The sequence below is a fragment of the Caballeronia sp. M23-90 genome, from assembly GCF_053574605.1.
The window spans coordinates 1-43,301 of the sequence record NZ_JBSIPA010000008.1; the positions used below are offsets into that span (position 1 = coordinate 1).

Consider the following 43,301-nt stretch of genomic DNA (forward strand, 5'->3'; position numbering starts at 1 on the left):
CCGGGTCAATGTCATAAGCCGACATAATGAAAACAAAGTCTCGGTCGGCGTGCATGATATTCGGGTCTTTCGGGTGAACAATGAACGTCCCCATCATTCCCATTGCCATCTGCACCATTTCATCAGCAATCAGGCCGTAAAAAATGACAGCCTCGTGAATCGATGTGAAGAGATATCGCCGTTACCCGTTCGGTCTGCGTTTCGTCGTTCGAAGCGGCGTGCTCAACAGAACGGGCACAAGCGCAAAGCGCTTTTGGCAGTCCGAGACAATTTCCAGACTTAAGGAACGTGCATGAAACCCAGTGCGATGGCATCAGTCTCTCGGGACTTTGGGCGCTAGTGGTGGTAGTGCTCACGGCCGGCCGGCCGGATCTGATTGATGTCAGGGGACGCCCGCCGATGAAGATGGCATTATTTCAATAGCTACCCTGTGGAGGTGTCTGGTCATGAGCGAAGAAACGCAGGTGGATTCATTGCGGCTACTGACAAGCCCGGTCCTAGTCCGCGACATGGGCAGTTTCCATGTGGGCGGAGAAATGTTGAGCCTTCAAGGAATGCCGTTTCGTGAGCGGGTCAGTACCAATCAAGGGGCGATTCACCCGGTCGATCAGAACGGCGAGATCATTGCCGGCCAGATGTACGTCCAGTACGTCAAACTCGAACGTCCGACCAGCAAATGGCCCCTGCTGCTGTGGCATGGAGGCGGCATGAGCGGCGTCAACTGGGAAACGACACCCGACGGCCGCCCCGGCTGGCAGATGTTCTTCCTGCGGGCGGGATTTGACGTTTATGTTTCGGATGCGGTCGAGCGAGGCCGTGCTTCATGGGCGCCCTATCCCGAGGTCTATGACGAAGCGCCGTATTTCCGCACCGCACGAGAAGCATGGGAAGAGACCTTTCGGTTTGGGCCCGTTGGATCATGGCATCGCGACCCAGGAGCGAGGTACCCACACCCTGGCGTGCGCTTCCCGGTCGAGTTGATGCAAACCTTCATGAACCAGTTCGTTCCCCGCTGGTCGACGAACAACGAGCGCACGCAACGCGCATACGACGCTCTTGTCGGCAAACTCGACGCCAGCATCATTCTCACGCACAGCCAGGGCGGTAATTTCGGGCTGACCGCTGCGCTAAATGCGCCGGAACGAATCAAGGCAGTCATCTCGCTTGAGCCATCGGGCGCCCCTTCTGCCGATCAAAACGATGCTGCCGCGCTCAGGCATGTGCCTCATCTGTTTGTTTGGGGCGACTTTCTCGATCGGCACTCGTTCTGGGTCGACTCGGTGCCGAAAGTGCGTCGCTGGTACGACGCGCTGGCGGCTGCGGGCGCAGATGTCGAATGGATCGATTTGCCCGCGCGCGGCATTACGGGCAATTCTCACGCGCTCATGGCCGACGACAACAGCGATACCATCGCAATGATCGTGCTTGACTGGCTACGCAAGCGTGGTCTGGCAATCTAAACGAAGGTCGGGGCAGCATGAACGCCGCAATACGGCCCGCCTGCGCTCAAGCATTTCGCGCATGCCGAATGGCTTGCGGGGGCAATCGTCAGATTCAACATCAAGACCGTGCACACGCGTTTCGAGATCATTCACTGCATTGAGCGTCAGCACGGGAACATCGTTGCGCGCAGTACGTTACGCGCTTTACAGATCGATACCGCATGCGCCCGAGAGAGAAACATCGAGCAGCACGACAGCGTAATACGCCGTCGCGATGCCCAAGCTCCCAGACTTGCCGTCGCGCACCCATTCGACACAGCAATCCGCCCTCTCCAATCACCCACCCCAAATCCACGGCCGCTGTACACGATCGTTCTCTTCCCACTGCGTAATGACCGCGGCGCTTTTCATGGTGCGGGAAATTTCATCCAGACCTTCGAGCAGCGCTTCGCGCCGGATCGGTTCAATGTCGAACGGGAAAGCGTGGGAGCCTGAACTCACCATTTGTTTTTCCAGATCGACCTCGACGGCCTGACCCAGCATCGCGATTTCGTTTGCAGGCAGACGAACCGGCAACAGGCCATTCTGAAAGCAGTTGTTGTAGAAAATGTCGCCAAAGCTCTCGGCAATCACACAGCGTATGCCGGCAGCAATGAGTGCCCAAACGGCGCCTTCGCGCGACGAACCACAACCGAAGTTTTCTCCGGCGAGCACGATCGGGGCCCCGCGAAACGGGGCCTGGTTCAGCACGCATGCTGGATCTTCACTGCCATCCGGCCGGAAGCGCAGCGCTTCAAATGCATAGGGACCCAGATCCTGCCGGGCGTTCTGCGTGAGACGTTCTATCCGTATCACCGTGTCAGTGTCGATATTCGACCTCAGCAGTGGTGCTGCAACACCGCTAAGCATAGTGAACTTATCCATGACGGTGCCTTCGTGCGTCGGTGATTACGCCGGTGATGGCCGCAGCAGCAGCGCTTTGTGGACTCACCAGATGCGTGCGCGCGCCCGGGCCCTGACGGCCGATGAAGTTACGGTTGGTCGTTGAAACCGAGCGCGCGCCAGGCGGTACGGTCTCACCATTGGCCGCAACGCACATGCTGCATCCCGGCTCGCGCCATTCGAAGCCAGCGGCAATGAACACGCGGTCGAGACCCTCCGCTTCGGCATCGCGCTTGACTGTCTCGGAACCCGGCACGACCCAGGCATGCACGCCCTTCGCAACCTGCTGTCCGCGAATCACGGCTGCCGCGCTGCGCAGGTCGGACAGCCGCGAATTCGTGCATGAGCCGATAAACACCCAGTCCACCGGCGTTCCCTCCAAGCTTTGTCCCGCAGCGAGCCCCATGTAGTCCAGTGCGTCGCGCCAGGCTGCGCGGTGCTTGTCGTCGGGTGCGCAGGCGGGATCGGGCACGGCACCATCGATAGCCATTACATGCTCGGGACTTGTGCCCCACGTGATCATCGGCTTTATTCCGGTCGTGTCGATGTGCACTTCACGATCGAAAAATGCGCCTGGATCAGAAGGTAGCGTGCGCCAGTGCGCCACCGCCATGTCGAACATCGACCCACTCGGCGCCCGGTCGCGTCCCTCGAGATACGCGTACGTGGTGTCGTCGGGCGCAATCATCCCGACCTTCGCGCCGAGCTCTATGGAGAGATTGCAAAGCGTAAGGCGCGCTTCGATGTCCAGCGCCCGTACCGTTGAACCAGCGTATTCGACGGCATACCCCGTTCCCGCCTTGGCCCCGAGTTTGCCGATCAAATACAACACCAGGTCTTTCGCCGTGACGCCGTCCTGCAGCGGACCGTCGAAGGTGACGCGCAGCGTCTTTGGCTTCTGCTGCCAAAGCGTCTGCGTGGCAAGGGCATGCACCAGCTCGGACGCGCCAATGCCAAACGCCAGCGCGCCAAGGGCGCCATTCGTGCATGTATGACTGTCGCCGCAGACCAGCGTGCTGCCCGGCAAGACAATCCCGAGCTCTGGCCCCATCACGTGAACGATACCGTGCCCGATCTCACCGGTATCGAAGAAACGGATGCCTTGCGCGGCCGAACGTCCCTTCAGACCAGCCCACAACTTTGCGCCGCCGGGATACGTTTGACCGGTTCTCCCCGGCGCGCTCGATACGGCGTGATCGGGCGTGGAAAACGAAAGCTCAGGATGCCGAACCGATAAGCCACGTTGCTCCAGCGCCGTCAGTGCGTTATTGCCGGACAGATCGTGCAACAACATCCGGTCGATGTGAAGCAGCGTCCACGCGTTGTCTGTGACCGTGATCGCATGCGCATCCCAGACTTTGTCGAACAGCGTTCTAACGGCGGCGTGCCGGTTAAGGCTTTCAATTTTATTCATGGACCTTCCTTCATCCGATGCGGGCGCAACGCGCGCCTGAGCATTCTGCTATTGATTTCCGCGCGGGAAAAACGCGGGTAATCCCTGCCTCAAACGTGCTTGCAGCGCGCAGACGGCTCCCATAAACTCCGAATAGACAGTATGTCTGTTTTTAAGACCGACAATCCATAATCATCACCCGTCGAGAATCCAGATCTGTCAAAAAATCACATGGAGAAGACATGAGCCTTAGGTACAAGCTGCTGATGCTGACGTGGCTGCTGCAGTTCGTGAACTACCTGGACCGGGTCAGCATCTCGGTAGCCGCACCGTCGATGATGAAAGCCTTGCACCTCGACGCCGCCCAGCTTGGCGTGATCTTCGCCGCGTTCGCGCTTGGCTACGCGCTGATGCAACTGCCGGGCGGCATGCTGTCGGACCGCTTCGGCACAAAGGCCCTGCTGGTCGTCGCGCCGCTCCTGTTCTCGCTGTTCACGGGATTGACCGGTCTGGTGTCGACCGTGACGGCAATGGTGGTCGTGCGCTTCTGCTTTGGATTGTCAGAGGGATCGTGCAATGCAGCGGTCTACAAACTGGTCGCTGACAACTTCAGCTCGAAGGACGCCGCCCGCGCGCACAGTGTGTGGCTGAGCGCGCTCGCAATCGGTCCGGCGGTGGTCGCGCCGGTCGTCGTTTGGCTGCTCGTGCGCGGTCCGTGGCAGCACGTATTTTTCTTCTTCGCGATCCCTGGCGTGATCGTCTCGATTCTGATCTACGCGATGATTCCGCCGCAAGTCGCGGGCGCGAAATCATCGCTGGCGGAACGTGCGGAACGTCGCGCACACTGGAAGACATTCATCAGACTGAAGAGCACGTGGCTGCTGTTTTTCGGATACATGACGTTCAGCATCGGGTATTGGGGCTTCCTCGGCTGGGTGCCGAGCTATCTTTCGGCACAACGGCATATCGATTTGAAGGCGCTCGGCTTTGCGGCATCGATCCCGTACCTGTTCGGTTTTCTTGGACTGATCGTTTTCGGCACGCTGGGGAGCGGCACGCTGCATCGCAAGCGTCCAGTCATGCTTGCGCTTGGCTACACCGGCACCGCGATCGCGCTGTACTTCACTTTCACCGCCGACGACCCCGCAATGTGCATCGCCGGCCTCTCCGCTGCGGCTTTCCTGCTCTACGGCAGCCTTTCGCCGTACGCCGGTCTCGTCGCGCACCTTGCGCCCGAAGGCGCGCGCGGCGGCTATGCCGGCTTCATCAACACGGGCGGACAGATTGGCGGGTTGACGGCGCCCCTGGTGGTAGGCGCGATCGTGAAGACGAGCGGGTCGTACAACGGCGGGTTCATCTTCATGATCGGCGCACTGCTGATCGGCGCCGTGTGCTTTGCATTCCTCCAGACGCAGATGTCGCGACGCGCAGTACCGCTCGTGAACGCGCAAGCCTAGAGCGCATCAGCGCATGACATCGCTTGGCGCGAATGGCGGTTCGAACAGTGCAGGATCACCGCCGAGCGCAGTAGTCAGCTCGGCGCCGGCTCGCATCACGAACGGCAGATAGAGTTTGAATTCCTTCTTGTCGAACCGGTAGCGAGGAATCCCCAGCGATATCGCACATATCAGTTTCTGCCCCACACCGAACACGGGCACTGCAATGGCAGCGCTCTCGGCATCGCGTTCACCAAGGGACACGGCATAGCCCGCGTCACGGACTTTCTTGAGCGTCGCGCCCTTGTCGCCTGCGAAGGCGAGCAGCACTTTGCCGGCGGCGCCCTTTTCGAGCGTGAGACGCTCTCCTTCGCGCACATGCATACGTACGGAGCGTTGCCATTCCAGCCGATAAAGACACAGGCGCACGTCGTCTTCCCTGACGTAGACAGCCGCGGTCTCGCCTGTCTGCTTGACCAGTTCGCGAAGCACCGGCAACGCGTAGTCCTGCAGCCGGAACGAGCCCTGGTAGATCATGCCGAGATGGAACAGCGTGGGGCCGAGCATGTAGCGGCCATCGGCAAGACGCTTGAGGTAGCCGAAGCTTTCCAGCGACTCGCACAAACGAAGGATGGTACTGTGATAGAGACCCGTTGCCGCCGTGAGATCGGCGAGCGTCATGCCGTCGACGCTTTCTTCGAACGCCTTGAGAATGCTCAGCGCCCTGTTCACGGCTGCTACGCCTGTATCGGCTGGATTTGCCATGTCGTGTTGCCAATGATTTCGTTCGTCAATGTTATGCGGGGTCAGCGTCTCGCGCCCCGCGCGCGGCCTAAAAGTAAAGCAATTCAGGGCACTCCGCAAGGCGCGGCCGTTTGCTTAAATAGACATCATGTCTATTTCTGTGTAACCTGAATTCAGAGCCTCAATGCGCAACGCTCGGGAAACCCATGTCAAAGCTGCACAAGAAGGAATTCTCACACGATGAAAACGGCCCGCTGCACGGCTTGAGGGTCGTGGACCTGTCGCGCCTCGTGGCTGGCAATATGCTGACTCTGCAGCTTGCCGATTTCGGTGCAGATGTCGTCAAGGTCGAGCCCATTGCCGGCGATACCTTGCGTGCGTTCAAGACTGATGGTTACGAGATATTCTGGAAGACGTATGCGCGCAACAAAAAGAGCGTGTGCGTCGACTTCCGTCGCAAGGAAGCAATCGAACTCATAGCGCGCATGATCGACGATGCCGACGTGCTCGTCGAAAGTTTCCGACCGGGCACGCTGGAGGAAATGGGACTCGCGCCCGCAAGACTCCACGAACGCAATCCACGGCTCGTCATTGCGCGGATTTCGGGCTGGGGGCAAACCGGCATCTTCCGGAACAAGCCGGGTTTCGGCACGCTGGTGGAAGGATATTCCGGCTTCGCGTCAATGAATGGCTTTGCTGATCGTGAACCGGTGCTGCCGCCCATGTTCCTCGGTGACATGACAACCGGCATCTATGGCGCCAATGCGGTGATGATGGCGCTCTGGCATACACGGGTGAACGGCGGTTGCGGGCAAGTACTCGACATCTCTCTCTTCGAACCGACGCTCTCGATTCTCGGGCCGCAGGTTGCAAACTTCAAGCTCAATGGCCGCATCAAGCCGCGCACCGGCAGCCGCTCCGGCACGACGGCGCCGCGCAATACCTACAAGACGGCGGATGGAAAATGGCTCTGCGTTTCGACCTCGACACAGTCGATGGCGCAACGGCTGTTCGCGACCATCGGCAAGCCCGAACTGACCAGCGATGTGCGCTATGCAACCAACGCCGCCCGGGTCGCCCATGTGGAAGAGATCGATCGCATCGTAGGCGGGTTTATCAACGAGCGGACGCTGAGTGAGAATCGCGCACTGTTCGATGCCGCCGATGTCACCGCCGGCCCCGTTTTCGACGCCGCGGATCTGCTCGAGGACCACTACGTGTGCGAACGGGAAAGCATCGTGGAAGTCGACGATCACGAAGTCGGCCAGTTGCCGATGCACAACGTCGTCCCGCGTCTATCCGCAACGCCTGGCGGCTTTCGCTTTCCGGCGCCGCTCAAGGGCGAGCATAGCGGTGAAATCCTCGCCCCGCTTCTCGGCGACGCTGCGTATCGGAAGCTCGTTACCGACGGTGTGATCGTGGAAACGGACCGCGAGCACGCGGTGATTGCGCCGGTCGCCTGAATCAATTTCCAACTGGAGACAGTGAATGAATACCATCGAATCAGCAATCGATAGCCCCGCAGTCTGGAAAGGTCCCGACCTCGACTGGACCAAAGAAGGTTTGCATCTGCTCAGCGCCAGCGAGCTTGCCGAGATCGACCATGCGCTGCGCCACCTGCAGGCGCTGGGTAACATCGACTTTCCGGACATCACGCCAGAGACGTTTCCACTGGATGGCGTCGGCCAGTTGATGCGCGACCTGCCGCATTTCCTTGCCAATGGTCGCGGCTTCCTGATGCTGCGGGGACTGCCTCGCGACAAATATTCCGACGACGACATGGCGCAGATCTACGTTGGTCTCGGCTCGTACATCAGCCGCCCGGTCACGCAGTCGTATCTTGGCGATCTGCTCGGGCACGTCATGGATGTCAGCGACTACGAGCCGAAATCACGTGGTTATCGCAAGGGCGGCGGTCAATTGATGCACACGGACTCCTGCGACATCATTGGCCTGATGTGCTTGCGCACGGCGATTTCCGGCGGCGAAAGCCGCATCTCGAGTGCTGTTGCCGTGCACAATCACATGCTTGAACACCGGCCGGATCTGCTCGAGGTGCTGCGCGAAGGACTGTTCCTCAAGCGTACCGACGAAGACGGCCGCCGTGCCACGCGCACGTTCAGCGAATTCAAGGTGCCGTTCTTTACAGGCGAAGGCCCACAGACCATCTGTTATTTGCCGACGGGATATGCGCGCCTCGCCGAGAAAAGCGGTGAACGTCCGTACTCGGCGCTTGAATCGGAGGCGCTGTATCAGGTCCGGAAGATTTCGGCATCGCCGGAGTTCTATCTCGACATGGGCTTTCGCGATGGCGACATCCAGTTCCTCAATAACCGCGTGATGGTGCATGGCCGCACCGACTATCAGGACGCAAAGGCGCTCGAGGACCGGCGGCATCTGATGCGCCTGTGGCTCACCGCGGCTTCATGGCCTGCAATGCCCGACTCGCAGGTCTTCCACAAGGCAGAGGACTTGCGCTTGTGGTCGCAATATCGCAAGCCGTTCAGCGAAATGCCCTCGCACCATAACCGCTTGCTGCTCGAAGGCAATGCGGGCCGGATGGTCGACTGACGTGAGCCATCCGCCCATGAGAAGCAAGCTCTTCGTACCGGGCGCGCGCCCCGAATTGTTCCAGAAAGCCTTTGCCAGTAGTGCCGACGCAATCTCGATCGATCTGGAGGACGCGGTTCCAGAGACGATGAAAGCACATGCACGTGGTGACGTAGCCCGCTTCGTTCGCGATCTCGATCTCGATCATGGGAAGGTGATCGTCATCCGAATCAATCCGCTAGGTTCTGTGCATTTCGACGCCGATCTCGACGCGCTCGTTGGCCTCGATTTCGATATCGTCAATCTGCCGAAGGCCGAGTCGGCCAACGATATCGCCACGCTTGCCGGCGCAATCGGCGAACTGGAAAAACAGCGCGCTCATCGCCGGCCGTTGAAGATCCTGGCGAACGTCGAGTCGCCTCGCGGCTTGCGTTTCGCCGCCGACATTGCTTTGGCGAGTCCGCGTGTCATGGGCTTGCAAATCGGGTATGGCGATCTTTTCGAGCCGCTGGACATCGGGCGCAAGCACGCAGGCGCGCTAGAACACGTGCAACTTGCAGTGCGGTTCGCGGCGGGAGAAGCCGGTATTGCCGCCTTTGACGGCGCATTTCCGGATATCGCCGATCAAACAGGCTTCCGCGAAGAAGCCATGCGCGCAAAAGCCCTCGGCTTTCGCGGCAAGAGCTGCATTCATCCAACGCAGATCGCGGCAGCCAACGAGGCATTCATGCCAAGCGGGACCGAAATCGCTTTTTCGCGCAAGGTAGTCGAGGCGTGGCGGAAAGCCGGCGCGCTGGGTCGAGGCGCGATCGTTGTCGATGGCATCATGATCGATGCCCCTTACGCCGCGAAAGCGGAAGCCGTTTTGCTGCAAGCACAACGCCTGGCGGTCTGAAATCACCCTGAAGGAGATGCGCATGTCGGACCCCGTTGCCTCTTCACGCTCGAAGCGCCTGCGTCAATTGCTCGACAGCGGTCAATTGACCGTCGCACCCGGCGTTTATGATGGCCTGACCGCACGACTCGCCGAGCAAGCGGGTTTCTCAGCCCTCTACATGACCGGCGCGGGTACGTCAGCGTCGTTCGGCCTGCCGGACTACGGCCTCCTGACGATGACCGAGATGGTCGCCAATGCAGCACGCATCGTCGCATGCACGACGCTGCCGCTCATCGCGGATGCTGACACCGGCTACGGGAACGAACTCAATGTCACGCGCACCGTGCGCGCTTACGAACAGGCGGGCGTGTCGGCGATTCATATTGAAGATCAGGTCGCGCCCAAGCGCTGCGGCCATCTGGACGGCAAGGAACTGATCTCGACGGCGGAGTTCGTCGCAAAGATTCGTGCCGCGCTTGCGGCGCGGCACGATCCCGATTTCACGATCATTGCGCGCACCGACGCCAACGGCGTGCTTGGTTTCGATGAGGCCATCGCACGGGCCAACTCAGCGCTCGCAGCGGGCGCCGATATCGCGTTTGTCGAGGCGCCGAGCGATCTGGAACAAATCGCGGCCGTGCCGAAGCGCGTCAATGGACCGTGCCTTTTCAATATCGTGCGTGGCGGCAAGAGCCCCGACATGGCGCTGCGCGATGTGCAGAAACTGGGTTATACGCTCGCAATTCTGCCGAGCGTGTTGCTCGCAAGTGTGATGCAGACGTGCGAAAGCACGCTCAAGGACTTGCGCGAAACGGGTGTGCCGCCGGCTTCGTCGACGGCGCTCAGCGCGCGCGAGCGATTTCGACGCATGGGTGCAGACGATTGGGACGCTTTGCGCACGCAGTTTATCGATTGACTACTGCGTGGGTGGTGTCTTGTCGCGCGTGCCCTTCACTTTCTACTTCAGGCCAGCGCCGAATTCCCGCGATCCATTCGGCGCTGGATGACAGGCGACTCCATCCCTTTCATCGCCCTGTTCTCTTCAATTTCAATCACTCGGCATGGGCCTTGTCGAAGTCCCAGACCGCCTGAAAGCCCATCAGTTCGCACATGGCTTTGAACGGCATCATGTTGGCCTCCGCGCCAGTGGTTCCCTTGAGCGCTTTTATTTCGCCATATACATTTTCGAGCGCGCGAGCGACGCTCAAGAATCCCGCCGACGGATAAATCGCAATCGAAAAACCGAGATCCTGCAACTCCGCCGGCGTCAGTTGCGGCGTCCTGCCGCCCTCCACCACGTTCACCAGCAAGGGCATATCGAACGACTTGCCGATCGTTTCGAGTTCCTCCACGGTCTCCGGCGACTCGATGAATACGACGTCCGCACCTGCTTTTGCGTAGGCTTCGCCACGGCGCAATGCTTCATCCAGGCCAAGCGTTGTCCGTGCATCTGTTCTCGCGATGATCTGGAAGTCCTTGTCCTCCCGCGCGTCGCTCGCGACCTGGATCTTCTTCACCATGTCGGCTGTCGGAATCACACGGCGCCCAGGCGTGTGCCCGCATTTCTTTGGAAACTCCTGGTCCTCTATCTGGATGCCGGCCGCGCCTGCGCGTTCGTAGCCACGAATCGTATGCGCCATGTTGAGCAGTCCGCCGTAGCCGGTATCCGCGTCGCAGACAAGCGGGGTCGTGGCAGCCGCGCAAAACGCCGTGACGCGATTGATCATGTCGGTGTATGTGGCAATCCCTGCGTCCGGCTCGCCAAGATAAGACGCAACCGTACCGAAGCCTGTCATGTACAGGCAATCGAAGTTCATCGTGTCCGCGAGACGCACCGAGATCATGTCGAAGATGCCGGGCGCAACAACGATCTCGCCGGAATTGAGTCGTGCTTTAAGCGCTTTTCTACGGGAATTAGCAGTCATGTCGATTACCTTCTGAAATGAGTGAACAGAAAAAAATTAGCGAAACCAGTCAATGAACCCGCTCGCTGGGAATGTCCGTGGCTGGGCGATGCAACGACGGATCGCCCGGGACCACCGCGATTTCTTCGAGCGAGCGGCGGTTAGTCTCGACACCGAAGACGGCCAGTACGGCGACCATCAAGACCAATGCGCCGATAATGACCGACAGCACGTCCTTGATGCCGCCAGTGGCATACATGAGTACGACGATCTGCGGAGCGACGATGCCCGACAAGCGGCCGGCCGATCCGGCGATGCCATTGCCTCGCATCCGGTTCTCGGTGGCGAACAGTTCAGGAATGTATGTCGCGACGCCAAGCGCGACCATCAGGTAAGTCATCGTGAAGAGCAGAAAGCCGAGCAGCGTCGCCATTTCCACGCTGGTGGAATTGCCGTACAGCCACCCAACGATGGCGGCAAGGATTCCAACGCCGATGAGTCCGTTCTTGCGGCCGACGCGGTCCGCTATCAGCACGCCCACAAGCGCGCCCGCCGGTCCGCCCAGCGCCATCAGCGACGAGTAGCCAAGAGACGACGCCATGCCGTGTCCCTGCTTGATCAGAAAGGTGGGCACCCACACGATAAAACCGTAGATCACCACGTTGATCGCGATCTGGATCACCACCGCGAGCAGCGTCCGGCGCAACAACGGCGGCCGGAACAGACTGCCGAGCGACGTTGCCTTGATCGGAGCAGCCGCCGGTTCCACGATCGCGGGTAACGCGCGTCCTTGCGCAGTCTCCGCCTCGATGCCCGCCAGAATGGCTTCAGCTTCCTCGAAGCGTCCCTTGGATTCGAGCCAGCGCGGCGACTCCGGCATCTTCTTGCGCAGCACCCAGACACCGAGCGCGCCGACGCCGACAATTGCGAACATCGCCCGCCAGCCGATCGTAGGAATGATCAGATAGCCTATATAGGTCGAGAAAAACAGCGCGGAGTTCGTAATCAACGACAGATACGCCGACCACTTTCCCCGCACCGCCGGCGGAATGAATTCGCCTATCGAGCCATAGCCGACAACGATCTCCGCCCCCAATCCGAGCCCCATGAAAAAGCGGCAGGCGATCAGCCAGTTCATGCTTGGCGCAAGCGATCCCGCGATGGATGCAATACCGAAGATCGCCAGGTTGAACTGATAGGTGAACTTCCGGCCGTAGGCGTCGCCCAGAAGTCCGGCCGTGAACGCGCCGATCAACATGCCGATGAAGGTCGACGACAGGAATGCCGCGTTCAACGTCATGCTCGACCAGCCGCTGCGCGACAGCGCACCGAGCACCCCGCCGGCGAGGTAGATATCGAAGGAATCGAGGAACATGCCACCGCCGATCAGCCACAAGATTCGCCGGTGAAACGATGAAGTCGGTAACCGGTCCAGTCTTGCGCCTGCATGTACCGTGCTCAGCATATTCGGACTCCGATGTAATGAATGTTATTGCTGAATGTAAACCCATGGACACCGCACCTTGCCGGCTTGCTGAAACGCGAGAATGCGCGCGTCGTGCCGGAGCGTCTGGTCGATCTCGTCAAGCCCTTCGAGCAGCGCGTCACGGTGGTGGCCGGGAAAATCGAAAGCGACAGGCGGCACACCGGGCGCGCTGACCGTGCGGCTGTGAAGGTCCACGCAGAGCGGGTCGCCGCGCCCGGCTGCCGCAGCAAGCAGCTCGATCTGCGCCGCGCTCATGCGTATTGCCAACAGACCGTTCTGAATGCAGTTTGCATAAAAGATGTCGCCGAAACTCTGCGCGATCACGCAGCAGATGCCGAACTCTTCCAGCGCCCAGACCGCCATTTCGCGTGAGCTGCCGCAACCGAAATTGCTGCCGGAAAGGAGGATTTTCGCGCCTCGGAACGGTGGCTGGTTGAGGATGAACGATGGGTTTTCGCTTCCATCGGCGTGATAACGCATCATCTCGAACGCCCACGCCTTGAACTGCCCGCGCTGCAATTGCGCAATGCGTTCGACACGCACGATCATGTCGGTATCGATGTTGTCGCGCAAAAGCGGCGCGGCAATGCCTTCACACACGGTGAATGCTTTCATGCGGCACGCTCCACGCCGGGCATGGCGATCTTCCCTGCTATGGCGCTCGCCGCCGCTACGCTGGGGCTGGCCAGATGCGTCAGTGCACCCGGTCCCTGCCGTCCCACGAAATTGCGATTCGACGTCGATACACATCGTTCTCCCGGGCCGACCAGGTCGCCGTTCGCGCCAACACACATCGAGCAGCCCGGTTCGCGCCACTCGAAGCCCGCAGCAATGAAAATCTGGTCAAGCCCTTCGCGTTCGGCGTGACGCTTGACGTCGATCGAGCCGGGTACGACCCATGCCTTAACATGGCGCGCCACGTGCATGCCCTTCACCACGCTCGCGGCGTTGCGCAAGTCGCTGAGCCGGCTGTTCGTACACGAGCCAATGAAGACACGGTCGATCTGCGTGTCGTCGAGCCGTTGTCCCGCCTTGAGCTGCATGTAGGACAGGGCCTTTTCAAGCGCCTCGCGCCGCAAGGGGTCGGGTTCATCCAGGGGATCGGGAACCCGCGCATCAATGGCCATCACGTGTTCGGGACTCGTGCCCCATGTCACTTGCGGGCGGATCTGCGTGGCGTCGACCGTGATTTCCTTGTCAAAAACCGCATCGGTATCGCTTGCAAGCAGACGCCATTGCGAAATGGCCTGGTCAAGCGCCTCTCCCTTCGGCGCATAGTCGCGTCCTTCGATGTAAGCGAACGTGGTCCCGTCGGGGGCAATCATGCCGACCTTCGCGCCAAGCTCGATCGACAGGTTGCACAGTGTCAGACGCGCCTCCACGCGCAGCGCCTCGATTGCCGGTCCCGCGTACTCGACTGCATATCCCGTTGCCGCCGAGGTTCCAAGCACCCCGATCAGATACAGGATCATGTCCTTGGCTTCGACGCCCGGCCGCGTCTCTCCTTCGAAGCGCACCCGCATGGTGGCAGGACGTGTCTGGCGGATGGTCTGCGTCGCGAGTACATGAACCTGCTCGGTCGAGCCTATGCCGAACGCGATCGCACCGAGCGCGCCATGTGTGCACGTATGACTGTCGGCGCAAACGAGCAGCAGCCCCGGCAAGGTCAGTCCGAGTTCCGGACCGATCACGTGGACGATTCCCTGGCGGCCATCGTCGATATCGAAGCGCTCTATGCCAAGGCGGGTGGTCTGTTCCCGCAGCGTACTGATCGCAGTCGTGCTCCATTCGGCATCGCCCGCCGCGCGCCCTGGCCGCGTGGAGATCACATGATCGACCGTGGCAAACGTCAGCTCGGGATTATGGACAGCGGCGCCACGCTGCTCGAGCTGGCGGATCGCAGCGACGCTCGTCAGCTCATGCATCAGGTGCCGGTCCACATGCAGCAGGCTGACGCCGCCCGGCAAGTCGGCAATCACATGCGCGTCCCAGATCTTGTCGAACATGGTTCTTGCCACGACTCGTCTCCCTGGCGTTTTGTCCCAATGACGGCTCGAGCCGTTCGTGCGTTCGTATAGCGCTACATCGTGCAGCGCTACTTCGGCGGCTTGAGCGCCGGCAGCTTGACCAGCGCATCTGCCGAATGCCACAGGTGCTGCTGCATGGCTTTGCTTGCGGCATCCGGGTCGCCGGCCAGGATCCCCGCGGCAATCGCCTCGTGTTCGGCCAACGAGTTGCGCACGATCGCATCCACGCCGATGCGCTGGCGCAACTGGATCATGAAAACGGGCAATTGGTACCTGTCGATCAGTTCGCTTAACTGAGGGTTGTTGCACATGTCCACGATGATCCGATGAAACTGGCGGTTATCGACTACGAACGCCTGGAAGTCCGGGTGCGTGAAATGCCGCCGTCCGCGCTCCAGCACCTCGGTGAAGCGGGCGCGGTTATCGCCCTCGTCGATGACTTCGGCGGCACGCCGCGCGGCAAAACCTTCGAGCGCTTCTCGCACCTGGTACAGGTTCGCGATTTCATCGACGGACAAGTGACGGACCACTGCGCCGCGATTCGGAATCAGATCGACAAGGCCATCGGCGACAAGCCGCCTGAACGCTTCACGCAATGAACCCCGGCTGATCCCGAGTTCCTCGATCAGGTCGCGTGAAATCAGGCGCTGCCCGGGGACAAGGCGCCCTTCCAGGATTTGCTGTTTAAGCAGATCCGCTGTCCTGTCGACCGTTTCCCCGGTGCGAAGCAAGGGTTCGATCGCGGCTTGGGGCGCGTCGTCGAGCTGGTCAATGGATTCGTAGTTCATGGATCGATATGGCGGCCTTTTCGGCCTGCACAGGATTTTGTCTCAATGGAAACGCAAAGTTGGGCTCGCTGAAAGTGTAGGACAAAAAGGGGCTCACGCGCTGCTTCTAATTGAGACAAGACACGGAAAACCACGCAGTAGATCGCCACAATCCTTGACTGACAAGGCTTTCAGGGTTTTTAGGTGTAAACAAGCATGGCGACAAGTCAAGCTGAGGACTAAAAGTATCCTACAATTTTTCCATAAATCTCTGATCAAAGTCTAACAACGACCATTCAGGAGACCCCCGATGAAGCTCAACCGCGCGCTGGCGCGACTTGCCGTGCTGACAACGCTGCTGAGTCCGGTACTGGCAGCGACGCATGTGCAAGCCGCAACGCTGACTGTCACGCACTGGATCGACGGCATGTATGGCGTTCCCTTCGCGGTCGCCCTCGACAAGGGCTATTTCAAGCAAAACGGGGTGGACGTCACGGGCTTCATTACATCGGAAGGCGGCGGCACGTCAGTGCGCAATGCGATGGCGTCCGAGATTCCCTATGGCGAAGTTGCGTTGCCGGCTGCCATCGCTGCGATCAAGCAAGGCGTGCCGATCACGATCGTGCATAGCGGCGTTCAGAGCGTGGCGGACCTGTTGTGGGTCCAGCTAAAGGCATCGAACGTGAACGGCATTGCGGACATGAAGGGAAAGAGCATTGGCTACAGCAGCCCCAAATCGATGACCGAGATGATCACGATCGTCGGTCTCGAACGTGCCGGGCTCACGGGCCAGGTGCAGCGCAAACCCGTCGGCGCTTCCGGCACGATGATGATTGCATTGCAGCAACACGCGGTCGATGTTGCCTACATGACGGAGCCTGCCTACAGCGCGCGCAAGGACCAATTGAAAATCGCATTTCGCTCGACCGATATCGTCCCGGCCGAGACGCAGACTGTAGGCGTGGTGCGAACTGATTACCTGAAGGCGCATCCCGAAACGATCAAGGCGATCATCGATGCACGCGCCAAGGGCGTGCAATACATTGCCGCGCATCGTGAGGAGTCCGCGCAGATTCTCGCCAAAGCCTACAAGATCGATCTGGCGGTTGCGAAGTCGGCCATCGACAACTGTCTCGATACCGATCCGCACTACTGGAGCACCGGCCGTTTCAACTACACGAGCATGGACGAAGTGGTGAAAGGTCTCGTGCTGATCAAGGCAGTGGAACCGGGCCCGTTCGACTGGCATGCGATCGTCGACGAATCGATGCTGCCCGCGAGTGATCGCTCAAAGTGAGGCCAGCGATGAAATCCCTGCCCTTGTCCGTCGTGCCGGCAAGCAACGTGGAGCGTGGCGAGTCGGAGATTCACGCGACGCTCACCGATGTCACACGGTTCTATGCCGCCGAGCATGGCAAGTTGCCCTTTCACGCGCTTGGGCCGGTCAGCTTGAGCCTGCAGAAAGGCGAGTTCTTTTCGGTCGTCGGCCCGTCGGGTTGCGGCAAATCGACGTTGCTCGATGTCATCGCCGGACTCAACGCAGCGAGCTCCGGCACGGTGACGTTCGAAAATGCTCCCGTGCGAGGCAAAGTGCCGGAAGGCGTCGCGGTGGTTTTCCAGGAAGACGCAACGTTCCCCTGGCTCGATGTCTACGACAACGCCGCATTTGGCGCACGCCGTGCGGGCGTGTCCGAAAGCGAGATCCGCGAACGGGTCGAGCATGCGCTCGCTTTCATGGGCCTGAAGGCGTTCACGCATTCGTATCCGGTCCAGCTCTCGGGTGGCATGCGTCAGCGCGTTTGCATCGCGCGTGCAATGGTCGTGCGTCCGCGGCTCATGCTGCTCGACGAACCCTTCGGTGCACTCGATCAACAAACTCGTCTGCTGATGGGCGAGGAGATGCTGAAGCTCTGGCGCGAGACTGGCGCGACTGTGATGCTGATCACGCATTCCATCGATGAAGCAGTGCTGCTATCGGATCGTATCGGCGTGATGTCGGCGTGTCCGGGACGGTTCATTGAAACGATCCACACCGGCTGGTCACGGCAGCGCGACAGCAACACCGCACTCGATCCGCGCTTCGGCGAACTGACGGCGCGCGTGTGGGGACTGCTGCGCAGTGAAGCGCTCAAGGCTCTCGGGAGTCAGACATGAAAGTCGCGGCGCGCTGGCGCCTGGCACTGGTCGTGCTCTTCGTCGCGACGCTGGAGGTGGCAAGCCGGCTTGCGTGGATCGATCCGGTGTCGTTCATACCGCCATCCAGAATGGTTGAAGGTGCGTGGGCGTTGCTGGCTTCCGGCGACTACACACACGACATTCTGCAAACGCTCGCCAATGCGACACTCGCGGTATTGCTGGCGGTGACCGGAGGTTTCGCGTTCGGCGTAGGTCTGTTCCGGCTGCCGCGCTTGCGGCGCGTGATCGACCCGTTGCTTCTGTCGTATTACGCGGTGCCTATTTTTGTTGTGTATCCGGTCCTGATCGTGATTTTCGGATTGAACCGCTGGCCGCTCGTTGCTATCGGCTTTCTGTTTGGCGTCGTTGCAATGGCCGCCAATACACTTAATGGACTCGAACGCGTGCCGCGCGTGCTGCTGCGCTCCGCACGCGCCATGCGCATGAGTGCGCTCGATGAGATCCGTCTCGTCACGCTGCCCTCGAGCCTGCCATTCGTGTTCACCGGCATCAAGCTGACCGTGGTGTATGCGTTCATTGCGGTGATCGCCGGCGAATTCGTTCTGGCGGGATCGGGTTTCGGTTTCAGGATCGCTTACGCATACAACAATTTCGATAACCCCACCATGTATGGGCTGATGCTGTTACTGCTGGTTTTTGTCGGCACGCTGAACATGCTGCTTCATATGGCCGAACAGCGTCTCTACAGCCGCACACGGAGGAGCCCGGCATGAGCACCATTGCGACGGCTGCCCTGAAGCCAAAACGCTCCGCCTCACGATGGAGCGACAGCGTCCTGTTGATCGTGGTCCTGCTTGCGCTGTGGCAAATTGCCAGTTCGCTATTGGGCGATGACGTCCTGCCCGGTCCATGGGCCACCTCCGTCCGCCTTAAGGCAATCCTGCAAGACGAAGACTTTCCAGAGAACTTGCGGGTGACGTCGATTGCGTTTTCGCTCGGCTTTGCGATCTCGTGCGTCGGCGGCGTTTGCCTGGGTCTGGTCCTCGGCGTCAAGCGCCTCGCGGGCGACGTGATAGAGCCGATCCTGATGGCGTTCTATGCTATTCCGAAGATCACGCTCTACCCGGTTGTCCTCCTCATGTTCGGACTGGGCCTCTATGCCAAGGTCACGTTCGGCGTGATCCACGGCATCATTCCCATCACCGTATTCACGATGGGCGCCGTGCGCAACATGCGGCCGGTTTTTGGCCGCACTGCGCGCGCCTGCCGCCTGTCGCCAGTTGCATATGCGCGTTACGTGCTGCTCCCCGCTGCCGTTCCGGAAGTGCTCGCGGGCCTGCGCATCGGCTTCTCGCTGACGCTGCTCGGTACGCTGATCGGCGAGATGTTTGCGTCGCAAAGCGGCATAGGCCACATGCTGATGATCGCGATGGGACGCAACGACACGCGAACCATCATGGCGCTGGCGATCCTGTTGTTCGTGTTCGCAACGGTAGTGAACCTGTTGCTGCTTAAGTGGCACCACAGCCTGGCAAAGTCGGACAACGGATTGAATTCCTGATTGATTTCACCAAAGTCGATTCTTGGGGAACGATGATGACCGAAACAATGAACGCAGCGCGCATCAAGGTTTTCTGGCAGCCCGGATGTTCGTCATGCTTACGAACCAAAGAATTTCTGACTGAACAGGGTATCGAATTCGAATCCCTCGACGTTCATAACGATCCCGATGCGCTCGCGCAACTCGTGGAACTGGGTGCTCGCAGCGTGCCGGTCGTTTCAATCGGCAAGCGTTATACGTTCTGCCAGTCAATCCACGACGTCATCAAGTTCCTCGACCTCAAGACGCGCGTCATGGACCCGCTGCCTCCCGCGCAACTTGTGGCCAAGCTCGACCTTCTGATGAGTGCGAATGCCCGATACATTCGCCAGTTCACCGCGGAGCAATTGAAGACGCCATTCCGCAACAGGAACCGGACGCCGGCCGGGCTGGGCTTTCATATGTTCCGCGTGGCCGAGATGGGAATGCAGGCCGCGCAAGGTATTTCATTGCGCTTCGAGTCCTTCGATGAACTTCCCCCCGACGACTGGAGCGGCGAGGACATTGCTGCCTGGGGTGAGCGTGTACACGCGAAATTCCTGGACTGGTGGGCGGCAGAAAGCGACCCGATGGTGGACTACAGTGTCGAGACCTACTACGGCACCCGGCCGTTCCACGAAGTGCTGGAGCGCACCGCCTGGCACGCGGCGCAGCATACGCGCCAGGTCATGCTGATGCTGGAAAGTGATGGCATCGCGCCTGATGGACCGCTGAGCGCGGCCGATCTCGAAGGACTGCCCGTGCCACACGAGGTGTGGGACCGGTAGCATCGAATCACCCGAGCTTCCTCGCCCCGGTGCTTTCGCGCCGGACCCGTTGAATCGGCAGAACATCGTGACTAGCGGTTTCTCCATAAGCCAACGCGATGTTCATTGGTGTTGAGACCTCGTCATCAGGCATGCAAGCGCATCTTGTTCGCTCATCGGTTTGCCAAACATATAGCCTTGGCCCGAGTTGCAGCCAAGCGCCACCACAGCATCCCGCTGCTGGTTGGTCTCGATTCCTTCGACCGTGCATTCCACTTTCAGCCTGTGGCACATGTCGACAACTGTCCGCACGATATCCCGACACGCTTTGTCCAACTCGATCCCTTCGATGAAGCTCCGGTCGATCTTGATCTTGTCGAGCGGCAACCGGTGCACATAACTCAAGCTCGAATGCCCCGAACCGAAATCATCGAGCGCAATGCGCGCACCGAGCCTGCGCAAGGCAGCGATCGAAGCGCACGCCTGGTCGATATCCGGCATGACAGTTGTTTCCGTGACTTCGAACTCGATGCGCGCCGGGTCAATACCGCTGTCCCTCACAATATCGATGATGCGATTCGTCTGCTCGCTCGACGAGAGATCGCGAACGGAAAGATTGAACGAGACGAAGACGTCCGACGGCCATATTGTCAGCACCGCAAGCGCCTTTGTCAGCAGGTTCGTCGTCAGTCGATGCACAAGGTCAGAGCGTTCCGCGACGGGGATGAACTCGTCCGGACCGACGACTCCGAGCTTGCCGTTGGTCCAGCGTGCGAGCGCCTCGAAGCCGACGATCTGCGTCGTGTGCAAATCCACGATCGGTTGAAACGCGAGCGTCATCTGGTCGTGAAGTACTGCGAGCCGCAATTCCTGCTCGATAACACTTGCCCGACGGATTTGCGTTTCGTGCATGGAGGAGAAGATCGCCGACGACCCGCGCGCCGTTCGTTTAGCAAAATACATTGCATAGTCGGCGCGTTCGAAAAGTTCTTCCGAGGTCACGCCGGCGTCGGGGAACGTAGCGAAGCCTACGGAGCCAAGCAGTCCCACTGTGGCGTCGCGAATGAGCACATCGTCCTTGAGTGTCGCGCAAATCAGGTTGCCGAGCATCAACAACTCTTCGCGCGTCATGTCCCGATCGATCAGGATACCGAATTCATCGCCACCCAGCCTCGAAACCTGTGTATGGATGCATGCAATGCCAACCAGCCGGTTCGCTGCCTCCGAGAGCAGCCGGTCGCCGACCGAATGCCCGTAGGCGTCGTTCACTTGCTTGAAGCCGTCCAGATCGATCAGTCCTACGGCGAAACGGCGCTTCTGCGCCTCTGCGCCTCTGCGCTTACAAGCATGGCGTCCAGCGACGAAAAGAAACTGCGCCGGTTCGGGAGGCCGGTCATGCTGTCGAGATTGGCAAGACGGAAATTGTCGTCACTGAGCGTCTGCGTAGCGGCCTGTTGCTTGAGCAATTGTTTCTTCGAATCGATCAGGTTCGCAAAGTCGCGGTAGTTGATGAACAAAATGACGATCATCGCTAATGCGACGAGCGCAATGTTCACGGCAATCGCAATGAATACCGGTTGTCCGCTCAGAACGAAAAAGATGGTCCACGGAATTACGACGATTGCGGTGAGAAGTAATGCGGCCGGACGCAGGTGCATCAGGCAGAAGATGCAGCCTATTACCGTGATCGACATGTAAAACGCAATGTGCGCCTGCGCGTAGGCATCGCCATATTCGTAAAGCTTGAGCGCCCAGGCGGTAAAGGCGATGCCGAACACGACAGTCAGACGGACGGTCTTTCGCAAAAGGCTTACAGCCTTGTCGTGAGACAGATAGATCGCGCGACGCTGCCACCAGTGGATCGCGCGCCACAAGCAAACGATGCAAAGCGCACCTGGCAAATACACGCTCAGCCACAAAGGCGCCAGGCGAAAATGCGTTACGCATACCGCGATGGTATTGACAACGAGAATGAAATACAGGAGCGGCAACTGGCGTCCAAGCGCCGAGAGTTGCGAACGGGTCAGTTCCGGATTGTCGTCGCAAACGCGCAACAGCGATCGAATCGAGTTCGAAGATCGCATGGGGTACTACCTCTCTCAGGATATTTTTTTGTGTGTCGCCGTTACTTTATGGCTTTCGATCGTATTTACGGCATTTTTGAGCGCAATCTTGAGTTCGGCGGCCACACTAGATAACCGCGGCAGCCGCTTGACTGTCGAGAGAGTTTTGCTTCCCGCATCGAATGGCTGCGAGACGCAAGTGGGTATTGCGTGATCGCAGCCCGCTAGTTGAAAAAACGCGTGAAGGCTTCGACATCTTGTCGCTTGGGGCTGAATTCGTTCACCACTGCGTCAGGGTCGGCATAACCAAGCGCCATTCCGCACAAGACCATCTCATCAGGCGGGACGTTCAGGTGCTCACACACAATTTGCGGTACCTCGGCTATGGAAGCTTGGGCGCACGTGTGAAGGCCTCGTGCGCGCGCAGCCAATGCGATACTCTGAAGGAACATGCCGTAATCGATATAACTCCCTGACGCCATGCGCCTGTCGATAGTAAAAATCATGCCGACTGGCGCATCGAAGAAAACGAAGTTACGGGCGCGTTGCGCGGCCAGCCTGTCTTTTTCGTGCCGTTCAATGCCGAGTGTTGCATAAAGCCCCCAGCCACATGCGCGACGGCGACTGAGGTACGGCTCTTCTATCGGGTTCATGTAGAAATCGTACTCCCGCATGACGTCGCCATTGTTGGAAAGATAGGCCGCCTGCATTGCATGCGTCAGCTTGGCCAGTGTCTCGCCCGTCGCGACATACACATGCCACGGCTGGAAATTCGATCCGCTGGGTGCGTGAGATGCCAGGCGCAAGACGTCTTCAATCTGCTCACGCTCCACCTCTTTATTCAGAAATGCACGCACCGAGCGTCGCGTCAGCAGCGCCTCATCTACCGTCCCGGCCGAGTCCACCGATAGTTTTTGCTGATTCACTTCCATCATTTCTCCTTTCAGGCGAATGGCCACGCCATTTTTCCAGGATGACCATCGTTACTTGTCGACCGGCGACCGGAGCCATGCGAAGGCGCTTTCAACGAGGCGCAACGCTGCCATCCACGATATCAAGACCGAAACATGCCCAGGACATGCCACTGGAAAGCGTGACGTGCTACATAGAGGATGCGCGTCGGGCCACGCGCCAGTTGAATACGGCGCCCAGTGAAAGTAGCACGGACGTTCCGAGGAACACCGCACGCATACCAACATGACCGCCGACGAACCCGCCCATCAACGGCCCCGCGACTTGTCCCGCGAACTGCGCGGAGACGCAATACCCCAAAACGGTTCCCGCCATGTGATCCGGTACGCAGCGCCGGATTGCGGCGATGACACAAGGCATCAGGCCGCCCAGCGCAAGCCCCATCAAAAATCTCAAGCCGATCAGTTGCCAGCCCGAATTGACGAACGCCTGCGGAATCATGAGGAGCGCCGCCATGACCAGTGCGAACACGATAACGGTGGAATATCCGATGCGGTCCGCCAGCTTTCCCAGCCGCGATGCCGACAAAATGCTGCCCAACGCGGCCGCGGACATCGCGAGTCCCGCGAACATCGTTACCTGCTTCGGGTCCCTGACCAACGTGCCCACATAAACGGTGATGATCGGCTCGATCGACATGTTGGCGAACATCAGCAACAGTGATGTCGCGAGCATGGCGATAACCACCGTCTTCGCAGAAATTTCAGACCAACCGCGTTTTGGTTTCGGTTCGTTTCCCCGAGGCTGCCGGGGCGCTTCCTTGACCAGAAACACCGTCGCAAGAAAAGCGATAAAAATCATGGCGCCTGCGCACCAAAACGTTGCGCGGATGCCGATCAACGGCGGCAGCGACCCACCGACCAACGGTCCAAGCAGATTGCCCGCCATGACGCCGGACGACAGCATGCCAAGCGCCCATGCCGAGCGATCGCGCGGCGTTTGCGTGGCGACAAGGATCGTGGCGCCGGAAGAGTATCCGCCGGCAATACCCGCAAGCAGGCGCAACCCGACAAGCTGCCAGACATTGGTCGAAAATCCAATCAGCGACATGACAATCGCCATGCCGAAGCTCGCGCGCACAAGCATTGGCTTGCGTCCATAGCGGTCGCCGAGATATCCCCATAACGGCGCTACCAGCCCGGCAGTCATGAACGTGGCGCTATAGGCGACTCCCGACCATTGCACGATCGCTGCATGCCCGCGCACGCCAAGCTGTTCCACATAGATAGGCAAGAACGGCAGCATCAACGTCATGGCGAAGATGGTCGAGAACGACCCCAGAAGACACACGATGAGATTGCGCTGCCAATGTTCGTTGATATCTGACATGAAGATCGCGAGAGCTCCGTACCATCTATGAGAAGGAAGTCCTGCCTTCGTCCAAGGTCTTGGAGCCAAGAGCGTATTTCATTATCTGATGAATTAATTTTTGCTGCACAGGGTCGTAAGAAACCGGAGCCGCAAGCAAACGATTGAATTCTCCGCAATGGTCCTCAATAGGTCACCAGGCATTCTCTTCTGCAGACGCAGGTGGCGACCCTTGAGCGACCCTTGAGCGACCCTTGAGCGACCCGACAAGACGACGCCATGTCTTCGCGGAAACCATCTGCGAATACATAGTCATGCAGAAGTCTGATTTGTGCGCTGTAGAACGAGTGAATGCCTTCAGAACAAGTCAGTGTTCCATGGCAGTTGACATGCGTCTCGACGAAGACCCGGAGATTCACGGCGCGCCGCAGGAACGGCGTGGCGGCGGTGGCGGCCGCAGTAGCCATAAGCGGCGGCGCAACCGTCGCGAATCCAGATCGGCCAGTGCAATGACGACGGCGTTCGTCAAGCTCGAGCGCGTCATTCAAGTACGAAAACCGTCGCCTTCGAGAGCCGCGCGTATCAGAACTTGTGGCGCATACCCAGGATCACGAGTTCCTGGCTGGCTGTACCGTTGAAACCGTAGGAGCCAATCGATGCTTGTGCGTTCTGCGTCGTGCCGTCCGGATTGAGCTGCGTGCCGCTCGCATGCTGATAGGCGGCCACGGCGTAGAAGTCCGTGCGCTTCGAGACTGAGTAGTCGGCGCCCAGGCTCGCCTGATGGTACTTGGCCGACGTATCGCCGCTCGCCTTCGTGTACGTGTAGCCCGCCCCCAGCAACATGGCAGGCGTCAACTGATAGTTCACGAACGCGCTGCCAATATTGAATTTCTCGGTGCTGGCGAACGTCGACGCGCCGTCGTTTTTGTACTGCGCATTGCTGTACGACGCGCCCACCGTGAACGACCCGATGGCGTACTGGATCGCACCGCGCGCGATGCCGAGCGATTTGGCGGTAGCGTAGCCCGTATTGATGGCGCCGTCGAAAATCGCGTCCGACGACGAGGTCGGATCCCAACCGTCGCGGAAGGCGCCGGCGGTCGGGTTCGGATTGGTCGCGAGGAAGTAACCTCCGGCGATGCCGAGCGGGCCGTTGTTGTACGTGACCGCACCGCTGTACGTGTAACCCTGACCCGTGCGACCGGCAAGACCGCTGAACGCATACAGGCCTTCAAACTGCAGCCCGGCAAAATTCGGCGAGACGTACTTGAGCGCATTGGACACGCGCAAGCTGTTGTCGTAGTTGTCGACGTCGCCCGGCGTCGCGAAGGCGCTGCCAAAGTAGTTGTCTTCGGTGATTGGCTGGACCATGTCGACGAGCGGATCGTACTGGCGGCCGATCGTGGCAGTACCCCAGGAATCCCCGGTCAACCCGACGAACGCTTGCCGCCCGAACTCCTTGCCTCCCTGTCCAAGCGTGCCATTGGCAATGTCGAAGCCATTTTCCAAATCGAAAATTGCTTTCAGACCTCCGCCGAGATCTTCAGATCCCTTCAAGCCCCAGCGATCACCAGAAAGCGTGCCGTCAATGAAACCCCAGCGAGCGCCCGAACTGGTTTTAACGTAACCGACACCTGCATCGATAGTGCCGTATAGCGTGACACTGGATTGAGCATAGGCGGCGCCGGTCATTCCGAACAGCGTCAACGAAAGCGCACTTAAAGCGATCTTTTTCATTCCGTTCTCCACGCGATAAAAAATCAGGAAGCGAATCAGCGCAGAGCATACATCTCAAAAAAACGAGTAATTAAAGCTGTTGCCCTTTTGCAACTTGATCAAGTCAATCGAAGTCGCTGATTAATAAACGAAAGATGCCCATCGGCAAATGAATGCAGGATGGGCAGTTTAAGGGCGAGACCGTAAGCCCGCTTACGGTCTCTAACTCGCACTGAAAATGTTTGGCAACAACTTTCGTGGAAGACGCGAGTTGCTTTTAATCTAGTACAGCTTTATGAGAAAGTCAAAACCCCTCGGACGGCATTACGCTTCCTTTAAATGCAATTACATGATGTTTTCGAATGGCAGCGGATGCAGTTTCGTTTTCGCTTCCATTTGGTGCGGTAAATAGAATCGTCTGATTAACCAACTTTGATTTTTATCGATATGCGCAATTAATAATTCCGAATTGCACAATATTAATGACGTAGTCGGCTGTTTGGGAAGCGTAGTTCGATCGTCGTCCAGCCGTTATCGCAAACGCCGCAACAATGCTTTGTCTTTTCTGACATGAATATTAAGCGTGCGCTTACCTATACTGAACTCACTGAAACGCAAACGGGTGTTTGCGCGAAAACAAGATCTGGAGGTAAGCATCATGAAACTTTCAACCATCATCGTTGCAGCTGCGCTGGCTGTCCCTGCTCTCTCCGCATTCGCTCAAAGTCAACCGCTGACCCGCGCTGATGTGAAGGCGCAGCTCGTTCAGGTCGAACGGGCCGGTTACAACCCTACGACGGACCGTACGACATATCCGGCAGAGATTCAGGCGGCCGACGCGAAGATCGCAGCTCGGAATGACCAAGCCAGTTACGGTGGCGTTGCGGATATCTCTTCAGCATCGGGTGCCTATCACGCGCCGGCATATACGGGCACAGCGAACGGAGTCAAGCCGGTCTACTTCGGTCACTAAGCCGACCTGGCAGTAGTAGCTGCGGCCCCCACGGAACGCTGACCGCTATCGACTTCGATAAGCAGTCAGCTTGCTTTTAAAGAACCTCCTCCACCGGTCTACATGCTGGTGGACTTGCCCAGAGCCAGCGCCTGGGCTTTTTTGCGGCCGTTCGAGATTCGAAGTGGATTACTTCGGCGCGAATGTTACGGGTGGCATTGGCGCGGTATTGACCGACAGATGGAACACTTCCGGCCGCGAGTAGTGGCCGGCCACATCGAAGTCGAGATTGCTGGCGCGGCCGATACCGGTATCGATATCCGCATAAAGAATCGTCTCTGTGTCGAACACGGGTCCGGCAAGCACCTTGCCGAGCGGATCGACGATCATGCTGCCGCCGCGCATGATGAAATCGTCGACGCCCGCCTCCATACAAAAGTCTTCGCGATAAAACGGCGGGTATTCGCCCAGCCGGATGGCCTGGCACGCACTCAACACATGCACGCGGCCCTCAAGGGCGATGTGCACCATCGACGGCGCCCAGGTCGCGCGGTCGTCGGCGGTCGGCGCGCAATACAACTCCGTGCCTTGCGCATACATAGCCTGCCGGAGGGCCGGCATGTAGTTCTCCCAGCATATGACGGTGCCAATACTGCCGAGCGGCGTATCGACCGGCGCAATTGTAGAGCCGTCGCCGAAACCCCAGATGATGCGCTCCTGTCCCGTCGGCATAAGCTTGCGATGGTAGCCCGCGACGCCTTTGCCCGGCACGAGCGTCACCCCCGTGCAATACAGCGTGCGTCCCAAGCGCTCGATCACGCCAATCACCACGTGCACGCCCGTCTCTGTCGCGACCTCGGCGAGCAGCGCAAGCTCGGGGCCGTCGAGCGTCACCGCGCCTTCCATGTAGCTGAGAAAATGCGAGCGGCCCGCTTCGGTACGCTTGCCGACCACGGTGCCGAACGACGCACCCTTCGGATAGCCACCGAGAAATGCCTCTGGAAACACGGCGAGCGTCGCGCCTTCGCGAGCAGCGTTGCGAATCAGATTGGCGGCTTTTTCGGCGCTCTTCATCGGCTCGAACGGAACCGACGAAGCCTGGACTACAGCAGCTTTGAACATGACAAACACTCCAGCTTGAATTGAATTTGAATCGCATGTTTAACCACGTGCGATGTCCCTGTCTCTCGTTTCCGGCAAGGTGAAGTAGAGGACGATGAAACAGAGCAACGACACCCCGGCGAGATACCACGCGGGAATGTTCGGGTTGTGAGTGAACTGGATCAACGCAGTGGCTATGAACGGTCCCGGTCCGGCGAGCACCGCCAACGCAATGTTGTGACCGAGTGCAGCGCCTGTCGAACGGATCGAGGCGGGAAACACCTCCACGAGCAACACCACATCCATGACCGCCGTCACGGCAACGAGGGCGGCGAGCACGACCAGACCCACGAGAATCGCCGCGACATTGCCGGTGTTGAGGAGCAAGCAGATTGGATAGGCCAGTACGGTAAGACCGAGCGCCGACGCGAGCACCATCGTGCGTCGTCCGATGTGGTCGGACAGTCGTCCCACCAAGGGCTGGAAAATCGTGTACAGGACCAGTGAGATGCTGCATAGCCAGAGGGACGTGGACTTTGGCAATCCGACCGTCTGCGTGAGATGGTTGTTGGCGTACGTAATGAAGTAGTAGAGCGACACGCCGAAGAGTGCCGAGAACGCGAGCGTCATCACCATGGCTTTCGCGTATTCGCCGCGCGCCGGTGGCGCGGTTGCGTGGCTCGCGCGTTGGCGTTGCACTTCTTCGTACACCGGGGTGTCGCCCAGGCGTCTGCGGATGTAGATTGCCACCGCCGTCATGAAGACGGACGCGACGAAGGGCATGCGCCATCCCCACGACGCCACGGCGGCCTCCGGCAGCGACACCGAGATCACGGCAGCGATAAACGTGCCGCACAGGAACGCCGCGCCGGCCGTTCCCGTGATGACGCTAGCAGCCGTCGCACGCCGGTTGCGGGGCGCACTTTCGACCATGTAGATGCCCGCGCTCGACCATTCGCCGCCGACCATCATCCCCTGCACGAAGCGCAGCAGCACCAGCAACGCGGGCGCGGCAAGACCGAGCGTGGCGTAGCCCGGCAACAGGCCGATCAGCGTGGTCGACAAACCCATCCCGAAAACCGTGATGATCAACACTGCACGCCGTCCAAGCCGGTCGCCGAGCGGTCCGAGCACAAGCGCACCGAACGGTCGCGCCAGAAAACCCACGGCGAACACCGCAAGCGACGAGAGCAGCGAGACGCCCGGCGCCGCCAATGGAAAGAAGGTCCTGCCGATGATTGCCGCGAAATAGCCGTAGATCGCGAAATCAAACCACTCCATGAAATTGCCGATGCCGACCGCAATCGCCCGCTTGCGTAGGTCGACACCTTGTTCGGCTACCGCTTGGGTGGCCAGCGTGCTATCCATCGTTATCTGTTTCATCCCGAACTCCCGAAAATTGCAGTTGCATGACTGATTGGCCTCAGTGTAGAAATCGGGAGCGGATTCAATCAAACGAATGTTAAAAATGACCATCATTAATGTAGCTAATATCAGCCGGATGGATCTGAACCTGCTGGTTGTGTTCCAGTGCCTCATGAACGAGCGCAGCGTGACGCGTACCGCAGAGATCCTGAGCTTGACGCAGGGTGCGGTCAGTTCGTCATTGAAGCGGCTACGGGAACAGTTCGGCGATGACCTGTTCGTCAGGGGCGCCGGCGGCATGACGCCGACCCGCCGTGCACTCGAACTCGCACCGAAGGTGAGCGAGGCGCTCGGCGCGGTCTCCACGTTGATCGACGGGCGCAGGCAATTCGCCGCCGAAACCTCTCGCCGCGTGTTCAACATTGCAATGTCGGACGACATCGAGAGTTGCGTGTCGCCGATGCTGGTCAACGAGGCGCAGTCGCGCGGGCTATCGGTAGGTTTCGCGTTCCACCAGACCAACAGCTCGCTATGGAAGTCAGTATTCGACGAGCGCGACGTGGACCTTGTGCTTTGCTCAGAGCCGAAAGCGTTCAGCTCGCGCTATTCGTCGCAGATCCTGTTTTCGTCGTCGTACTCGTGTCTCTACGATGGCGTGCGGTTGAATCTGAAAAGCCCGATCACCCGCGACGAATATCTTTTGCATCACCACGTACGCGTGTCGTTCGACGGCCGCCGTGGCTTCGTTGACGATCTGCTGGAAAACGAGGGTATCGCGCGCAGGGTCTCGGCGTCGTTTACTCATTTCTCAGGCATGCTCGCAACGCTTGTTTATAGCGATGCCATTGCCACGCTGCCGACCTTTGCGGCCCATGCTTACGCGCGCATTGCGCGCTTGACGGTGAGCCCGGTGCCCATCACCGTACCGGCCTTTCGCGTATTCATGATCTGGAAGGCGGCGCAGAACGACGATGAGCAAAATGCGTGGCTTCGTTCTTTTGTGATCGACACGACGCGGGAATTGCAGTTCGCGGGCTCCTATGGGATTGCGGGCTCGCCGCGCAGGAAAGGTGTTAAAGCGCCCACGGCGAAACTGCGCAGTTGACCGCTTGTATTCAGGACTTCGAACGTAAAAATTCGACAGTACGGATATGCTCAGACCCACATCAATAACGCCAGAAAACGTCCTGCAGTTTGCGCGTGCAATGCTCTCGGGTGAGCGCAAGCATCATCAGGATCCGGGCCTTGTGCGCAGGTTGATCGTCAGTTACCAGCCAGTCGTATTCGTCATCGGGCTGGGCGGCATTACGGATGACTACGCCTCCTCCCGTGCGCGAACCGCGAACCACGTGGATGCCGCGCTTTCTCGCCTCGACCAGAGAAGCGACGATCGAAACCGCCACATTGCCGTTCCCTGTTGCGGCATAGATGACCGCCTTTACGCCTGAGTCGAGTATGGCGCGTACTATCGCGTCGTTCATGCCGCCATGCGCGTAGACGACGCCGACATGGGGCAGCGCTTCGATCTCGTTGATCGACCATTCGCTGTCCACCGTATGGGGACGTGCCGGCAGCCGGTAAAAGACCGGCTTGCCTTCGACGACAAATCCCAAGGGTCCGTAAGGCGACTTGAACGCATCCTGCTTGAAGGTATTCGTCTTGACGACGTCGCGCGCTGTGTGGATTTCGTCGTTCGAGACGACCAACGTGCCTTTGCCGTGTGCAAGCCGGCTCGCAGCCACGACTATCGCGTTGTACAGGTTGAGCGGTCCGTCCGAGCTTAGGGCGGACGGCGGACGCATGGCACCGACCACGACAACCGGCTTTGGGCTCTTGAGCGTCAGATGGAGGAAATAAGCCGTTTCATCGATAGTGTCGGTGCCGTGCGTAACCACGATGCCGTCAATGTCGTCACGTTTCAGGAGCGACGCAATGCGCTTTCCCAACTGCAGCAATTGCACGTTGCCGAAATTCTCGGAACCAACCTGAAATAGCTGTTCAGTCGTGATGTCGGCTAGCGAATCCGCGACCGGCAGATCAGCGAGAATGTCGTCGATAGACAGCACCGAACAGTCATACGCCGACGTGTTGACCGGCGAGGCGCCACGACCTGCGATCGTTCCGCCCGTGCCAATCAGTACGATCCTCGCTTTCTGTCGCGCAGCCGCTGCGGTATCGCGCGTCATGGGTGTGCGCTCAGGTTGAACATCGAGCAATCGAAGGCCGTGGGGCGTTGCGCGATCAGATCGTCCAGTAACTGCGCGCACCCCGTCGCGAGTGTGAAACCGAGCGCGCCCTGCCCGACGTTGAGCCACAGATTCTTGATCGGCGTCGAGCCAACGATAGGCATTCCACCTGGCGTAGCGGGTCTTGATCCGGCCCATTCATCGGCGGCGGCATAGTCACCAGCCCGCGGGAAGACCGCCTCCGACTCAAGGCGTAACGTATCAAGCCGACGACGGTTAAGCGCATTTGAATAACCCGCTAAATCAGCCATCCCCGCCACGCGCATGCGCTCATCCAGCCTCGCGTACACGACTTTGCGGGCGAAATCCGTCACGCTGATACGGGGTGCGATATCGCCGGACCTGATTGGAACCGTCAGGCTATATCCTTTCAACGGGTACACCGGCACATCGATACCAACCGGCCTCAACAACTTCGTACTGCCGCAACCCAACGCAACGACGATCTGTTCACCGGGCAATCTGCGTGTTCCGGCCCACGCTTCGACGCGTCCGCCCGGCGCGTGCTTCAACGCGCTGACATCGGCTGAAAATTCGAAGCCCACGCCGCGCCCGCGCAGCAACTTTTCGAGGCTCAAACAGAATCGATAGCAATCCGCCGTGTCTTCGCTGGCGGTGTAGATGCCGCCGGCGATCTCGTGACGAATGGATTCCAGCGCGGGCTCAATGCGAACGCATGCTTCCCGGTCGAGCGGCAGTTGCTCGCAGCCGAGCGTGCGCTGGAATTCCAGCAAACCCAGCGCCGACCCGAACGCTCTCGCATCCCGATGCATGACCAGCTTGCCGGAACGGGCATAGTCGAAATCAAGTAATGGTTCGTTGTCTACCAGCTTGTGCATCAGCGAACGGCTGAGAAAAGACAGTGCAAGCAAGTGCCGCGTCGATTGCAAACTTCTCTGACGCGTGCACGCCCTCAAGAACTGGAAACACCAGCGCCATAAGGCAGGGTCCGCAGACGGACGAAAACGCATTGGCGAGTCGTGGCGCATCAGCCAGCCAGGAATCTTCGACAGGACACCCGGACCGGCGAGCGGCGCAACGTAGCTGTACGAAAGTTGCGCGCCGTTTGCATAGCTCGTTTCCAGGCCGACTTGCGAACGGCGGTCGACAACTGTCACGTGATGACCCGATGCATTCAGGTAATAAGCGGTTGTCAAGCCGATCACGCCGGCGCCTAGAACAGTGATTTCCATGATGCTCACATTTTCACTACGGTGAGGAGCGTCTGCTTGCCGCCTTTGTAGTCATACAAGGAGATGGCGCCCTGCTTCAGATCGCCATGTGCGTCGAACTGTGTGCGTCCCAGCACGCCTACGAAGTCCGCACCCGGCATCGACGCAAGAATGTCCGCGGCTTTGACCGAGCGGGCGCGCTTCATTGCATCGACGATGATATACACCGCGTCGTAGGCGAACGGCGCGTTGAGTTGCACATGCTGATGAAACCGGGCTTCATAGCGCTGCTCGAAAGCGGGACCATCCGGCATTTTCTCGAGCGGCATGCCGGCGATCGAGCACACGACGTTATCGGCAGCTTCGCCTGCGAGTTTCGCGAGCGAATCGGCGCACAAGCCGTCGCCACCCAGCACGCGGGCGCCGATCGCAAGCTGGCGCGCCTGTTTCGCGAACGGGCCTCCCGTGGCGTCCATTCCGCCATACATGATGATGTCCGGATGTTCGCCCTTGACCTTGGTGAGGATCGAACGGAAGTCGACCGCCTTGTCGTTGGTCGCATCGTGCGAGAGGACCGTCAGACCCAGCACCTTCGCCTGCTTTTCGAACTCGTTGGCAAGCCCCTGACCGTAAGCGGTTGCGTCGTCCACGATCGCGACTGACTTCGCCCCGAGCGTTTTCTTCGCGTAATCGGCCAGTGCCGGGCCCTGCTGTGCATCGGTTGCAACTACCCTGTAAGCGGTCTTGAATCCTTGCTGTGTGTAGATCGGATTCGTAGCCGAAGGAGAAATCTCGACGATACCCGCATCGCTATAAATTTTCGAAGCCGGAATCGTGGTTCCCGAATTCATATGCCCGACAACGGCGACAACCTTGTCATCGACGAGCTTCTGCGCGATCTGCGTTCCCTGGCGCGGGTCAGACGCGTCGTCCTGTGCATCCAGTTCGAGCGTCACTTTCTGGCCGCCGATCACAAGTCCCTTTGCATTGATCTCCTCTACCGCGAGACGGGCGCCGTTTTCGGTGTCCTTGCCCCATTCGGCATTCGCGCCGGTCAACGGCGCGGCATGTCCAATTTTGACAACTTCATCTGCAAACGCGCTGGCAGAGCCGAGCACGATCAGGCTTGCTCCAATTCGGGCAATCAGACTGCCGGGATTTCTGGTCGACATGAGACTCTCCTGGTTTATTGCATGGCTTGGAAGGTATCGCAGCGGTGCTCGGCTGGAATCAACGGGCACGTTCGACAGGACCGACTTTAGGATCGATAAAATCGCTGGCATTGCACCAAACCGCAAGAAAATAGAAGAAACGCGACACGCCGGCCGGACTCGTTCGCCGGCTCTTATACTTGAGTTTATCAGCGGCTTGAGGGAAGGTCATGGGTACAGAGAGAACACCGTCCGATGGCCGGGAACTTGTCGACCGGCTCGACCGCGCCTGTTTGAAGCGCGACACCCATCCTTCCCGGGCGGGCGCCGAACTGAACATCGGTTTTTTACTTTGGCCGAGCTTCCCGTTGCTCTCACTAGCCGGTTTCTGCGACGCATTGCGCCATGCTGCGGACCTTGGTGACCAGAGCAGGCCTTTACGATGCACATGGACGCTGCTCGGCACGTCCGATACAACCGTGGAAGCGAGTTGCGGCGTGGCCGTGCCCGTCCAGGCGGTAGACGGGTCGCCGCGTCAATTCGATTACCTTGTCGTGATCGGCGGGCTGCTGCCTAAACTCGAACAGGTCGACCGGCGCTATTGGGACTATTTGCGCGAGGCGGATGCCAGCGGCGTGCCGTTGATCGGCATGTGTACCGGCAGTTTTGTACTGGCGCACGCCGGCCTGATGCAAGGCCGCGTAGCGTGCGTACACGCGTTCCATCTTGAAGACTACAAAACGATGTTCCCGAACATGCCGGTCGTCGCCAATTCAGACTATTTGATCGATGGCAACCGCATCACATGCGCCGGCGGGGTCTCTGTCCTTGAACTGGCAACGCGTCTGATCAGCCTGCATTGCGGCCCGGACAGGGCGTCCAAGGTGATCCATCAAATGACGGTCAGCCGTCTGGGCGGCACGTCGTTCGTGGACCGCCGCAAGGCGTTAGGCTATCTGGCGGTAGGTGATTGGCTGGTGCGGCATGCGATCGTGCTGATGGAAGAAAACCTGGAGGCGCCGCTCAATATCACGGTGATCGCGAAGATGGCCGGGACTAGCGTCAGGCAACTCGAGCGCAACTTCCTGACAGAAACAGGGATGTCGCCTAAGGAGTTTTATCGGACGATGCGACTGCGCTACGCGCGCTGGCTGCTGCTCAACACAACGAAGCGCATCACGGTAATCGCTTACGAATGCGGCTTCGCTGACTCCGCGCATTTTATTCGCGGCTTTAAAGAGATTTATGGCGTGACACCGGGCAAGCTGAAGGCTTCTCTGGAAGCGCGTTTGTCCTGAGGCAAACACGCAGCGACGCGTCTATTGAGCCAGGATATCAACAACTATCAAACTAAGAACTGGCGGCACCACGGGGGACGTCCCGAGCCGATTTCCAGCCAATAAAAAACCCGCAGAGCTTATCGCCATGCGGGTTCTAGATACTTCTCTGCACTTCTTAAGGCTGCCTTGGACGTCTTGCAAAACGGTGGTGGGTGCTGAGAGGCTCGAACTCCCGACCTACGCCTTGTAAGGGCGCCGCTCTACCAACTGAGCTAAGCACCCCGCTTCGCAAACTTCGCAATACCGCGTGGGTTTCTGCCGGGTTTAAACTGGTTTAAACCGTTCCGTACCCAGCGAGTCCGCTAGTTTAGCGCATCTTTTAGTGCTTTGCCAGCCCGAAATTTAGGAACCTTTGCGGCCTTGATCTTGATCGCGTCGCCCGTTCGGGGATTGCGGCCCGTGCGTGCCGTGCGCTTGCCGACCGCGAACGTTCCGAAGCCCACAAGCGTCACCGAACCGCCCTTTTCCAGCGTAGTCTTCACGCCGCCGATCACCGCTTCGAGCGCCCGTCCGGCTGCTGCCTTCGATATATCCGCCTGCTGCGCGATATGGTCGATCAATTCCGTCTTGTTCATTGTGATCCCCCGAAAATGGTTTGTGATTGGGCGATGCAAAAGAGCGATTCACTGCTTTGAGCACAGGCCGTGAGCCATATATGCGGCGGTCATTAGAAGTAGCCGAAACACGCGTGTCAACCGGGATTGAGCCTGATCCCGCCCACCATTCTCCATCTCGGGCGCGCAATAAAAAACCCGCGGGGGGCACCCGCGGGTTTCGACTTTCTCAACCGGCAACCAACCTCAATGCTTGACGAAGTCACCCGTTGCCGGCGCGTCCTTCTTGTCGGCCACGGCCGGCGTTGCAGGCTTCGCTTCTTCCTCCGGCAATGCCGCGGGGACACGTTCGAGCGCAAGCTCGAGGACCTTGTCGATCCAGCGAACCGGAACGATTTCGATCGCGTTCTTCACGTTGTCCGGAATCTCGGCGAGATCCTTCGTGTTTTCCTCCGGGATCAGCACGAGCTTGATGCCGCCGCGATGCGCCGCCAGCAACTTCTCCTTCAATCCACCGATAGGCAACACTTCGCCACGCAACGTGATTTCGCCGGTCATCGCCACATCAGCGCGAACGGGAATGCCGGTGAGCACAGACACGAGCGCCGTCGTCATCGCAATACCGGCGGACGGACCATCCTTCGGAGTCGCGCCTTCAGGCACGTGGATGTGGATGTCCTTCTTCTCGAACGCTTCATCCGATACACCCAGACGACGCGAACGCGAACGCACCACCGAACGTGCAGCCTCGACCGATTCCTTCATCACGTCGCCAAGCGAACCCGTGCGGATGATATTGCCCTTACCCGGCATGACCGCAGCTTCAATGGTCAGCAAATCGCCGCCCACTTCCGTCCACGCGAGACCCGTTACCTGACCGACCTGGTTCTCCTTCGCGGCCAGACCAAAGTCGGTCTTGCGCACGCCGAGGAACGTATCGAGATTGCTGCCGTCGACCTTGACCGCGCCATCTGCCTTCTTCAGCAGAAGCATCTTCACGACCTTGCGGCAGATCTTCGACATTTCGCGTTCGAGCGAACGAACGCCGGCTTCACGCGTGTAGTAACGAATGATGTCGCGGATTGCTTCTTCCGTGAGATCCATCTCGCCCGGCTTCAGGCCGTTGTTGCGCGTTTGCTTCGGCAACAGGTACTTCTGCGCGATGTTGACCTTCTCGTCCTCGGTGTAACCCGAGAGGCGAATCACTTCCATCCGGTCGAGCAACGGCGGCGGGATGTTCAGCGAGTTCGACGTCGCCACGAACATCACGTCCGACAAGTCGAAGTCCACTTCAATGTAGTGATCGGCAAACGTATGGTTCTGTTCCGGATCGAGCACTTCGAGCAAAGCGGAAGCCGGGTCGCCGCGAAAATCCATGCCCATCTTGTCGACTTCGTCGAGCAGGAAAAGCGGATTGCGCACGCCGACTTTCGCAAGGCTTTGCAGGATCTTGCCGGGCATCGAACCAATGTACGTGCGACGGTGACCGCGAATCTCGGACTCGTCATGCACGCCGCCGAGCGCCATACGCACGAACTTGCGGTTCGTTGCACGAGCGATCGACTGACCCAGCGAGGTCTTGCCAACGCCCGGAGGCCCGACGAGACACAGGATAGGCGCCTTGACCTTCTCTACACGCTGTTGGACCGCAAGATACTCGAGGATCCGTTCCTTGACCTTCTCCAGGCCAAAGTGATCTTCATCGAGTACGCGTTCCGCATTCGAGAGGTCATTGTTGACCTTGCTCTTCTTGCGCCACGGCAAACCAATCAACGTATCGATGTAATTGCGCACGACGGTCGCTTCAGCCGACATCGGCGACATCAGCTTGAGCTTCTTCAGCTCGGCGTCGGCCTTCTTCTTGGCTTCCTTCGGCATGCGTGCGTTGGTGATGCGTTTCTCGAGCTCCTCGAGATCTGCACCTTCCTCGCCTTCGCCGAGTTCCTTCTGGATCGCCTTGACCTGTTCGTTCAGGTAGTACTCGCGCTGGCTCTTCTCCATCTGACGCTTCACGCGACCACGGATACGCTTTTCGACCTGAAGAATGTCGATTTCGGCTTCGAGCTGCGCAAGCAGATGTTCGAGGCGCTCGACGACCGGGAGCATCTCAAGAATGTGCTGCTTCTGGTCGAGCTTCAACGGCAGATGCGCCGCGATGGTATCGGCCAGACGACCCGCTTCATCGATACCCGACAGTGACGTCAGGATCTCGGGAGGGATCTTCTTGTTGAGCTTCACGTACTGATCGAACTGCGACACGATCGCGCGGCGCAACGCTTCGGTTTCTGCGCTGTCGGCATGGTCGGGTTCGAGCGGCATCACGTCGCAGGAAAATTGCGTTTCCTGTTCTTCGATCGTGAGCGTCTTCGCGCGCTGCAAACCTTCCACGAGCACCTTAACCGTACCGTCGGGAAGCTTCAGCATTTGCAGGATGTTTGCGATACATCCCACTTCGTACATGTCTTTTTCGGTCGGCTCGTCTTTGGCGGCGGTTTTCTGTGCAACAAGCATGATGTGCTTGCCGCCTTCCATCGCAGCTTCGAGGGCCTTGATCGATTTGGGTCGTCCGACAAAGAGCGGAATCACCATGTGCGGGAAAACGACTACGTCACGCAGCGGGAGCAGCGGGAGCGTAATGCGTTCCTGCGGGAGGAGTTGGGTTCCTGACATTTTCATTTCCCCAGTAGTGGAATCAGTTCAGTCGTAAATAAGGCCGTCAAAATGGATTGCAAGCCTTAAGCGTGTGGGAAAAGATCAGTGAATCGAAAAAATTCGCCTCAGTAACGTGTCAGTAACGTCCACAAGATATCCGAAAAATAAACAAAAAGCCGTTCACGTTGCCATGAACGGCTTTTCGCCGACACACAGCCCAACTTTAGTTAGAACCTGCTACCTTCGGTGTATCTTCATAAATCAACAGCGGTTTGCCATCGCCGTCGATTGTGTTGTCGTCCACGATAACCTTGCTTACGCCCTTCATGGTCGGCAACTCGTACATCACATCCAGCAACGCCTGTTCCAGAATGGAGCGCAAACCACGCGCGCCCGTCTTGCGGCGGATTGCCTTGAGCGCAATCGCCTGCAACGCGGCGGGACGAATCTCCAGATCCACCCGTTCCATGTTGAACAGCTTGTGATACTGCTTCACCAGCGCGTTCTTCGGCTCGGTCAAGATCTTGATCAGCGCATCTTCGTCCAGCTTGCCGAGCGTGGCGACCACCGGCAAACGGCCGATCAGCTCAGGAATCAAACCGAACTTGATCAGATCTTCCGGTTCCACTTCGCGCAGCACTTCGCCCGCGTCGCGATCAACCTTGCTCTTTACGCTAGCACCAAACCCGATGCCTGTCTTTTCCGTGCGGTCGATAATGACCTTTTCCAGGCCATCGAACGCGCCGCCGCAAATAAACAGGATGTTGGTGGTGTCGACCTGGATGAAATCCTGGTTCGGGTGCTTGCGCCCGCCCTGTGGCGGCACTGAAGCCATCGTGCCTTCAACAAGCTTCAGCAGCGCTTGCTGTACGCCCTCGCCCGACACGTCGCGCGTGATGGACGGGTTGTCCGACTTGCGGCTGATCTTGTCGATTTCGTCGATGTAGACAATCCCGCGCTGGGCCTTGTCGACTTCGTAGTTACAGTTCTGCAGCAGCTTCTGAATAATGTTCTCGACGTCCTCGCCGACATAACCCGCTTCCGTGAGCGTGGTTGCGTCTGCAATAACGAACGGAACGTTCAGCATGCGTGCGAGCGTTTGCGCGAGCAGCGTCTTGCCCGAACCCGTGGGTCCGATCAGCAAGATGTTGCTCTTCGACAACTCGATATCGTCTTTCTTCTCGAGATGCTTGAGACGCTTGTAGTGGTTATAAACCGCCACAGCAAGAATGCGCTTCGCGCGGTCCTGACCGATCACGTATTGATTCAGAATCTCGCTGATTTCCTGCGGACTCGGCAAATCCGATTTCGTCAGGCCGGCCTCTTCCGCCGCGCCCGCTGCCTCGTCGCGAATGATTTCGTTGCACAAGTCGATGCATTCATCGCAGATGAATACGGAAGGACCGGCAATCAGCTTCTTGACCTCGTGCTGGCTCTTGCCGCAGAACGAGCAATACAACAGCTTTTCGCTGTTCGAACCTTTCTTGTCCGCCATGGATGTGTGAGCCTCCGGACACTCGATTACATAATACGCCGCTCAATTCACCCGCGCAGAAACGGCACGTGCACCAGGTGAAAGCGTGTGTGGCGTGTGCTTTAACGCCATTTCGCGCGTCGGCTCCAGCATGGTGTGCCGGGCTTCCTTGCTGCGTTGCCGTTGCGAATCAGACCGCTGCACAGCACTGATCCGCAACGTCTACTTAATAAAACAGTCGGCTGGACCGGTCATTCCCGAGTCCGGCGCGTTACAACTCAGGGACGCTTGTGAAGAACCTGGTCGACAAGACCATAAGCCTGCGCGTCATCGCCCGACATGAAATTGTCGCGGTCGGTATCGCGCGCGAGACGCTCCACCGGCTGGCCGGTATGGTGCGACAGCAACTGATTCAGACGTTCCTTCAGGTACAGGATTTCCCGCGCCTGAATTTCGATATCCGATGCCTGCCCACGCGCGCCGCCAAGCGGCTGGTGAATCATCACGCGTGCATTCGGGAGCGCCACGCGCTTGCCCTTGGCGCCTGCTGCCAACAGGAACGCGCCCATGCTTGCGGCGAGGCCCATGCACAGCGTGGCGACGTCGGGCTTCACGAACTGCATGGTGTCGTAGATCGCCATGCCGGCCGAGACCGAACCGCCCGGGCTGTTGATGTACAGGCTGATGTCCTTGTCAGGATTTTCGCTTTCGAGGAACAGCAACTGCGCGACAACGAGGTTGGCCGTCTGGTCGTTCACTTCCCCGACCAGGAACACGACACGTTCTTTCAGCAGGCGCGAGTAGATGTCATAGGCACGTTCGCCGCGGCCGCTAGTTTCGACAACCATCGGCACCAGACCCAGCGCCTTGGTTTCGAAATCATGCGGCGCGTTTGACGCGAGCGAGTCCAGTAATTGAGCGCGATAGGTCATGCAATTTCCTTGTTCGGAATAGGGATACTGAACGACAAGCAACATCCTTGGATAAGGCCAAACACGGTGACTTGCAATGACTTGCAAACCCGGCGCCGAAAACGTCGATCCTGCACAAACGCAAAAAAGGCGTGCCGGCCCGTCACCCCGACGGCCCTGCACGCCTTTCCGACGCTGCTTACGCTTGCGCCGTCGCGCTGGCCAACTCTTCGAAGCTTACTTCCTTGTCGTTCACTCGTGCCTTGCCGAGCACGAATTCGACGACGTTGCTTTCCACGACGTACGCTTCCATCTCGGCGAGGCGCTGCTGGTTCGAATAATACCAGCGGACGACTTCCTTCGGGTCCTCGTAGCTTTTCGCGAATTCGTCGACTTCAGCACGGATCTGTTCCGGCTTTGCCTGCAGGTCGTTTGCCTTGACCAGTTCGGCCAGAACCAGGCCCAGCTTGACGCGGCGTTCAGCCTGTTCCACGAACATTTCTGCGGGGATCGGCGCGTCGGCTGCGTTCGGCACGCCGCGCTGTTGCAGATCCTGACGCGCCATTTCCACAAGACGTTCCTGATCCTGCTCGACCAACGCCTTCGGCACGTCGAGTTCGGAGATCTTCAGCAGCGCGTCCATGACCTGATTCTTCACGATTTGCTGCGTGCGGCGCTTGGCTTCGCGCTCCAGGTTGTCCTTGATCTCGCCGCGCATCTTGGTGATGTCGCCATCTTCCACACCGAGCGACTTGGCAAAGTCAGCGTCGATTTCCGGCAGATGCGGCCATTCGATCTTCTTCATGGTGATCGTGAACTGAGCCGTCTTGCCGGCCACGTCCTTGCCGTGATAATCGTCCGGGAACTTCAGGTCGAATTCCTTCGACTCGCCGACCTTCAGGCCGAGCGCCGCGGTTTCGAATTCCGGCAACATGCGGCCTTCGCCGAGCACGAAGGTGAAATCTTCGGCGCTGCCGCCTTCGAACAGCACGCCGTCCAGCTTGCCGACGAAGTCCATGGTCACTCGATCGCCGTCCTTGGCCGCCGTGTCCGCACCGCCGTCACCGTGCTCGCCACCTTCGCCGCGAGCGTGGAAGTGAACGCGCTGCTTGCGCAGGATTTCCAGCGTGCGGTCGATCTCGGCTTCCGAGATGGTCGTCACCGTGCGCTCGATTTCGGCCGTCGCGACGTCGCCGACCTTCACTTCCGGGTACACCTCGAACGTGGCGTCGAACGCATAGTCTTGAGCGACCTCGCCTTCAGCCACCTTCGGTGCGAAGCTCGGCTGGCCTGCAACGCGCAGGTTTTCCGTGCGCGTGACGTCGAAGAATTCCTTGCCGACCTTGTCGCTCAGCACTTCGGCTTCGACCTGGCCCTGGTACTGCTGCGTGACCATCTTGAGCGGCACCTTGCCCGGGCGGAACCCTGGCATGCGCACGTTCTTCGCCAACTGACGAATACGCGAGTCCACTTCCTTTTGCACCGTATCTTTCGGCAGGGAGATCGTCACACGGCGTTCGAGCTTGCCGAGGTTTTCAACAACGTTAGCCATGGCTTCTATCGTCCTAGAGTAAATCGAGTATTCGGGTTCGTGTATCGGGTCAATTCTTGTTCGATCTCGCGCCGCGTAAGGCGCTCAGCGTCTCGCGGTTCCTGAATGCGGCTCCTGAAATGCCAGCGGCTCGCAGAAGCGTTCAGCAAGCCGGACAGGAAACCGCTAATTCAACCGCTTGTGCAACCGTCCACGCCGGTTTGAGTCAACAGAGCCAAACATTTTACCAAACTATTTGCAAGCATCACGCCGGTTCGGGAGTCGGGAGTGCAAATACCGTCGAAACGGACCTGTTTTCGCAGTTTTTAGGTGGGTTTCTCGGGTAGGACGCGCCGCTGCGGGCAGGTTTTGAATCCGCGCGCACTGGCGGCTTACGCCGCTCTCCCGCAGCCCTTCCATTTCCCGTGCGCATTGGAAGCATGCGCAGGATGCATAAGGTTTGATTAATTCGGGCCGTGCCGATAGATTTCAGGCAAATTCCATAACACGAGACAACATGCCCTCCTTCCATTCCTCCACGCCCCCCGTCGTCGTCATCGCGCCCGATTCATTTAAGGGGTCGCTTAGCGCGGAACAGGTCGCCGAAGCGATCGCAGGCGGCATTCGCCGCGCCCGTGCCGATGCCGTCATCCGTATCGTTCCCATGGCCGATGGCGGCGAGCGTACCTTCGCCGCCATCGGGCATGGGAACGATACGGGAGATCGGGAGGGCACACGGCTGG

39 protein-coding genes and 1 tRNA gene are annotated in these 43,301 nt (G+C 59.1%); 15 read left to right on the forward strand and 25 right to left on the reverse strand.

The window, feature by feature from the left end:
- Positions 1-446: 446 nt before the first annotated feature.
- The gene (locus ACRXB1_RS01895; protein WP_075357759.1) at positions 447-1,460 is read left to right on the forward strand and encodes an alpha/beta hydrolase family protein; all 1,014 of its coding nucleotides are present in this window, start codon (positions 447-449) and stop codon (positions 1,458-1,460) included.
- A gap of 318 nt (positions 1,461-1,778) precedes the next feature.
- Here ACRXB1_RS01895 and leuD (ACRXB1_RS01900) read toward each other — a convergent pair whose 3' ends face one another.
- Both leuD (ACRXB1_RS01900) and leuC (ACRXB1_RS01905) read right to left on the reverse strand, forming a co-directional pair.
- Positions 1,779-2,366 carry a 3-isopropylmalate dehydratase small subunit gene (leuD, locus tag ACRXB1_RS01900; RefSeq protein ID WP_449490902.1) on the reverse strand — a complete coding sequence of 196 codons (588 nt, stop codon included), beginning with the start codon at positions 2,364-2,366 and terminating at the stop codon, positions 1,779-1,781.
- Entirely contained in the window at positions 2,359-3,798 is a 1,440-nt protein-coding gene (gene leuC, locus ACRXB1_RS01905) for a 3-isopropylmalate dehydratase large subunit (protein ID WP_449490903.1), read from the reverse strand. The genes leuD (ACRXB1_RS01900) and leuC (ACRXB1_RS01905) overlap by 8 nt, the downstream gene beginning before the upstream one ends.
- Positions 3,799-4,019: 221 nt before the next feature.
- Here leuC (ACRXB1_RS01905) and ACRXB1_RS01910 point away from each other — a divergent pair, with 221 nt between their 5' ends.
- Entirely contained in the window at positions 4,020-5,234 is a 1,215-nt protein-coding gene (locus ACRXB1_RS01910; RefSeq protein ID WP_449490904.1) for an MFS transporter, read from the forward strand.
- Positions 5,235-5,240: 6 nt separating this feature from the next.
- On the opposite strand, the gene ACRXB1_RS01915 is transcribed toward ACRXB1_RS01910, so the two are convergent.
- Positions 5,241-5,978, reverse strand: coding sequence for an IclR family transcriptional regulator (locus tag ACRXB1_RS01915; RefSeq protein ID WP_061999314.1), 738 nt, complete (start codon positions 5,976-5,978; stop codon positions 5,241-5,243).
- Between the two features lie 185 nt (positions 5,979-6,163).
- Between ACRXB1_RS01915 and ACRXB1_RS01920 the strand changes: the two genes are divergently transcribed.
- Genes ACRXB1_RS01920 through ACRXB1_RS01935 form a run of 4 tightly spaced genes read left to right on the forward strand, consistent with a single transcriptional unit; the run spans position 6,164 to position 10,300 of the window.
- Positions 6,164-7,420 (forward strand): CaiB/BaiF CoA transferase family protein, encoded by a 1,257-nt coding sequence (locus ACRXB1_RS01920; RefSeq protein ID WP_449490905.1) that lies wholly within the window; start codon positions 6,164-6,166, stop codon positions 7,418-7,420.
- Between the two features lie 25 nt (positions 7,421-7,445).
- Positions 7,446-8,528, forward strand: a complete 1,083-nt coding sequence (locus ACRXB1_RS01925; RefSeq protein ID WP_449490906.1) for a TauD/TfdA family dioxygenase — start codon at positions 7,446-7,448, stop codon at positions 8,526-8,528.
- Positions 8,529-8,544: 16 nt separating this feature from the next.
- On the forward strand, positions 8,545-9,402 hold the full coding sequence (locus ACRXB1_RS01930) for an HpcH/HpaI aldolase/citrate lyase family protein (RefSeq protein ID WP_449490907.1): 858 nt from the start codon (positions 8,545-8,547) through the stop codon (positions 9,400-9,402).
- A 22-nt stretch (positions 9,403-9,424) separates the two neighbouring features.
- Positions 9,425-10,300, forward strand: a complete 876-nt coding sequence (locus ACRXB1_RS01935) for an isocitrate lyase/PEP mutase family protein (RefSeq protein WP_075357800.1) — start codon at positions 9,425-9,427, stop codon at positions 10,298-10,300.
- A gap of 136 nt (positions 10,301-10,436) precedes the next feature.
- Here the strand turns inward: ACRXB1_RS01935 and ACRXB1_RS01940 are convergent, their stop codons facing one another.
- The 5 genes from ACRXB1_RS01940 to ACRXB1_RS01960 form a co-directional block, all read right to left on the reverse strand.
- On the reverse strand, positions 10,437-11,309 hold the full coding sequence (locus tag ACRXB1_RS01940; protein ID WP_449490908.1) for an isocitrate lyase/PEP mutase family protein: 873 nt from the start codon (positions 11,307-11,309) through the stop codon (positions 10,437-10,439).
- 49 nt (positions 11,310-11,358) lie between these two features.
- Positions 11,359-12,753: an MFS transporter gene (locus ACRXB1_RS01945; protein WP_449490909.1), complete on the reverse strand. Its 1,395-nt coding sequence runs from the start codon at positions 12,751-12,753 to the stop codon at positions 11,359-11,361.
- A 24-nt stretch (positions 12,754-12,777) separates the two neighbouring features.
- Positions 12,778-13,389 carry a 3-isopropylmalate dehydratase small subunit gene (leuD, locus tag ACRXB1_RS01950; protein WP_449490910.1) on the reverse strand — a complete coding sequence of 204 codons (612 nt, stop codon included), beginning with the start codon at positions 13,387-13,389 and terminating at the stop codon, positions 12,778-12,780.
- Positions 13,386-14,780, reverse strand: a complete 1,395-nt coding sequence (gene leuC, locus ACRXB1_RS01955) for a 3-isopropylmalate dehydratase large subunit (RefSeq protein ID WP_449490923.1) — start codon at positions 14,778-14,780, stop codon at positions 13,386-13,388. The genes leuD (ACRXB1_RS01950) and leuC (ACRXB1_RS01955) overlap by 4 nt, the downstream gene beginning before the upstream one ends.
- Before the next feature lie 89 nt (positions 14,781-14,869).
- Positions 14,870-15,589 carry a GntR family transcriptional regulator gene (locus ACRXB1_RS01960; protein WP_061999306.1) on the reverse strand — a complete coding sequence of 240 codons (720 nt, stop codon included), beginning with the start codon at positions 15,587-15,589 and terminating at the stop codon, positions 14,870-14,872.
- 289 nt (positions 15,590-15,878) lie between these two features.
- Here ACRXB1_RS01960 and ACRXB1_RS01965 point away from each other — a divergent pair, with 289 nt between their 5' ends.
- From ACRXB1_RS01965 to ACRXB1_RS01985, 5 genes are read left to right on the forward strand one after another with little or no spacing between them, the layout of a single operon-like run.
- Complete coding sequence (locus tag ACRXB1_RS01965; protein WP_075357770.1) at positions 15,879-16,865, forward strand: ABC transporter substrate-binding protein; 987 nt, start codon at positions 15,879-15,881, stop codon at positions 16,863-16,865.
- Between the two features lie 8 nt (positions 16,866-16,873).
- Positions 16,874-17,722 (forward strand): ABC transporter ATP-binding protein, encoded by an 849-nt coding sequence (locus tag ACRXB1_RS01970; RefSeq protein WP_449490911.1) that lies wholly within the window; start codon positions 16,874-16,876, stop codon positions 17,720-17,722.
- Entirely contained in the window at positions 17,719-18,477 is a 759-nt protein-coding gene (locus ACRXB1_RS01975; protein WP_062169883.1) for an ABC transporter permease, read from the forward strand. Before ACRXB1_RS01970 ends, ACRXB1_RS01975 begins: the two co-directional genes overlap by 4 nt.
- Complete coding sequence (locus ACRXB1_RS01980; protein WP_061999302.1) at positions 18,474-19,265, forward strand: ABC transporter permease; 792 nt, start codon at positions 18,474-18,476, stop codon at positions 19,263-19,265. Before ACRXB1_RS01975 ends, ACRXB1_RS01980 begins: the two co-directional genes overlap by 4 nt.
- A 32-nt stretch (positions 19,266-19,297) precedes the next feature.
- Positions 19,298-20,071 carry a glutaredoxin domain-containing protein gene (locus ACRXB1_RS01985; protein ID WP_449490912.1) on the forward strand — a complete coding sequence of 258 codons (774 nt, stop codon included), beginning with the start codon at positions 19,298-19,300 and terminating at the stop codon, positions 20,069-20,071.
- 102 nt (positions 20,072-20,173) lie between these two features.
- Here ACRXB1_RS01985 and ACRXB1_RS01990 read toward each other — a convergent pair whose 3' ends face one another.
- From ACRXB1_RS01990 to ACRXB1_RS02015, 6 genes are all read right to left on the reverse strand, one after another.
- Entirely contained in the window at positions 20,174-21,346 is a 1,173-nt protein-coding gene (locus tag ACRXB1_RS01990) for a putative bifunctional diguanylate cyclase/phosphodiesterase (protein WP_449490924.1), read from the reverse strand.
- Between the two features lie 2 nt (positions 21,347-21,348).
- Entirely contained in the window at positions 21,349-22,134 is a 786-nt protein-coding gene (locus ACRXB1_RS01995) for a hypothetical protein (protein ID WP_449490913.1), read from the reverse strand.
- A gap of 203 nt (positions 22,135-22,337) precedes the next feature.
- Positions 22,338-23,045 (reverse strand): nitroreductase, encoded by a 708-nt coding sequence (locus ACRXB1_RS02000; protein ID WP_062000833.1) that lies wholly within the window; start codon positions 23,043-23,045, stop codon positions 22,338-22,340.
- Between the two features lie 169 nt (positions 23,046-23,214).
- On the reverse strand, positions 23,215-24,414 hold the full coding sequence (locus tag ACRXB1_RS02005; protein WP_075357773.1) for an MFS transporter: 1,200 nt from the start codon (positions 24,412-24,414) through the stop codon (positions 23,215-23,217).
- Between the two features lie 164 nt (positions 24,415-24,578).
- The gene (locus ACRXB1_RS02010; RefSeq protein ID WP_449490914.1) at positions 24,579-24,941 is read right to left on the reverse strand and encodes a hypothetical protein; all 363 of its coding nucleotides are present in this window, start codon (positions 24,939-24,941) and stop codon (positions 24,579-24,581) included.
- A gap of 34 nt (positions 24,942-24,975) precedes the next feature.
- Complete coding sequence (locus tag ACRXB1_RS02015) at positions 24,976-26,130, reverse strand: porin (RefSeq protein WP_075357775.1); 1,155 nt, start codon at positions 26,128-26,130, stop codon at positions 24,976-24,978.
- Positions 26,131-26,767: 637 nt separating this feature from the next.
- Between ACRXB1_RS02015 and ACRXB1_RS02020 the strand changes: the two genes are divergently transcribed.
- Positions 26,768-27,082, forward strand: a complete 315-nt coding sequence (locus ACRXB1_RS02020) for a DUF4148 domain-containing protein (protein ID WP_449490915.1) — start codon at positions 26,768-26,770, stop codon at positions 27,080-27,082.
- Positions 27,083-27,250: 168 nt separating this feature from the next.
- Here ACRXB1_RS02020 and ACRXB1_RS02025 read toward each other — a convergent pair whose 3' ends face one another.
- Together ACRXB1_RS02025 and ACRXB1_RS02030 are read right to left on the reverse strand one after the other, a co-directional pair.
- Positions 27,251-28,183: a carbon-nitrogen hydrolase family protein gene (locus tag ACRXB1_RS02025; RefSeq protein WP_449490916.1), complete on the reverse strand. Its 933-nt coding sequence runs from the start codon at positions 28,181-28,183 to the stop codon at positions 27,251-27,253.
- A 39-nt stretch (positions 28,184-28,222) separates the two neighbouring features.
- Positions 28,223-29,545 (reverse strand): MFS transporter, encoded by a 1,323-nt coding sequence (locus ACRXB1_RS02030; protein WP_449490917.1) that lies wholly within the window; start codon positions 29,543-29,545, stop codon positions 28,223-28,225.
- A gap of 85 nt (positions 29,546-29,630) precedes the next feature.
- Between ACRXB1_RS02030 and ACRXB1_RS02035 the strand changes: the two genes are divergently transcribed.
- Entirely contained in the window at positions 29,631-30,632 is a 1,002-nt protein-coding gene (locus tag ACRXB1_RS02035) for a LysR family transcriptional regulator (protein WP_449490918.1), read from the forward strand.
- Between the two features lie 61 nt (positions 30,633-30,693).
- On the opposite strand, the gene ACRXB1_RS02040 is transcribed toward ACRXB1_RS02035, so the two are convergent.
- Genes ACRXB1_RS02040 through ACRXB1_RS02050 form a run of 3 tightly spaced genes read right to left on the reverse strand, consistent with a single transcriptional unit; the run spans position 30,694 to position 34,117 of the window.
- On the reverse strand, positions 30,694-31,713 hold the full coding sequence (locus tag ACRXB1_RS02040; protein WP_449490919.1) for an asparaginase: 1,020 nt from the start codon (positions 31,711-31,713) through the stop codon (positions 30,694-30,696).
- Positions 31,710-32,966 (reverse strand): D-amino acid dehydrogenase, encoded by a 1,257-nt coding sequence (locus ACRXB1_RS02045; RefSeq protein ID WP_449490920.1) that lies wholly within the window; start codon positions 32,964-32,966, stop codon positions 31,710-31,712. Before ACRXB1_RS02045 ends, ACRXB1_RS02040 begins: the two co-directional genes overlap by 4 nt.
- Positions 32,967-32,971: 5 nt before the next feature.
- The gene (locus ACRXB1_RS02050) at positions 32,972-34,117 is read right to left on the reverse strand and encodes a branched-chain amino acid ABC transporter substrate-binding protein (RefSeq protein ID WP_086383648.1); all 1,146 of its coding nucleotides are present in this window, start codon (positions 34,115-34,117) and stop codon (positions 32,972-32,974) included.
- 209 nt (positions 34,118-34,326) lie between these two features.
- Here ACRXB1_RS02050 and ACRXB1_RS02055 point away from each other — a divergent pair, with 209 nt between their 5' ends.
- Positions 34,327-35,394 carry a GlxA family transcriptional regulator gene (locus ACRXB1_RS02055; RefSeq protein ID WP_449490921.1) on the forward strand — a complete coding sequence of 356 codons (1,068 nt, stop codon included), beginning with the start codon at positions 34,327-34,329 and terminating at the stop codon, positions 35,392-35,394.
- 188 nt (positions 35,395-35,582) lie between these two features.
- On the opposite strand, the gene ACRXB1_RS02060 is transcribed toward ACRXB1_RS02055, so the two are convergent.
- The 6 genes from ACRXB1_RS02060 to tig form a co-directional block, all read right to left on the reverse strand.
- Positions 35,583-35,658: transfer RNA gene (locus tag ACRXB1_RS02060), tRNA-Val, on the reverse strand.
- An 80-nt stretch (positions 35,659-35,738) separates the two neighbouring features.
- On the reverse strand, positions 35,739-36,011 hold the full coding sequence (locus ACRXB1_RS02065) for an HU family DNA-binding protein (protein ID WP_056353185.1): 273 nt from the start codon (positions 36,009-36,011) through the stop codon (positions 35,739-35,741).
- 225 nt (positions 36,012-36,236) lie between these two features.
- A complete protein-coding gene (gene lon, locus ACRXB1_RS02070) occupies positions 36,237-38,660 on the reverse strand; it encodes an endopeptidase La (protein ID WP_062000830.1) in 2,424 nt (807 codons plus the stop codon).
- A gap of 205 nt (positions 38,661-38,865) precedes the next feature.
- Entirely contained in the window at positions 38,866-40,137 is a 1,272-nt protein-coding gene (clpX, locus tag ACRXB1_RS02075; protein ID WP_056353183.1) for an ATP-dependent Clp protease ATP-binding subunit ClpX, read from the reverse strand.
- 257 nt (positions 40,138-40,394) lie between these two features.
- Positions 40,395-41,048, reverse strand: a complete 654-nt coding sequence (gene clpP / locus ACRXB1_RS02080) for an ATP-dependent Clp endopeptidase proteolytic subunit ClpP (RefSeq protein ID WP_056353750.1) — start codon at positions 41,046-41,048, stop codon at positions 40,395-40,397.
- Between the two features lie 178 nt (positions 41,049-41,226).
- Positions 41,227-42,579, reverse strand: coding sequence for a trigger factor (gene tig, locus ACRXB1_RS02085; protein ID WP_075357780.1), 1,353 nt, complete (start codon positions 42,577-42,579; stop codon positions 41,227-41,229).
- Between the two features lie 496 nt (positions 42,580-43,075).
- On the opposite strand from tig, the gene ACRXB1_RS02090 reads away from it, so the two are divergent.
- Positions 43,076-43,301: glycerate kinase (locus ACRXB1_RS02090; protein ID WP_449490922.1), on the forward strand; the 226-nt coding region annotated here is incomplete at its 3' end.

Coding starts and splice junctions, on each gene's coding strand:
- ACRXB1_RS01895 (WP_075357759.1), top strand. CDS start 447: ATGAGCGAAGAAACGCAGGTGGATTCATTGCGGCTACTGACAAGCCCG.
- leuD (WP_449490902.1), bottom strand. CDS start 2,366: ATGGATAAGTTCACTATGCTTAGCGGTGTTGCAGCACCACTGCTGAGG.
- leuC (WP_449490903.1), bottom strand. CDS start 3,798: ATGAATAAAATTGAAAGCCTTAACCGGCACGCCGCCGTTAGAACGCTG.
- ACRXB1_RS01910 (WP_449490904.1), top strand. CDS start 4,020: ATGAGCCTTAGGTACAAGCTGCTGATGCTGACGTGGCTGCTGCAGTTC.
- ACRXB1_RS01915 (WP_061999314.1), bottom strand. CDS start 5,978: ATGGCAAATCCAGCCGATACAGGCGTAGCAGCCGTGAACAGGGCGCTG.
- ACRXB1_RS01920 (WP_449490905.1), top strand. CDS start 6,164: ATGTCAAAGCTGCACAAGAAGGAATTCTCACACGATGAAAACGGCCCG.
- ACRXB1_RS01925 (WP_449490906.1), top strand. CDS start 7,446: ATGAATACCATCGAATCAGCAATCGATAGCCCCGCAGTCTGGAAAGGT.
- ACRXB1_RS01930 (WP_449490907.1), top strand. CDS start 8,545: ATGAGAAGCAAGCTCTTCGTACCGGGCGCGCGCCCCGAATTGTTCCAG.
- ACRXB1_RS01935 (WP_075357800.1), top strand. CDS start 9,425: ATGTCGGACCCCGTTGCCTCTTCACGCTCGAAGCGCCTGCGTCAATTG.
- ACRXB1_RS01940 (WP_449490908.1), bottom strand. CDS start 11,309: ATGACTGCTAATTCCCGTAGAAAAGCGCTTAAAGCACGACTCAATTCC.
- ACRXB1_RS01945 (WP_449490909.1), bottom strand. CDS start 12,753: ATGCTGAGCACGGTACATGCAGGCGCAAGACTGGACCGGTTACCGACT.
- leuD (WP_449490910.1), bottom strand. CDS start 13,389: ATGAAAGCATTCACCGTGTGTGAAGGCATTGCCGCGCCGCTTTTGCGC.
- leuC (WP_449490923.1), bottom strand. CDS start 14,780: ATGTTCGACAAGATCTGGGACGCGCATGTGATTGCCGACTTGCCGGGC.
- ACRXB1_RS01960 (WP_061999306.1), bottom strand. CDS start 15,589: ATGAACTACGAATCCATTGACCAGCTCGACGACGCGCCCCAAGCCGCG.
- ACRXB1_RS01965 (WP_075357770.1), top strand. CDS start 15,879: ATGAAGCTCAACCGCGCGCTGGCGCGACTTGCCGTGCTGACAACGCTG.
- ACRXB1_RS01970 (WP_449490911.1), top strand. CDS start 16,874: ATGAAATCCCTGCCCTTGTCCGTCGTGCCGGCAAGCAACGTGGAGCGT.
- ACRXB1_RS01975 (WP_062169883.1), top strand. CDS start 17,719: ATGAAAGTCGCGGCGCGCTGGCGCCTGGCACTGGTCGTGCTCTTCGTC.
- ACRXB1_RS01980 (WP_061999302.1), top strand. CDS start 18,474: ATGAGCACCATTGCGACGGCTGCCCTGAAGCCAAAACGCTCCGCCTCA.
- ACRXB1_RS01985 (WP_449490912.1), top strand. CDS start 19,298: ATGATGACCGAAACAATGAACGCAGCGCGCATCAAGGTTTTCTGGCAG.
- ACRXB1_RS01995 (WP_449490913.1), bottom strand. CDS start 22,134: ATGCGATCTTCGAACTCGATTCGATCGCTGTTGCGCGTTTGCGACGAC.
- ACRXB1_RS02000 (WP_062000833.1), bottom strand. CDS start 23,045: ATGGAAGTGAATCAGCAAAAACTATCGGTGGACTCGGCCGGGACGGTA.
- ACRXB1_RS02005 (WP_075357773.1), bottom strand. CDS start 24,414: ATGTCAGATATCAACGAACATTGGCAGCGCAATCTCATCGTGTGTCTT.
- ACRXB1_RS02015 (WP_075357775.1), bottom strand. CDS start 26,130: ATGAAAAAGATCGCTTTAAGTGCGCTTTCGTTGACGCTGTTCGGAATG.
- ACRXB1_RS02020 (WP_449490915.1), top strand. CDS start 26,768: ATGAAACTTTCAACCATCATCGTTGCAGCTGCGCTGGCTGTCCCTGCT.
- ACRXB1_RS02025 (WP_449490916.1), bottom strand. CDS start 28,183: ATGTTCAAAGCTGCTGTAGTCCAGGCTTCGTCGGTTCCGTTCGAGCCG.
- ACRXB1_RS02030 (WP_449490917.1), bottom strand. CDS start 29,545: ATGAAACAGATAACGATGGATAGCACGCTGGCCACCCAAGCGGTAGCC.
- ACRXB1_RS02035 (WP_449490918.1), top strand. CDS start 29,631: ATGACCATCATTAATGTAGCTAATATCAGCCGGATGGATCTGAACCTG.
- ACRXB1_RS02040 (WP_449490919.1), bottom strand. CDS start 31,713: ATGACGCGCGATACCGCAGCGGCTGCGCGACAGAAAGCGAGGATCGTA.
- ACRXB1_RS02045 (WP_449490920.1), bottom strand. CDS start 32,966: ATGGAAATCACTGTTCTAGGCGCCGGCGTGATCGGCTTGACAACCGCT.
- ACRXB1_RS02050 (WP_086383648.1), bottom strand. CDS start 34,117: ATGTCGACCAGAAATCCCGGCAGTCTGATTGCCCGAATTGGAGCAAGC.
- ACRXB1_RS02055 (WP_449490921.1), top strand. CDS start 34,327: ATGGGTACAGAGAGAACACCGTCCGATGGCCGGGAACTTGTCGACCGG.
- ACRXB1_RS02065 (WP_056353185.1), bottom strand. CDS start 36,011: ATGAACAAGACGGAATTGATCGACCATATCGCGCAGCAGGCGGATATA.
- lon (WP_062000830.1), bottom strand. CDS start 38,660: ATGTCAGGAACCCAACTCCTCCCGCAGGAACGCATTACGCTCCCGCTG.
- clpX (WP_056353183.1), bottom strand. CDS start 40,137: ATGGCGGACAAGAAAGGTTCGAACAGCGAAAAGCTGTTGTATTGCTCG.
- clpP (WP_056353750.1), bottom strand. CDS start 41,048: ATGACCTATCGCGCTCAATTACTGGACTCGCTCGCGTCAAACGCGCCG.
- tig (WP_075357780.1), bottom strand. CDS start 42,579: ATGGCTAACGTTGTTGAAAACCTCGGCAAGCTCGAACGCCGTGTGACG.